We start from the raw sequence: 57,671 nt of genomic DNA on the forward strand, positions 1-57,671 counted from the left end.
CGTGCGAACAAGGCATCGCCGGGCACGCTGTCGAACGCATGCGCGGCTGCCTGCAGATGCTGGTCCAGCTGCAGGTCCGAATGCTGCCGCGGCGCCAGTTCCAGGCCCGGTTCGGGCTGCAGCGACGGCTCGCTCTCGGTGCCTGGCGGCAGTACGTCGGCATGGCCATGCAGCTTGGCGGCCAGATGGCGCACCCAGCGCTGCGCTTCCCAGCCCTCGCGACGCACGGTCAGCTCGGCCTCGTCGAAGATCACCGTAACGCCGGGCATGTTGAAGGCCGGCTCCAGCGCTTCGAGCGCGTCTTCGATCGACGGCTCCAGCGCGACCAGCACCGCCACCGGCTCGGCATCGCGCAGCATCTGCACATCTACCGCGGAGGGCTCGTCTTCCAGCACCACGTGGGCGCCAGCCAGGCCGAGCGCTTCACGCAGGCGCTCGCGCGCCTGCCCGGGGCGGCCCAGCAGGGCGACCGGAGTTCCCATTGCGCCATTATTCTCGGACACGGGCGATCCCCAGCAGGTCATACACGTTTCGCATCAGATCCAACTCTTGGTAAGGCTTGCCCAGGTAACGCTGCACGCCGATCTCGAAAGCGCGCTGGCGATGCTTCTCGCCGCTGCGCGAGGTGATCATCACGATCGGCACCGCCTTGAAGCGCGGGTCGGCACGCATCGCGGTCGCCAGCTCGTAGCCGTCCATGCGCGGCATTTCGATGTCCAGCAGCATCAGGTCGGGCACGCGCTCCTGCAGCAGTTCCAGTGCCTCGACACCATCGCGTGCGGTGGTGACATCCAGATTGTGGCGTTCCAGCACGCGGCTGGTGACCTTGCGCATGGTCAGCGAATCGTCCACCACCATCACCAACGGCACCTGGCGCTGCGATTCGGCCGGGGTTTCCGGCGCCGGACGCGCCGGCTGGCTGAGATAGCGGCGCACCAGCGGGGCCACGTCCAGGATCACCACCACGCGGCCATCGCCGGTGATGGTGGCGCCGTAGATGCCCGGCACCGAAGCGATCTGCAGGCCCACCGGCTTGACCACGATTTCGCGGTTGCCCAGCACCTGATCGATCGCCACCGCCGCGCGCAGGTCGCCCGCACGCACCAGCAGCAACGGCACCTGTGCCTGACCATCGGCACGCGCGGCGGCCTGGCCGACCAGCGAGCCAAGATCGTGCAGCACGTACTCCTCGCCGGCGTAGTGGTAGCCGCCCTCGCCCGACTCGTAGCGGCTGCGCGAGATGCGGCCGATACCGCTGACCGACGCCACCGGCACCGCGAAGGTGGTATCGCCGATGCGCACGAACACCGCCTGGGTGACCGCCAGCGTCTGTGGCAGGCGCAGGGTGAAGGTGACGCCCTGGCCGCGCACCGAGTGGATGTCCACCGAGCCGCCGAGCTGACGCACTTCGTTGCGGACCACGTCCATGCCCACGCCACGGCCGGCCAGCTGGCTGACCTGCTCGGAGGTGCTGAAACCGGAGGCGAAGATCAGCCCATCCAGTTCGGCCTCGCTGAGTTCCTGGCCGGGTTCGATCAGGCCGCGCTGCTCGCCGCGGCGACGGATCGCCTCGCGGCCCAGCCCGGCGCCGTCGTCGGCCACTTCCAGCACGATTTCCGAGCCTTCGCGGCGCAGACGGATCGCGATGCTGCCCTCTTCCGGCTTGCCCGCGTCGCGCCGTTGCTCCGGCGCCTCCAGGCCATGCGCCACCGAGTTGCGCAGCATGTGTTCCAGCGGCGCAACCATGCGGTCGAGCACGTTGCGATCGAGCTCGCCCTGGGTACCTTCCAGCAGCAGATGCACCTGCTTGCCGGTATCGGTGGCGGCCTGGCGGACCACACGGCGCAGACGCGGCACCAGGCCGTCGAACGGCACCATGCGCGCACGCATCAGGCCGTCCTGCAGCTCGGAGCTGACGCGCGACTGCTGTTGCAGCAAGCCGTCGTATTGACGCGAGAGATCTTCCAGCACGCCCTGCAAGCCGCCCAAGTCGGCGGCCGATTCGTTCAGCGCGCGGCTGAGCTGCTGCAGGGTGGAGAAGCGGTCCAGTTCCAGCGGATCGAAGGTGCGATCGCCCTGATCCTGCTCGCGCTGATAACGCGCCACGATCTGCGCTTCGGTTTCCAGATCCAGACGACGCAACTGGTCGCGCAGACGGGCGTTGGTGCGATCCAGTTCGCCCATGGCGCCGCGGAAGGCGCCCATCTGCTGTTCCAGGCGCGAGCGGTAGATCGCCACTTCGCCGGCGTGATTGACCAGGCGGTCGAGCAGGTCGGCACGCACGCGCACCTGTTCCTGCTGCGCGCGCGGCAGCAGTTCTTCCTCGACCTGGCCGTCGACCGGGATGGGCGCCGACAGCGGTGCCGGTTCCACCGACGCCTTGGCGATCGCACGCACATCGGCGTCGCTGGGCTCTGCGGCATTGCGGCCACGGGTACGGGTTTCGAAGGCTTCCACCAGGTCGGTCGGCATCGCCACGGCGCGGTGCATGCCGGTGCGGGTCAACAGCTGATGCAGGCGGTCGAAGCCGCGCTCGAACAGGCGCACGTCATCGCGGTCGATGTCGGTCCGGTTGGCCGCCACCGCTTCGAGCAGCGATTCGATCGCATGGCCGAGGTCGCCGATGGCGTTGATGCCGGCCATGCGCGCGCCGCCCTTGAGCGTGTGCAGGTCGCGCTGCAGTCCGTTGAGGACCTCGCGGTCTTCCGGCACCTCGCGCATGCGGGCGATCAGACCATCGCAATGGTCGAGCAGGTCGCGGCCTTCCTCGACGAAGATGTCGACCAGTTCACCATCGAGCTGGTCGAAGTTGAGCGGGCCGGTATCGAAGGCTGCGCCCACGTCGCTGGCGGCGCTATCGGCCGCTGCGGCGTCTTCCACCGGCGCGCTGAAGCCCACGGCTGCGACGTCTTCGTGTTCGCTTGCGGAGTCGGTAGATTCGACTTGCTCTGCGTGTCCGACTTGTTCGGTGTATTCGCCTTGCTCGGGATGCTCGACAGCATCCGTTGCGTTGGCAGCCTCGAGCGTCGCGTCTGCGTCTGCGTCTGGATGCTGCGCGTGGACCTCGGCATCGGCATGGGTATCCACCTCGGCGTCAGCAGCGACGTCCGAATGCAGCTCCGGCGCAATGTCCGACTGCGGATCACCGGTCTCTTCGACCTGATCGGCCACCTGCGCCATCTCGAAGGCTTGCACCGATTCGATGGTGTGTTCGGGTAGCGCTTCGGCAGCCTGCTGTGCGTCTGCAGCGTGGTCTGCGTCTGCGGGCTGTTCCACCTCTGCAGTCTGTTCTGCCTCTGTAGCCTGCTCTGCTTCAGCGTGCTCTGCTTCGGCCTGCTCTGCTGCTGGGGTCTGCTCTGCTTCTGCAGCGTGCTCGGCTTCCGCAACGTGCTCAACTTCGTCGGCATGCGCGTGCGCGTCCAGGTGTTCCTGCTCGTCCGAATCGACATGCGCTTCCGATTGCGCAGCCTCGTCCGTATGCACAGGTTCCTGCAGGTGCACCTGCTCGCCCGACCGAGCATGTTCTTCGGAAGACGGATGCTCGCTCAACTGCGCGGTGTCTTCCACCTGCAACTGGTCGCCAAGCTGCGCGTCGGCATCCTGCGGCAACGCGGCATCGCTGTGCTGCGCTGCCTCGTCGACGGGCGGCTGCGCGTGCGCACCGATAGCCTCGTCGTGCGGGGTGGACACGTGGTCGCCCTGCCCGGTCGACTCGCCGTCCAGCGCCGCGCTGTCCGGCGTCCAGTCTTCGCTGGTCGCCGCTTGCGTGTGGTCGGCCAGCGGGGCCTGCGCATGCACCGCTTCCAATGCCTCGATGGTCTCGACAGGCGCTTCGTCCGTGGACGCCGCGTCATCGCTCAATGCCGCCTCGGCATCCTGCGCGCTTGTGTCACCCTCGAGCTGCTCGTACTCGGCAGCGTGCTCGCCCGGCGACTGCTGCTCGGCCTCTGCACGCTCGGCAGCAATCTCCCCCGCTTCGGGTGCGGCGAGCGTCTGCGCATCGCCCAACGCGGCTTCCGCGTCGGACAACTCGTCCACTGCCACGTGCTCGCCAGCTTCCGGCACGTCGCCTGCTTGCGCATGCGACGCCGCCTCGACATGGCCAGCCTGCTGCAATCCGGTCGCATCCCAGGCATCGGCGTCGACCACCGGCTCATCGGCCGGCGTGTCGTGCGCATCGACGCCAGGCGACTCGGCTTCGGCTTCGTGCTGGTGCTGGGCAGCATCGCCATGCGAGGCCTCGGCGAGCTGCTCCGCTCCCGCATCGGAGGCGACTGCACCCCCGGCCGGGGCCTGCGCAGTCTCGACCGAATCAGCAACCTGCTCCTGCTCCAGCGCAGCAAGGTCAGCCGTCTGCGTCTGTTCGTGCGGTGCCGGTGCGTCCAGCGCAAGCGACGAGGTGTCTTCAGCCTCGGCCTCGGCCAGCTCGTCCACCGCGATCGCTGCGTCGGCATCGGCGTGCGCATCGGCATCCGCTGCGTCATCGGCGGCATGCACGGGCGCGCTGTGATCGCTCGTATCCGACGGCAGCGCGCTGGCGTCCAGATACTGCGACAGATCCTGCGCGCCGGTCAGCTCGACCGCCGACTCGCTGCTGACCGCCATCTCGCCCGGCGCATCCAGATCTTCCAGCTCGTCCAGGAACGCCTGCGGTGGCCACTGCGCTTCCGGCAGCGTCTCCACCAGCGCGCGCAGGCGTTCGCTCAACGGCGCAAACGACGGAATCAACGGCGCATCGGCGCGCAAGGCGGTCACGGTGGTGGCGATTGCCGACGCCGTTGCGGCAATGGCGTCGATGCCCTCCTGCGAGGGGAGCAGCGACGCGGCAAGCAGACGCTTGACGTAGCTCTCGGCCGGCGTGGTCACCAGCGTGATTTCCGGCACGTCGGTCATCGCAAACGCGCCACTCATGGTGTGCACCGCGCGCAGCAATTCTTCGCTCGCCAGCTGCGGCTCGGCCTGGTTGGCCTGCAGCCATGCGTTGACGGTTTCCAGGTGGGTGGCGACTTCGGCTTCCAGGATCTCGCGCAGCACGCTGTCCACCGAAGCCGGTGTGCCACCGGTCGCCGCGAACACGCCTGCCGCTGCCGGAATGAAGGCGACATCCGCAGCCACCGGCGTTGCCGGCGCGGCCACGTAATAGACTTCTTCGCCCGCGGCCACACGCTCGGCAACTGCCTGGATGTCCGGCAGATCGGCGCTGATGCGGCCCTGGTCGCGCAATGCGGCGTTGAACTGCGGCAGCACTTCGTAAGCCAGCTCGACCATCGCAACTACCGCCGGGCTGGCCGGCCGCGAGTTGTCGAGCACGCGGTTGAGCATGCTCTCGATCTTCCAGCTGAACTCGCCGAGCACCTGCGCGCCGACCAGGCGACCGCTGCCCTTCAAGGTGTGGAAGACGCGGCGGATCGGGCGCAGGTTGTCCTGGCTGTGTGGCGCGGCACGCCAGACCGGCAGCAGCTGACCCAGATTGACCAGCTCTTCGTCGAATTCCTCCAGGAATACGTCGCGGATGTCGTCGTCGATATCGCTGTCGCCAAAGCCGCCGAAGATGCCGGCATCGGCACTGGCCTGGGCCGCTTCGCTCGCTGCCGGCTCGGGCGCTGCCTTCGCAGTCTGACTGTCGGCATCGGTCGTGTGCTGTACCTGCGGACGCTGCACATCGAACTGCGCGGCGGCCGCGTCGAGCTGGGCCAAAAACGCCGTCGATGCGGCGTCCAGTTCGAACTCGCTGACCACCGCCTGCTGCACGCGCGGTGCGCTCTGCTCGGCGGCGTCGTCGGCCGGGGCTGGCTGCGGTTCGGGCGCGGAGTCGACGAACGGGTCGTCCAGCTCTTGCGGCGCCACGGGCGGCAGCGGCGGCGGCGAGAACGCATCCTCGATGCTGGTCTGCGCGCGGCCGGTCTGGGCCTGCGCGATGAAGTCCAGCGGTGCCTCGCTCTGGTCGGCATCGCCCGGCAACTCGATCTGCTCGATCTGCAGCGGCGTCGGTTCGGCAACCGCCGGCGTGGCGCTGTCGTCCTGCTCCAGCGCACTCAGATCCACGGTGTAGCTGACCTGCGCGGCATCGGCCGACACGCTGCCGTCCTGCTCGGCCAACACCGGGTCGAACACCGAGGTGGCGATCGGTGCGGCGTGCTCGGTGGTTTCCAGCTGCCAGTCGCCGGGCGCCTGCGCGCCATCGTCGGACAGGTCCAGCGGCGCAACCGTAAACGGCACGTGCGCCTGGCCGGAGACGGTTTCCTCGGCGGCGACCGGGTCGAACGAAAACACCGTGTCGGTAGCGGCAGCGCCGGTGTCGTGCACCACGCTGGCAGCGAACGGCGCCTCGACCACGGTTTCGTTGGCCCATTCCAGCGACGGCGTCGGCGCAGCGTCGCTGGCCGCCAGCGCCGGGGCAGCGACCTGCTGCGCGAGCGATGCGGCGAGCTGCTCGGCCACGCTGCCCGGCTGGTCGGCACCGACCGGCAGGTCGGACGGCTGGCCCGAGGGCAGCGGCCAGTAGCGCAGCGTTTCCAGGCTGTTGCGGGTGATGTCCAGGATTTCCTCGCGGCCGGGACGGCGCTCGCGCAGGGCTTCCAGGTAGTACTCCAGGCTGGCCATCGCATCGGCCAGGGTGTCCAGCTGGCGCCCGCTGGGCACGCGCTGCTTGCCGATCAGTTCCAGATCGACATAGCGGCGCACGCCTTCCAGGTAATCGGCCGCCTGCGGCAGCTCGAGGATGCGCAGCGCACCGCCGACTTCGCCGAGCAGATGCGGCACGTCGGCCAGGCGGGCGTGGTCCCAGTTGGTCTCGATGAAGGCGACGAAATGCTCGCGCGCCGCACCGAAATTGGCGATCGCTTCCTGTGCCAGCACGTCCACCGTGCGCCGCACTTCCGAGGAGGTGGCGCTGTTGCTGGCTTCGTTGCCGTCGCCGACATCGGCGCCCAGGCTGGCGACCTGGTCATCCAGCGAGGCATCGACATACAGCAGCGCGCCGGCGATATCCAGCAGCACGCCTTCGTCCATCTGCACCTGGCCGTCGACCACGCGCGCCAGCGCATCGCGCTGCTGCACGACCACATTGCGCGCCACGCCCAGGCCCATCATGCCCAGGGTGTCGGCAACGCTGCCGAGATCCTTGACCTGGGTCTGCAGGTCGGCGATCTCGCCGCCGGTACGCAGGTGCAGGTCCAGCGCGTCCTTGACGCGCAGCAATTCTTCCTTGACCGCGTTGCCGACGGTGTCGAGCAACTCGCGATTGCGCCCGCTCAGGCTGCCGCGGGCATGATCCAGCTCGGCCTCGGTGGCGACGCCGGCCTGCGGATCGAACGCGAACAGCACGCTTTCGCTCAGACCGGGTTGACCACGCGTGGCACGGATTTCATTGAGCAGCGGCAGCAGCACGATCGGGATGTCGCGGTGACCGTTCTGCAGGCGCTCCAGGTAGTCGGGCAGCAGCACGGTGCCGCGCATCAGCATGGCGCAGGCTTCGTCGCGGTCGGCCACCTCGCCGACCTGCACCGCCTGGGCCAGCAGCTCAAGTTCTTCGGCCACCATCGCCGGGGCGTACAGCTCCACCATGCGCAAGGTACCCTGCACCTGGTGCAGATAGCCGGCGCAGAAGCGCATCCGACTGGTGTCGGACGGTTCTTCGGCAAAGTACTCGATCTCGTTGCGCGCCTGGCGCAACGTCTCGTCCAGCTCCGGCTTGACCCAGCCCAGCGCGGCGTGACTCATCGCATCGCGAAGCGCACTCATTGCAGCCCCCTGCCTACGGCCGGGGTACCGCCGAGGCGGCCACCGGTCTGTTCCTGCATCGACGTAACGCTACTACGCGCCATCTGCTGATCCTTTCCCGTTCCGCGTCGTGCTCACGCCGGCAGCTTGAAGTCGGCGACCGAACGGCGCAGATCGGCAGCGAGCTGAGCCAGGTTGCCGATCGACTCGGCCGTCTGCTCCGCACCCTGCGATGTCTGGCTGGTGATCTGACGGATCACGCCCATGGTCTGTGTGATATCCGTCGCTGCGGCCGACTGCTGGTGCGCGGCGATGGAGATGTTCTTGATCAGGTTGTTCAAGGCGTTGGACACGCGCTCGATTTCGGTCAGCGCGGTGCCGGCGTCTTCGGCCAGGCGTGCACCGGACACCACTTCGGAGGTGGTCTGCTCCATCGAGCTGACCGCCTCGTTGGTATCGGCCTGAATGGTCTGCACCAGGCCTTCGATCCGCCGGGTCGCGCCGGAGGTGCGTTCGGCCAGGCGCTGCACTTCGTCGGCCACCACCGCGAAACCGCGACCGGCCTCGCCCGCCGAGGCGGCCTGCACCGCGGCGTTGAGCGCCAGGATGTTGGTCTGCTCGGAAATGTCGTTGATCAGTTCCACGATCGAGCCGATCTCCTGCGAGGATTCGCCCAGGCGCTTGATGCGCTTGGAGGTTTCCTGGATCTGGTCGCGGATCTGGTCCATGCCCTGGATGGTCTCGCGCACCACGCCGGCACCTTCGGCGGCGATCACCACCGAGCGCTGCGCCACTTCGGCCGACTCGGTGGAGTTGCGCGACACCTGTTCGATGCTGGCGGCGATTTCGCTGATGCGCTCGGAGGCGGTGGTGATCTGGTTGGCCTGCTGGCCGGCGGCGTCGGCCAGCTGCATCGCGGTGGCCTGGGTCTCCTGGGTCGACACGGCGACCTTGGCCGAGGTGTCGTTGATCGTGGTCACCAGGTGGCGCAGCTCGTCCACGGCGTAGTTGATGGCGTCTGCAATCGCGCCGGTCATGTCCTCGGTCACCGAGGCCTTGACGGTCAGGTCGCCCTCACCGAGCGAGCTGATTTCGTCCAGCAGCCGCATGATCGCCTGCTGGTTGCGGCTGTTGAATTCCACCTGCGCCTGGTAACGCACGTCCTGCTCGCGCGAGCGTACCCGCACCGAGCTCCAGACAAAGCCGATGATCGCCAGCAGCGCCAGCAGGCCGGACACCACGCCCAGCCAGAAGTTCGGAAACAGGCGCGTGTCGCGCACCGAGCCGAACGCCGAGAACGCATCGAACAGCTTCTTGCTGTCGTCCAGCATCTTGTTCGAGCCGGCGGTCAGCGCGGCGGCCGAGGACTGCGCGGCGAACAGGTTGCGCGAGCTGGCCAGGATGGCGTCGACGTCCTTCTTCATCGTCGCCCACTGCGCCTGCGACTGCTCCAGCGCCGACAACGCGGCCGGGTTGCGCACCGCGGCGATGCCCAGTTCGTCGTTGCCTGCGCGCAGGCCTTCGAGCATCTGCGTGAACACCACCGAGTCGCGTGCCAGCGCATCGCCGGAGGCGGCGGCATTGGCGCCACCGGCGCGCATTTCGGTCACCCGGCGCGCCATGGTGCCGGCGACCACGACCTGCTGCAGCGTGTTGTAGATCTGCGAGGCGGGCGCGCCGCTGACCGTCATCGCGCGCACCACTTCGTTCAACTGCGCCTGCAGCTGCGGCACGCTGCCGGAGAAGCGTTCGGCGTTGCCGGACAGACCCAGCACCGCCGGTTCGCTGGCGATGACCTGATCGGCGTTCTTGCTCAGCGGCACCCAGGTCGCCTTGAGCTGGGCCATCGAACTGGCGACCGAGCCTTCCTGGCCGTAGCGGCCATCCAGTTCGCTGACCGTGCTGTCGATGCGCGCCTTGGTCTCCTTGAACGCGGCAAACGCCTTGGGGTCACCGGAGACCGCTTCGCGGCCCTGGTTGGCCAGCTGCTGCGACAGCACCTGCAGATCGGCCGCGCCGGTGCCGGCACCGGCCAGGCGACTGCCCTGCCAGGTGGCGACGCCGGTATTGGCGCCGAACACGATCATCGACAACACCAGCAAACCAAGCCAGAAGCTGGTGCTGACGCTGCCGAGCTTGTTGGTCTTGCGGGCGTCCGGGGCGGTACTCATGGTTCGACCTCGATCTGTATGACGTGGCGGGGTCGCGGCTTAGGCCGCGGCCTGCCGGAATTCAGGAGTGCGCGACAGCAACGCCAGGGAGAACACACCCCAGTCCTGCGTCTCGTTGCGGAAGGCACGGTCGATGAAGTGGGCATAGCGGCCTTGCGCCAACTCGCCGGGTTCGACCGCCTGGACCTGCTCGAAGCTGCGCTGGCCGTACAGCTCGTCGATGGTCAGCGCGACGTCGCCGCCGCTCTGGCGCATGATCAGCACGCGCTGGCCTTCCTGCAGCACCGTCCGCCGGCCCTCCAGGAACTGCTTCAGATCGATCACCGGGAACAGGTTGCCGCGCAGGTTGCCCACGCCCAGCAGCCAGGGCTGTGCGCCCGGCACCGGCGTGACCGGCGGCATCGGCACGATTTCCGCGACTTCGCGGAAATCCGAGACCAGCCGTCGGGTGCCGACGCGATAGCCGACGCCGCGCCAGATGTCGGCCGAGAACTGGCGTTCCGGCAGCGGCGTGGCGTGCGCAAGACTACGACGCTCGTAGTCTTCGAGAATGTCGAATGGAGAACGCATCAACGCACCAGTTGTTTGATGCGGGCGATCAGATCGTCTTCGCGCGGCGGCTTGACGATGTAGTCGCTGGCACCTTGCCGCAAACCCCAGGCCTTGTCGGTTTCCATGCCCTTGGTGCTGACCAGCAGCACGGGGATGTCCTTGGTGGCCTGGTCGCGCGCCAATGCACGCGTTGCCTGGAAACCGCTCATGCCGGGCAGCACCACGTCCATCAGCACCAGATCGGGCGCCTGGCTGCGAATCAGCGCAAGTCCCTCTTCGGCATTGTCGGTGGCGACGACCGTATGGCCTGCTTTTTCCAGCCATTGACTGAAGACTGCCCTGTCGGTGGGCGAGTCCTCGATCAATATAATTCGAGCCATGTTGCCTTTCCCCCTGGTCAGGCGTGGACGTACGTGCGAATCGCGCTCAGTAGTTCTTCACGGGTGAACGGCTTGGTCAGATATTGCTCGGAGCCGACGATGCGGCCGCGTGCCTTGTCGAACAGGCCGTCCTTGGACGACAACATGATCACCGGCGTCGACTTGAAGAGCTGGTTGCCCTTGATCAACGCGCACGTCTGGTACCCATCCAGGCGCGGCATCATGATGTCGACAAAAATGATCTGAGGTTGCTGGTCGGCAATCTTGGCCAGTGCCTCGAAACCATCGGTTGCTGTCACTACTTCACAGCCTTCCCGCTTCAGCAGCGTTTCGGCGGTGCGGCGAATGGTCTTCGAATCATCGATCACCATCACCTTCAGTCCTGCGAGTTCCCCACCCGCAGCAATGTTTTCAGTCATGCAAATATCCCCGGACGCGCGACGCTTCTTCCCTGCCGGCGTCGCTACGAAACTGCATGTATATCCCAAGACCCGCATTGACTGTCAAGGGTACGTTGCCGGGGGCCCGCCAGGCGGACGTTCCGACCGTGTGCAGCTGCGGGCCGAGCGGCAAGTCGCGCATTCACGACCGGCCGGGCGCGCCATCGCCACCGCTTGAAGTTACCATCGGCAGCCTGTTCTAAAGGTTTAGCTCCCCATGTCGCTCGACGTCGTTGTGGTGATGGATCCCATCGCCTCCATCAAGATCGCCAAAGACACCACCTTCGCCATGTTGCTGGAAGCGCAGCGGCGTGGTCACCGCCTGCAGTATGTGCGTCCCGGCGGACTCAGCCTGCGTGAGGGTCGCGCGGTGGCACAGGTCGCACCCTTGAGCGTGCGCGAGGACAAGGCCGGCTGGTTCACCCTGGGCGAGTTCGCCGAACTGGAATTCGGCTCCGGCCAGGTGGTGCTGATGCGCAAGGACCCGCCGGTGGATGCGGAGTTCGTCTACGACACCCAGGTCCTGAGCGTGGCCCAGCGCGCCGGAGCGCAGGTGGTCAACGACCCGCAGGGCCTGCGCGACTACAACGAGAAACTGGCCGCGTTGCTGTTTCCGCAGTGCTGCCCGCCAACCCTGGTCAGCCGCGACTCCGCCGCGCTCAAGGCGTTCGTGCTCGAACACGGCCAGGCCGTGCTCAAGCCGCTGGACGGCATGGGCGGGCGTTCGATCTTCCGCAGCGGCACCGGCGACCCCAACCTCAACGTGATCCTGGAGACGCTGACCGACGGCAATCGCAAGCTGACCCTGGCGCAGCGCTTCATCCCCGACATCAGCGCCGGCGACAAGCGCATCCTGCTGGTCGATGGCGAGCCGGTGGACTACTGCCTGGCACGGATTCCGCAGGGCGACGAATTCCGCGGCAACCTGGCCGCCGGCGGACGTGGCGAAGGCCGGCCGCTGTCCGAGCGCGACCGCTGGATCGCCGCGCAGGTGGGCCCGGAAATGCGCCGCCGCGGCATGCGTTTCGTCGGCCTGGACGTGATCGGCGATTACCTGACCGAGGTCAACGTCACCAGCCCCACCTGCGTGCGCGAGCTGGATGCGCAGTTCGGCCTGAACATCGCCGGGCTGCTGTTCGACGCGATCGAGGCCGGCGCGGCGCAATGAGCGCGGCCGCGGCACTGCCGGCTCCCATGGACGAGCGCCGCCGGCTGACCGCGACGCTGGTGATCTCGCTGCTGCTGCACGGCGTGCTGATCCTGGGCGTGGGGTTTGCGGTCAGCGAGGACGCACCGCTGGTGCCGACGCTGGATGTGATCTTCAGCCAGACCAGCACCCCGCTGACGCCCAGGCAGGCCGATTTCCTGGCCCAGGCCAACCAGCAGGGCGGCGGCAATCACGCCACCGCGCAACGCCCGCGCGACAGCCAGCCCGGGGTGGTGCCGCAGGACCGCAGCGGGCTGGCACCGCAGGCGCAGCGTGCGACCACGCTGCAGGCGCCGGAGCCGACCCAGACCCGCGTGGTGGCCAGCCGCCGCGGCGAGCAGGCCGTGCCCACCCCGCAGCCGAATCCGCAGACCGACCTGCCCTCGCCCACCGATGCGCAACGCGTGCAGCGCGACGCGGAAATGGCCCGGCTCGCCGCCGAGGTGCATCTGCGCTCGGAGCAATATGCCAAGCGCCCCAATCGCAAGTTCGTCTCGGCCAGTACCCGCGAATACGCCTACGCCAACTACCTGCGTGCGTGGGTGGACCGTGCCGAGCGCGTCGGCAATCTCAATTACCCGGACGAGGCGCGCCGGCGCCGACTCGGCGGCAAGGTGGTGATCAGCGTGGGCGTGCGCCGCGACGGCAGCGTGGAAAGCAGCCGCGTGCTGGTCTCCAGCGGCACCCCGGCGCTGGATGCGGCAGCGCTGCGGGTGGTGCAGCTGGCGCAGCCGTTCCCGCCACTGCCCAGGACCAAGGACGACGTCGATATCCTGCAGGTCACACGCACCTGGCTGTTCCTGCCCGGCGGCGAGCTGCACGACGATCGTTGAGCCATGGCGCGTCCCGACAGGGACGCGTCTTTCTGCGGCATGCCTTCCCGGCAGACTGCGTTGGCCAGTGCGTTGCGCGCGGCGTTATGCGGCCTGCGCGGCTGCGTACAGCCGGTCGGCCAGCTCGACGATCGCGTCCGCGTCCTGCACACGCGCGCGCCAGGCGGCGGGGATCCCGTCGATGCCATGGAATGCCCCGGCCAGCTGACCGCAGATGGCCGCGGTGGTGTCGGCATCGTCGCCCAGGTTGGCCGCACGCAGCACCGCATCGGCGAACGTGTCGGTGGTGGCGAAGCACCAGAGCGCCGCCGACAGCGCATCGACCACATAGCCGGTGCCGCGGATCCGGGCGGCGGGAACTGCCGCATGGTCGCGCACCGACAACGCACGCAGCGCCGGTGTCGACAGCCCTTCGCAGCGGGCCTGCAACACCTGCTGGCGCTGGCCGCCGAGCAATGCGGCACGCAACTGGAAGGCGAACAGCCGGCAGGCATCCAGCGCTTCGTCGGCAGCATGCGTGGTGCGCGAACTGTCGGCGGCGCGCTCGCCCAGCTCGTCGGGGCGGTGCGCGTAGTACATCGCCACCGGCGCCAGCCGCATCAGCGAGCCATTGCCGGCCGAGCGCGGATCGGTGCTGCCGCTGAAGGCCGGGCCGCCATCCAGATAGCGCTCCAGTGCCTGCCGCACGGTCGCGCCGATATCGAAGCAGCTGCCGGTGCTGCTGAGATAGCCGTGCTGATACCAGTTGCAATAGCGGTTCATCTGGTCGGCGGCGTCGAAGCCCTGCCGATACAGCAGGCTGTGCGCCAGGCACAAGGCCATCGAGGTGTCGTCGGTCCACTGCCCGGCGCGCAGCGCGAACGGGCCGCCGCCGCGCATGTCGTCGATCGGCGTGAAGCTGCCCGGTGCGCAGAATTCCAGCGTGGTGCCGAGCGCATCGCCCACCGCCAGGCCCAGCAGGCAGCCGCGGAAACGCGCGCGTTGCAGGTCGTCGGTCATGGCGCGGCGCCGGCGGCCTTGGCTGCGCGTGCGGCCTGCTGCTCAAGCAGGGTCAGCGCCACGTTGTCGCGCAGATACGCCGGTTCCACCCGCTCCGGCGCCACGCCCTCGCCGCGCAGCAACGCCGGCACGGCCAGCGTCAGCAGGTCGGCGGCATGCGGCAATGCGGCGGCATCGATGCTGCTCAGCCGGGTCGCAAATCGTTGTTGCAGCACTGCCTCGGCAGCGGCGAACCCGCTGCCGACACCGGCAAAGCGCTGCAGCGTGTCCGGCACGACGCACTCCTGCGGTGCGCAGACCACTTCCGGCATCAGCTCCCGCAGCGTATCGCCAGCGCGCGCGAAGACGCCAGCGTACACCTCGCCCATGCGCGCATCGATGCAGGCCAGCACCTGCGTCGCCTCGGCGGGCGCGCGCAGGGCCAGCACCTGCAGCGTGGACACCGCCAGCACCGGCACGTCCAGGCCCAGCGCGATGCCCTGCGCAATGCCGATCGCCAACCGCACGCCGGTGAACGCGCCCGGGCCACGACCGACCGCAATCGCGTCGAGCTGGCGGCGCGCGATGCCGGCGTCGGCCAGCAGTTGCTCGGCCCATGGCAGCGCCAGTTCGGCATGGCGACGCGGCGCCAGTTCAAAGCGCTCCAGCACGCGGCCATCCACATGCAGCGCGACGGAACAGGCTTCGGTGGAGGTCTCGAACGCGAGGACTTTCATGGCAGGACCGCAGGCAGGAAGGAGAAAGCTCAGTCGTCGCCAAACGGCAACGCGAGCACGCCATTGTCGCCCACCGGCTCGGCGACGCCAAAGAACGCGCGCACGTCGCCGATCTCGCGGGTACGCGCAAACGGCGGCAGCGACTGCATGAAGGTGCGGCCGTAGCCCTTGTTCACCAGCCGCGGGTCGCACAGCACCAGCACGCCACGATCGGTCTCGCTGCGGATCAGCCGGCCCACGCCCTGCTTGAGCGCGATCACCGCCTGCGGCAACTGCTCGTCGCGGAACGGGTTGCCGCCGTCGCGGCGGATCGCATCCAGGCGCGCTTCGAACACCGGGTCATCGGGTGCGGCGAACGGCAGCTTGTCGATCACCACCACGCTCAAGGCATCGCCGACCACGTCCACGCCCTCGCGGAAGCTGGCCGAGCCCAGCAGCACGCCGTTGCCGGAAGTGCGGAAACGCTGCAGCAAGGTGGCACGCGGCGCCTCGCCCTGCACGAACAGCGGCCACGGCGCGCCGCGCAATGCGTCGGCCGCTTCGCGCAGCGCGCGATGCGAGGCGAACAGCAGGAACGCGCGGCCATTGGAGGCATCCAGCACCGGCATCAGCGCCGCGATCAGCGCCGTGCCGAATCCGCGTGCGGCAGGATCAGGCAGGTGCGGCGGCAGGTAGCACAGTGCCTGGCGCGCCCAGTCGAAGGGACTGGGCTGCAGCAAGGTCACCGGATCGCTCAGGCCCAGGCGCTGCGCGATGTGGTCGAACTCGCCGCCCACTGCCAGCGTGGCCGAGGTGAACACCCAGGCCGCATGCGATTTTTCGCGATGCTCGCGCAGCGGGCCGGACACATCCAGCGGCGTGCGCTGGCAGCGGAACCCGCGCGGGCTGAGCTCGTACCACAGCACATCGTTGTCGACGGTCTCCGGCAGCTCCTGCTCGAAATCCGGTACCGGCGCATCCTCGCCCAGCCACCGCGACAGCCGCGCTAGCGCTTCCTGCGCACGTGCACAGCAGCCATCGAACCCGGGCGAGGCCTCGCGCAACGGCAGCAGGGCCTCGCCCAGCCGCGCCAGCGACGACAGCACCGCATCGAAACCCTCGCGCACCTGCGGCTTGGCCAGCGCACGCCATTGGGTGCCGCGTGACGGCAGGCCCTCCATGCCCGCACGCAGGCCGCGCAGAGCCTCGTCCAGGGCGAGGATCGGCTCCTGCAGGCTGGCCTGCGCACCGGCGACCAGGCGCGCTTCGACCATGCAGTCGCGCGCCAGTTCCTGCCACGGCCGCATGCCGAAACTCTCGCCGAAGAAGTTCGCCGCCAGCTCCGGCAGCTGATGCGCTTCGTCGATGACGAAGGCCTGCGCGCCGGGCAGGATCTCGCCGAAGCCTTCCTGCTTGAGCGCCAGATCGGCCAGCAGCAGATGGTGGTTGACCACCACCAGATCGGCCGCCTGCGCGCGCTGGCGCGCCTGCACCACAAAACACTCGCTGTAGAACGGGCATTCGGTGCCCAGGCAGTTGTCGACGGTGGAGGTCACCAGCGGCAGCAGCGGTGAGTCGTCCGGCAGGGCTTCCAGCTCGGCCATGTCGCCGAATTGGGTACGCCCGCTCCAGGCCACGATGCGCTGGAACTGCGAGACCTGCTCGGGCGTGGCAAAGCGCGGCTCACCACGCGCCTGCTGGGTGCGGTACTTGCACAGATAGTTCGCGCGGCCCTTCAGCAGCGCGCTGCGCAGGCCGATGCCGAGCGCGGCGCGCACGCGCGGGAGGTCGCGATGGAACAACTGGTCCTGCAATGCGCGTGTGCCGGTGGAGACGATGGTCTTCAGCCCCGACAGCAATGCCGGCACCAGGTAGGCGTAGGTCTTGCCGGTACCGGTGCCGGCTTCGGCCAGCAGCACATCGCGTGCCTCGAACGCCTCGGCAATGGCGCCGGTCAGGCGCAACTGCGCGGCACGCGGCGCGAACGCATCGAGCTGACGCGCGAGCGCCCCGCCCTCGCTGAGCGCCTCGATGCTGGCAGTGGCAAGTTGGGACATGGGACCGGAAGCTGGGGCAGGAAGCGCGACAGCCTAGCGCGTGCGCGCTGCCGCTGCCTGGATTGCGCCGGTGGGCCGGTGGCGGCACTGACCGCGCAGCCGGCGTTTACGCACCAAGATGCGCGGCGTGGCGCCGCTGGCGGTCGTGCGCGGGAACGAACGGCTCGCGTCGAAGCAGATGGGCGCAAGCAACGCAGGCCGCATCACGCTGGCTGCGCCTGTCGTGCAGCAGGCGCAGCCAGCGGCGTGGCCGTGCTCAGTAGCGTTTCACGCCGGGCACCGTGCACCCGGCAATCTGCGACTTGGCCGAAGCGGCGTTTTCCTTCTCGCCACGCGCCAGCCGCGACTGCTCGATGGTGGCCCAATGCCGGCGGCACAGCGGCCCGGTCTTGGAGCCCAGCTCGATGGCCTGTTTGGCGAAACGCTCGGCGGCGGGCCAGTCGGCCTGCAGTACCGCCACTTCGGCACGCTCCTGCAGGATGGCGGGATCGCCGGAAACCAGGCCCACGGCCTGATCCAGCGACGCCGCCGCGCCGGCCAGGTCGCCGGCCTGGCGCTTGCTCTTGGCGGTCTCGCGCAGGTCGTCCACCTGCGGGTCGCGCAATGGCTGTACCGACAGCTCGGTATCGTCGACGCCGGCCTCGCGTTCGATCAGCAGCAGCCGCTGTGTCGGCGTGGTCGGGTCCACCGGGGCCGGCGGTGGCGCAGGCGGCGCGCTGACGCAGGCGGTGAGTGCGGCAGACACGCCAGCGAGGGCAAGCAAACGGTGCAGTCGGTTCATCGGGTCACTCCAGTCAACGTGCAGGTGCAGCCGCGGCGGGTGCCGGCGCGGGGTCTTCCGGCTTCTTTTCCAGACCGAAGAAGCGACGCCAGCCACCACCGCTGGATTGCTCGGCCGGCGCGGATGCATCGCCGGGCACGCCTTCGATCGACGGTGCATTGCCGGCACAGGGGGCGTAGGCCGGCGTGAAGCCGACCACGAACGGGAACTGGCGCGCGCCCGGGCAGCCGGCATCGGTCACGCCGGTACCGGCCGCGTCCACCCACTGCCAGTCCAGGCCCTTGCCGCTGACCTTCAACGGCGCACTCGGCAGCCGCGCGAAGATGCTCGACCATACCCGCATCGCGCCGGTGGCACCGTACAGGCCGGTCTGCTCGTTCTGGTCGTTGCCCATCCAGATCACCGCCAGGTGGTCGCCGGTGTAGCCGGCGTACCAGCTGTCGCGGCCGTCGTTGGAGGTGCCGGTCTTGCCGGCCGGCGACAACCGGCCCAGGCCATCGCCCAGCAACTGCCGCGCAGTGCCGCCGCTGACCACCTGCTGCAGGGCGACGCTGATCAGATTGGCCGCCACCGAATCGCCCTCCTGCGCCGGCGCCGGGGTCTTGTCGTAGCGCTTGAGCAGCTTGCCCTGCGGATCGAGCACGCCGCGCACCGCATGCAGCGGCTGGATCTCGCCGCCGGCAGCCAGGAACTGGTACAGCTGCGCCATGCCGTACGGGCTCTGGTCGGTGGCACCGAGGATCAGCGAGGGATTGGTGTCGGCCTTGATGCCGGCCAGTACCTGGATCAGCTGCGCGATGCGTTCCGGGCCGACCTGCATGCCCACGCGCACCGTGGCCTGGTTGTAGGAATGCGCCAGCGCATCGATCAGCCGCACCGTGCCGTGACTGCGGTTGTCGGAATTGCCCGGCGACCAGGTCTTGCCGCGGCTGAGCTGCACCGTCACCGGTGCATCGTCGACCCAGCTGGACAGCGCCCAGCGGTCCGGCGAGGCCAGCGCCAGCAGGTAGACGAACGGTTTGAGCAGCGAGCCCACCTGCCGCTGCGCTTCGACCGCGCGGTTGAATCCCGGCTTGGCCACGTCGCGGCTGCCGACCACCGCCAGCACATCGCCGTTATGCACGTCGGTCAGCACCAGGCCGGCCTGCAGCGGTGGGCGCTTCTTGTTGTCCAGCCGCTTGATGGTGCCGGTCACCGCGCCTTCGGCATAGGCCTGCGCGGACGGCGACATGCCGGTGAGCACGCTCATGCCGGCGCCCTGCAGCACGCCTTCCGGGTAGTCGTGCGCCAGCTGGCGGCGCACCAGGTCCACATAGGCCGGGAAGCGGTTGGCCGCGACCAGGCCCGGCTCGGTGGGCACGCCCAGCGGTGCGGCCAGCGCGCGCTTGTATTCGGCCGCGTCGATCAGGTTGTTTTCGTGCAGCTTGCCCAGCACGAAATTGCGCCGATCCAGCGCGCGTTCCGGATTGCGCCGCGGGTCGTAGTAGGACGGCCCCTTGACCAGCCCGATCAGCAAGGCGATCTGCTCGGTGGTCATCGAATTGAGCTCGCGGCCGAACCACAGCTCCGCGCCCGAGGACACGCCATGGATCGCCTGCCCGCCGCGCTGGCCCAGATAGACCTGGTTGAGATAGGCCTCCAGGATGGTGCGCTTGTCGTAACGCGCCTCCATGATCACTGCGTAGAGAATTTCGTTGAACTTGCGGGTGACGGTCTGTTCCTTGCCGATGCCGAGCAGGCCGCTGCGCGCCAGCTGCTGGGTCAGGGTGCTGGCGCCCTGGCGAACCTGGCCGCCGGAGCGCGCCATGATCCAGGCCGCACGCACCATGCCGCTGAGATCGATGCCGTGGTGGCTGTTGAAGTCGCGATCCTCGACCGCCTGCAGGCCGGTGACCAGCAGCTCGGGCACTTCTTCCATGCGCACCAGGCGGCGCTCTTCCTGCTTCTGTCCGTACAGCGTGGCGATGCGCGCCGGGTCCAGCCGCGCACTCTTGAGCGCCTTGCGGTCGCTGGCGTCGCGCAGGCTGGCCACGCGCCCACCGGAGAGGCTGACTTCCACCCGCCGCGCAGGCACGCGCCCATCCACATCGATATAGCCGCGGCTGGCGATGGTGAAGCGGCTGCCGTCCTGCTGGTAGGTGCCGGCCAGCTTGGCTTGCCCGTCGTCACGATACGAGGCGGCGTCTAGCTCGGTCTTCAACGTGGCCGCATCCAGCGCATTGCCCGGTACCAGCACCAACGGCCGCCCGTACACGCGGGTCGGGATCTGCCAACGCAGCTCGCCAAACCGCTGGGTGACCTGCTTGTTCAGATACACCGTGTAGGGAATCAGAAAACCGAGCGCCAGCGCGAATGCCGCAAAGGCCCAGACAATCAGCCTGCGTTGCCAGCGGGAACCTTGCTCGGTGGAGTCGTCCTCGAAATCGTCGGGAGCGTCGTTGTCGTGGCGTCGGGGCACAGGAATGCGAGAATGTAGAGTCCGGCGAGTCTAGCGCAGCGCTGTCGTGGTTGTGGCCGGCCGGCCCCTCTGACTTAAGAGCGGCTAACAAAACGGCCACGCTCACCGTCAGCGGGCACGGACCGTCTCCGGCATCTGCGGGTACCCTGCGTCCCCTGCGCTTGCCTTGCGCCGTCCTCGCCGCCTGACGACTGCTCGCCGGGTTTTCTTCGTCACGCCACGTCTGGAGTTCCAACGGAATGTCGATGTCACTGGCCGATGCACGCTATCTGTTCAATCGCGTGCTTGGGCTGATTCACCGCAGCGTGGCGAGCATGCGCACACGCGGCTGGCGCGCCACCTGGCAGCGCATTCGCGTGCATACGCAGGCACCGCCGGCGGCGCTCGGCACGCCGCTGTGGTTGCCGGAGGCCGCGCCGTTTGCCGCGTTTGCGGTCCCGCACAGCGACACCCCGCGCGTGACGCTGGTGATTCCGGTCTACAACCACATCGCGCACACGCTGGCGTGCCTGCGCGCACTGGCGGCGCATCCGCCGCTGCTGGAGGTGGAGATCATCGTCGTGGACGACGGCAGCAGCGATGCCACGCAGGCGCAGCTGCCGCAGGTGCAAGGGCTGCACTACCACCGGCGCGCCAGCAATGGCGGTTTCATCGCCGCCTGCAATGACGGCATCGCCCTGGCGCGCGGCGACTACGTGGTGCTGCTCAACAACGACACCATCCCGCAACCCGGCTGGCTGGATCGGCTGATCGACACATTTGCCCAGCACCCCGGCGCCGGGCTGGTCGGCGCGCAACTGGTGTACCCGGACGGACGCCTGCAGGAATCCGGCGGCGTGGTGTTCGCCGACGGCAGCGCCTGGAGCTACGGCCGTTTCGAATCGGCCGACGACCCGCGCCATGCCTATGTGCGTGCGATGGACTACTGCTCCGGCGCGGCGATCGCGCTGCCGCGCGCGTTGTTGCAGACGCTGGGTGGGCTGGATCGCCGCTACATGCCGGCGTATTACGAAGACACCGATCTTGCGTTTGCGGTGCGTGCCGCCGGCTACCGGGTGCTGGTGCAGCCGGCCAGCGTGGTGGTGCATGACGAGGGCACCAGCAATGGCACCGACACCCGCACCGGGGTGAAGGCGTACCAGGTGCGCAACCAAGGCGTGTTCGCCGACAAGTGGCAGCAGGCGCTGGCAACGCAGCTGCCAGTCGGCACGGTTCCCGGCCCTGCGCTGCTGCACCGTGGCCAACGCCAGGTGCTGATCCTGGACGAATGCGTGCCGCAACCGGATCGCGACTCGGGCTCGTTGCGGCAGTTCAATTTGATCCGCCTGCTATGCGAAGAGGGCGCGCACGTGGTGTTCGTGCCGACCCGCCGCGAACACGCCGGACGGCACACGCAGGCACTGCAGCAACTGGGCGTGGAAGTCTGGTACGCGCCGTTCCTGGACGGCATCGGCAGCTGGCTGCGCACGCACGGCCCGCGGTTTGCGGTGGTGCTGCTGGTGCGTCACCACGTTGCGCATGCCTGCCTGCCGCTGCTCAGACAGTACGCGCCGCAGGCGCGCACCCTGTTCGACACCGTCGACCTGCATTACCTGCGCGAGCGCCGCGGCGCCGAGCTGGCCGGCGATGCCAATCTGTTGCGCGCGGCCGAACGCACCCGTCTGCGCGAGCTGGAGATCATGGCCGCCACCGATGTCACCTTGCTGGTCTCGGCGGCCGAACAGGCGCAGCTGCAGGCGGACGCACCGCAGATCCACACCGCCCTGCTCTCCAACCTGCATGAGGTGGCCGGCAGCGGCCGCCACTTCGAGCAACGCCACGATCTGGTGTTCGTCGGCGGCTTCCGGCATCCACCCAATGTGGATGCGGTGCAGTGGTTCATCAGCGCGATCTTTCCGCAGGTGCGCGCGCAATTGCCGCAGGTGGTCTTCCACTGCATCGGCGCGGACATGCCGGAGGCGCTGACACTGCTGGCCGACGAATGCCCCGGCGTGCAATTGCACGGGCATGTGCCGGATCTGCTGCCGTTCATGGAGAACGCACGCATCGCGGTGGCACCGCTGCGCTTCGGCGCCGGCGTCAAAGGCAAGATCAACCTGAGCATGGCGCACGGGCAGCCGGTGGTCGGCACCACCTGTGCGGTGGAAGGCATGCATCTGCGCGACGGCGAGGATGTCTGCGTGGCCGATGACGCCGATGCCTTCGCCGCAGCGATCGTGCGCCTGTATCGCGATGCGGCGCTGTGGCAACGCCTGGCCGACAACGGGTTGCACAACGTGGCCCGGCATTTTTCGCTGGATGCGGCGCGTGGCACGGTGCGCGCGCTGTTTATCGCGGAGTGAGTGCGCGCTGGGCGCTCGGGGATGGCGCTGTGAGTGGCGCCGCCGAAGACAGCCGCTGGGTCAGCGCTGCTCGGTCACGGCCTTGACCCGGCGCGTGAACTCGGCCAATTCCGGCAGCCCAGGGTCCAGCTGGTGCGCCTCGTCCTGCGCGCGTCGTGCAAAGGCGGCGTCTTCCTGTCCCAGGCGTTCGCTGCCCACCGCAACCCAGCGTTGCGCAAGCCGTCGACGCGCGCCGGCCAGTGCATCGCCGTTGGGCGTCAGCGCCTGCCAGGCATCCAGGCAGCCGCGCGCGGCACGCAGGCGGTTGTTGCGCAGCTCGTCCTCGAAGCAGCGCTGACTGGCCGGCACCACACGTGCGGCGGCCTGCAGCACGCGTGGATCGCGCGGCGCCAGCGCCTGCGCGGCACGCACCGCGTCGTAGGCACTGGCGCCGGGCGGCGTCATCCACTGCTGCTGCGCTTCGGCAGCTGCCACCCGTTGCAGCAGCGCGCGCAGGCGGCGCTCGCGGGTACCGCGCGACAGCCCGGTCTCGGGGCTGCGCTGGGCATCGCGTGCACGCGCAATCGCCTGCTCGGCCTGCGCAATCGCGGCGGCGCCGGGCAGCAAGGTCTTGGCTTCCTGCAGCGACTGCAGCGCGGCGTCGAACTGGAAGTCTGCCGCCTGTCGGCCGGCTTGCGCGGCATATTCGCCTGCCACCTGCTCCAGCCCACGCTGGGCGGCCGCATCCGCCGGCTCGGCTGCCAGCACTGCGGTGAAATCGCGTGCGGCCGGTGCCAGTCGGCCACGCCGCAACAGGCCCTGCGCGCGCTGACGGCGCTGGTCCAGCACACGGTGGTAGTGGCCCTCGGTCAGCGGTACATCGGCATGCCCGGCGTCATAGCGTTTGGCCGCGGCCAGCAGCATCGCCGCATCGGCCAGCGCATCGCGCGCCAGGGCCTGGCGTGCCTGCGCCAGCAGATCGGTCAGGGCGTCCTCGCGCCCTTCCAGCGCATCGGTGCGGTCCGGTGCCAGGGTCAGGATGCGCTGGTACAACGGCAGCGCGCTGTCCGGGCTGCCATCCAGGCGCCCTTGCTGTTGCGCGGACACCGCCTGTGCGAACAAGGCGTCCAACCCGGCCCGACGCGCCTGCAACTGGCGCAGGCGCAGTGCCACCGGTGCGATCTGCGCCTGCGGCACCTCCAGCGCGCCCGCCAGCGTCAGCGCGCGCTGCGCAGCAGCGGCGTCCCCGGCCGCAATCGCCGCGCGCGCCTGCACCACGGCAGCGGCACCGGTGCACGCCAGGCCGGCGCGGGCTTCGCCACGATCGCTGTCCAGCGCAAGCGCAGCAGCGAACAGTTCGCGCGCGCCGTTGCCATCGGCCGCACTGAGATGGCCACGCGACAGCGCCGCATCGCCCCGCTGCAGCAGTTGCTGGATACGCGTGTCCGGCCACAGCCAATCGGCCAGCGGCTTGCGCAGCACGACCGTGGCCAGCAAGAGACAGGCGCACAGCGCCAGCACCACGCGCCATAGCGCGCGGCTGCGCAATGGTGCCCAGAGGCGAGGCGATCTTGCCCAGCGCGGAAGCGGGAGCATGCGGTGGCGTCCGTCCTTGGCGCGACCTGACGAGGACGCGTTCACCCCGTCATGGTAGCTGTCTGCTGCGAAGACGATGTGGGCTTGAGGAATCGGGAATCGGGATTCGGGAAGCGGGCACACCTTTGCTTGCTGTGGGTGCCGCCTGTTTCAAGGCGATGGGCGCCGGCGGGCTGCGGCGCACTCAACCGAGTCGCCGCACCTCGTTTACGCCGGGCAAGGCATCCAGTTTGCCGAGCAGACTGGACAGCTGGTCGTAGTCGCTGACCTTCAGGCGCAGGCGCAGTTGTGCCCTGCCGGTGTCGCGCACGTTGTCGCTGTTGATTTCCAGCACGTGCGCGTCCTCCTGCGCGATCAGGTTGGTGATGTCCTTGAGCAGCCAGCGGCGGTCGACCGCGCGCACCTGCACATCCACCTCGTAGCCGCTGCCGGCCTGGCCCCACTCCACCGGCAACACCCGCTGCGGATGCGCTGCGGCCAGACGCGACAGTGCCGCGCAATCGGTGCGGTGCACGGTGATGCCGCGGCCGCGGGTCAGATAGCCGGCGATCGGCTCGCCCGCCACCGGCTGGCAGCAGCGCGCCAGCTGCACCAGCAGATTGCCCACGCCCTGCACGGTGAACTTGGATTTACCCAGGCCCTCGCGGCGCGCGGTGGGCCGTGGCGGCGCCGGCACCGCCGGCTGCGAAGCGGCCCGCTCGGCTTCCAGCAGCGCGCGGCTGACCTGGTTGGGCCCGGTATCGCCCAGCGCCACCTGGATGTACAGGTCGTCGACATTCTCGGCGTGGAACTTGCGCGTGGCCACGCCCAGATCGGCGTGCTGCAGGCCCAGCCGCTTGAGCTCGCGATCGAGCAGGTCCTTGCCGGCCTGTACGTTGCGCGCGCGGTCGAGCTTGTGGAACCACGCGCGCACCTTGTCGCGCGAGCGCCCGCTGGCCAGAAAGCCATTGGACGCCAGCAACCAGTCGCGGCGTGGGTCGGCCTCCTTGGCGGTCATGATCTCCACCCGGTCGCCGCTGCGCAGCCGGTAGGTCAGCGGCACGATGCGGTCGTTGACGCGCGCGCCGCGGCAGCGATGCCCGACCATGGTGTGCACGTGATAGGCGAAATCCAGCGGCGTGGCGCCTTGCGGCAGGTCGATGACCTCGCCCTTGGGGGTCAGTGCATACACGCGGTCTTCGATCAGCTCGGCGTCCAGCGCACCGGCCAGTTCGCCGTGGTCGCCTTCCTGCACCTGCTCCAGCAACTGGCGCATCCACAGGATCTTGCGGTCGAAGGCTTTTTCGCCGCCCTTGCCGCCTTCCTTGTATTTCCAGTGCGCGGCCACGCCGAGCTCGGCCTGCGCGTGCATTTCGTGGGTGCGGATCTGGATTTCGATCGTGCGCCCTTCCGGGCCGACCACCGCGGTATGCAGCGAGCGGTAGTCGTTGGCCTTGGGCCGGGCGATGTAATCGTCGAACTCACTCGGCACCGGTGCCCACAGCGAGTGCACCGCCCCCAGCGCCGCATAGCAGGCGGCCACGTCATCGACCATCACCCGCACCGCGCGGATGTCGTAAAGCTGGTCGAAGGACAGGCGCTTTTTCTGCATCTTTCGCCAGATGCTGTAGATGTGCTTCGGCCGCCCGCTCACCTCCGCGCGCAGGCCCTGCTGGGCCAGCGTCGTCGACAGGGTGCGCTTGACCGCGTCCAGATAGCGCTCGCGCGCAACGCGGGTTTCGTCCACTTCGCGGGCGATGCGGCAGTAGGTCTCCGGCTCCAGATGCCGGAACGCCAGGTCTTCCAGCTCCCACTTCACCTGCCAGATGCCCAGCCGGTTGGCCAACGGCGCATGGATGTCGCGGGTGAGCTGGGCCAGTGCGCGGCGCTGCTCTTCGCTCAGGCGGTCGGCCACGCGCATGCGCGCCAACTGCCGCGCCAGCAGGATCGGCACCACCCGCAGGTCGTGGATGATGGACAGCAACAGCCGCCGCAGACCTTCGCTGTTGCGCCCGGCCTCGCGACCGGCGTGCAGGGCCCAGACCTGGTCGGCCGCATCCAGCCCGTCCAGCAGGCCTTCGACCGCCACCCGGCGCTCGGCCGGCTGCCATGGCAGGCCGGCGATCGCGCCGCGCAACGCCGGCAGGTCGAACAGCAATGCCGCAATCAGGGTGGCCTCATCGGCGGCCAGCAACGCCAGCGCGTCCAGCGTATCGGCCAGCAGCGTCCAGGCCACGTCCTCGCTCGGCGCCGGCAACTGCTGCCAGGCCTGCGCCAGGGCATCACGCAGATCTGGCGCGATCGACGCGATGGCGGGACGCTGCAGCAAGGCATGCAGGCGCTCGAATGAGGAACTGGTCACAGCGGTGGACACGGCGATGGGCAACAACGGGGGGCTGACAGCTACGGTAACGTGCGCGTCACCTTCTCCACAACGCGCAATCGCTGCATCGTCGGCGCAATCCCGCACGCTTGCGCTTATGGTCGGTTCACCCGCCAACGTCTTGATTCGCAACCGCTGTGCGCCGCTTGTGCCGCAACGCTGCAGGCCAATCGGCATGCTCAATCAGCTTTTTACATGCTTTTTACAACTCGCCCAAACCGCCTGCCTATGCTCCAGTGGCGTTGTCGCTGCGTCCTGCCGCGGCCACGTCATTCCAACCAACTGCGAGGTAGCCGATGAAGACCTGGAAGAAGCCTGTCGTTCGTGAAGTCAATTGTGGCGCCGAGATCAACTGCTACGTCTCCGGCGAATTCTGAGCTCACCTGCCGCCCCTCCTCCCGATGCATGACCGGCAATCGCCGGCAGATAGGTAATAGTTCTCCATGCGCATCATCGTTCTGGGATCGGCGGCCGGCGGTGGGCACCCGCAGTGGAATTGCCACACACCCGCCAGCAGGCGGGCATGGCAACAAGCCGATGGTGCCCAGCGTCGTACCCAGGCCAGCATCGCCGTCAGTGCCGATGGCCAGCGCTGGGTCCTGATCAACGCCTCCCCCGATTTCCGTCAACAAATTCTTGCAACGCCCGCACTCTGGCCGCAGCGCGATTTGCGGCATTCGCCGATCGAAGCGGTGCTGCTGACCAGCGGCGAGATCGACCATATCGCCGGATTGCTGTCGATGCGCGAGAGCCAGGCGTTCTCGCTGCATGCCAGCAGCCGCGTGCTGGATCTGCTGTCGCAAAACCCCATCTTCGATGCGGTCAATCCCGCCTACGTGCAGCGCCAGCCGTTTGCGCTGGACACGCCGGTGTCGCTGCTGGGCCTGCAACTCACGCCATTCTCGGTGCCCGGCAAGGTACCGCTGTTCATGGAGTCGCGTAGCGGCGGCGACCTGGCCGGCTCCAACGAAGAAACCCTCGGGCTGACCATCGACGATGGCCAGCACCGCGTACATTACATTCCCGGCTGCGCAGCGATGACCGATGCCTTGCGCGCGCGCCTGCAAGGCGCCGAACTGGTGTTCTTCGACGGCACGCTGTGGCGCGACGACGAGATGGTGCAACTGGGCATCAGCCAGAAGACCGGCCAGCGCATGGGCCACATGAGCATCGACGGCCCCAACGGCACGATTGCCGCGTTCGCCCCGCTGGAGGTGGCGCGCAAGATCTTCATCCATCTCAACACCACCAATCCCGTGCTCGACACCCACTCGCCGGAGTACGCCAGCGCGCGTGCCAGCGGCTGGGAAGTCGCGCACGACGGCCTGGAGATCACCTTGTGACCACCCTGCTCACCCCGGACCAGCTGGAGGCGGACCTGCGCGCCATCGGCGCCCGCCTGTACCACGACCAGCATCCCTTCCATGCGCTCCTGCACGAGGGCAAGCTCGATCGCGGCCAGGTCCAGGCCTGGGCGCTGAACCGCTTCGAATACCAGCGCTGCATTCCATTGAAGGACGCCGCGATCCTGGCGCGCATGGAAGACCCGGCGTTGCGGCGGATCTGGCGGCAACGCATTCTCGATCACGACGGCAACAGCCCCAGCGATGGCGGCATCGCGCGTTGGCTGCACCTGACCGACGCGCTCGGCCTGGAGCGCACGCTGGTGGAATCCGGCCGTGCGCTGCTGCCCGGCACCCGTTTCGCGGTGCAGGCCTACCTGCAGTTCGTGCGCGAAAAAAGCCTGCTCGAGGCGATCGCCTCCTCGCTGACCGAGCTGTTCGCCCCCAACATCATCGGCCGGCGCGTGGCCGGCATGCTCAAGCATTACGACTTCGTCTCGCCCGAAGCGCTGGCCTATTTCGAGCATCGCCTGACCGAGGCGCCACGCGATTCGGATTTTGCGCTGGACTACGTCAAGCAGCACGCCGATACCGTCGAAAAACAGTCCCTGGTCAAGGCCGCGCTGCACTTCAAGTGCTCGGTGCTGTGGGCGCAGCTGGACGCGTTGCACGTGGCCTACGTCGCCCCGGGCATCGTGTGGCCAGATGCGTTCGTGCCCGACCGCGACGCCGGCCGGGCCGCGGCGTGAGCAGCATCACCCGCGACAGCCAGCCGGCCCTACGCGCAGGCGTGCGCCTGCAACACGACCGCGCGCGTGACCAATGGGTGCTGCTGGCGCCGGAACGCGTGGTCGAGCTGGACGAGATCGCACTGGTGGTGGCGCAGCGCTACGACGGCACGCGCTCGCTGGCGCAGATCGCGCAGGAACTGGCAGGCGAATTCGATGCTGACGCGGCCGATATCGAGGTCGATGTGATCGAACTCACCGCCACGCTGCATCAGAAGCGTCTGCTGCGGCTATGAGCATCGCCCCGCCGCCACTGTCGGTACTGCTGGAGCTGACCCATCGCTGCCCGTTGGCCTGCCCGTATTGCTCCAACCCGATCGCGTTGGCGGCGCTGCGCGAGGAAATGGACACCGCCGGCTGGCGCTCGCTGCTGCAGCAGGCTGCCGACATGGGCGTGCTGCAGGCACACTTTTCCGGCGGCGAGCCGATGCTGCGCAAGGACCTGCCCGAGCTGGTGGCGCATGCACGTGCGCTCGGGCTGTACAGCAACCTGATCACCTCCGGCGTGGCCGGCGGCGAGCCGATGCTGGACCAGTTGCAGGCCGCCGGACTGGAGCATGTGCAGCTGAGCGTGCAGGACGTCGACCCGGCCGGTGCCGACCGTATCGCCGGCTATCGCAACAGCCTGGCGAAGAAGCGCGAGTTTGCCGCCGCCGTGCGCGCGCGCGGCCTGCCGCTGACGCTCAATGCGGTGCTGCATCGCCATAACGCCGAGCGCGTGCCCGGCATGATCGCGCTGGCGCTGGAATGGCAGGCCGAACGCATCGAAGTGGCGCACACCCAGTACTACGGCTGGGGCCTGCGCAATCGCGCCGCGCTGATGCCCAGCCGCGAGCAGCTGATGGCCACGATTGACGCGGTGGAAACCGCCCGCCGCGAGCTCGGCGACCGCCTGGCGATCGACTTCGTCACCCCCGATTACTACGCCCGCCAGCCCAAGCCGTGCATGGGTGGCTGGGGCCAGCGCTTCGTCAATATCTCCCCGCGTGGCGATGTACTGCCCTGCCATGCGGCCGAGACCATCGACGGCATGCGCTTTGACAACCTGCGCGAGCGGTCGCTGGCCGACATCTGGGACAACGGCGAGGCCTTCGTGCGCTTCCGCGGCACCGCCTGGATGCCGGAGGTCTGCCAGGGCTGCCCCAAACGCGAGATCGACTGGGGCGGCTGCCGCTGCCAGGCGCTGGCGCTCAGTGGCGATGCCGCCACGCTGGACCCGGTCTGCGAACGCTCGCCGCGGCACACCGAGGTACGCGCCACCGCCGAACGCGAGGCCGCCGCCCCGCCGCCGGAGTTCGTCTACCGCCGCCCCGGACCCGCGGCATCGGCCAGCACAGAGGCACGAGCCGCCGACACGCCATAGCCGGCTGCGTCATGCGCGGGCTAGCGTCTACACTAGCCGCCTCTCCTGATCGGATGGCATCCATGTCGCTCGCACGCCGCATTCCCTTGCTGGTCTGCCTGACCCTCGCCCTGAACGCCGCTCCGGCCCTCGCGCAGCGCGCGGTGCAGGGCGACCTGCAGTCGCAGATGAGCGCCGAGCAGTTCAAGGCCGCCGGGCTGGACAAGCTCGACGCCGGCGAACTGGCCGCGCTCAACGACTGGCTGCAGGGCAAGGTTGCCAAGGAAGCCGCGGTCGTGGTCGAACAGGCCAAGGAAGCCGGCCGCCAGGAAGTGATCGTCAAGAACCGCGGCTTCTTCGATTTCGGCAGCAACGAGCCGATCGAGAGCAACATCGTCGGTGAGTTCAAAGGCTTTTCGAAGGGGCGCGTGTACACCCTGGCCAATGGCCAGGACTGGGAGCAGACCGACGCTGCGACGTTGTCGGGCGTGCGCAAGGCGTCACCCAAGGTCAAGATCAAGCCGGGTCTGGTCGGCGTGTGGTATCTGCAGATCGAGGGCTACAACACGCAGGCCAAGGTGCGCCGGGTCAAGTAAGCGCGTCCAGGCATTGCCGGCCCGCCACCGCAGATTGAGCAGGCGACGGAGAACACGCATGCGTTGGATGCCATGTTGCAGCCTGGCATTGCTGGCGTCGCTGGCCTGGTTCGCAGGCGTTGCGCCTGCCGATGCGGCCACTGCGCCCACCCTGTCAGCGCAGCAGTGCGCCGATGCGCCCGAGGTCGGCATCGACCAGGCGCTGGTGTGCTATCACGATGCCATCGAGCGCCAACCGCTGGTCTACCGGCGCGTGGCCACCCGCACGGTGGACGGTGTCGAAAGGCGCGATTACCTGCTGACCTCGCAGCAGTGGTCGCCGGAGGACCTGGTGCAGCCGGCCAGCTGGCAGCACGATGTGGCGATCTACATTCCGGCAGATGCGTTGCCGACGCGTGCGCTGCTGATCTCCACCAATGGCACCCGCCAACCGGCCGATGGCAGCGCGCCACAACCGCCCAGCGAATTGCCACCCGAGGCCCTGGCCGCATTGGCGCGGCGCAGCCGCACCGCGGTGATCGCGCTCGGCGATCTGCCCAGCCAGGCACTGACCTACCGCAACGATGGCACGCCGCGCCGCGAGGACGACAGCGTCGCCTACAGCTGGTCGCTGTTCCTGGCGTCGCCGCAACAACGCAAGACCATGCCGCTGCATGTGCCGATGGCCGCCGCAATCGCGCGCACCATGAGCCTGGCCGAACGCGAATTGGCGCCGTTGCAGATTCATCGCTTCATCCTCGCCGGCGCCTCCAAGCGTGGTTGGGCGAGCTGGCACGCCACCATCGCCGATGCGCGCGTGGAGGCAGTGGTGCCGTTCGTGATCGACATCCTCAATCTGCCGGCCGTGCTCGATCACATGTCCCGGGCCTATGGCGGCAACTGGCCGATCGCATTCGGCGCCTACGTCAGGCAGGGAATCACCGCGCAGCTGCACACGCCGGCATTTGCGCAGCTGGTGCAACTGCAGGACCCGCTGAGTTATCTGCACACGCCGCAGCGCAAACGCCTGGCCGTGCCCAAGTACATCGTCAATGCCAGCGGCGACGATTTCTTCCTGCCGGACAACACGCAGTTCTTCTACGACGCGCTGCCCGGCAGCAAGGCGCTGCGCATGGTTCCCAACAGCGCGCATAACGGCATCCGCGCCTCCATCGTCGACAGCCTGGTGCCCTTCGTGACCCGGCTGCAGCAGCAGCGTGCATTGCCAAAGGTGCGCGATTCCCTGCACGCAGGCGAACACCCGCAGATCCGCTTCCAGTCGTCCGAGCGCCCTGCGCAGTTGCGTCTGTGGCAGGCCCGCAACCCGGCGGCGCGCGATTTCCGCCATGCCTGCGGCATTCGTTACAGCGCCACGCCGATCGCGCCTGCACGCGGCAACACGGTGTCGGTACCAGTGCAGATTCCCGACGCTGGCTGGAGCGCGTACTTCGTCGAGGCCACCTACGCGGACGGCTTCGTCGCCACCAGCCAGACCTACGTGCTCGGCAAGCAGCGCTATCCGACGCAGGCGCCACCCAGCGACGGTGCGGCCTGCAGCACCTTGCCGGGCGCTGCCTCTGCGGCGGCTGCGCGCTGAGCTGGCGACTGCGCGGAGCGCTGATGCAAACAAGCTGGCGGTAGCGACCGCCGAAGCCAATGTCGATGCCACGGAGCGATGTCGGCGCCGCTCAGCGTCCAGATGGCGACAACAGACGCGACCGTTGCGACGGCGCAATGCGGCGTGCGCGCTCTCCCGCACTGCAATCACGCCCATGCACACAGCCCTGAAACGGGCGATTCTGCACTTGAGTCCGCCAGCAAGATCGATCCAACCCGACTGAACCATTGACATCGTTGTCACCAACTTCTACACAGGCCGCTACTCGCCGATCGCATTGGCCGGTCGGATGAATCCAAAGGACTGCACGTGGCTGCGACTTCGCGTTCTGCTCTCGCTTCTGGCTTGCCCACCGCACCGGTTGCCACCGGCTTCATCGCGGCCGACGTGGGTGGCACGCATGTGCGGGTCGGCCACATCGCGCGGGCTGGTACTGCTGCGACCGAGCTGTCGCATTACCGCACCTACCGCTGCGCCGAACACGCCAGTCTGGACGCCATCCTTGCCGACTTCCTGCAGCAACGGCGCGACATCGAGGCGGTGGTGATCGCCAGTGCCGGGGTGGCGCTGGACGATGGCAGCTTCATCAGCAACAACCTGCCATGGACGATTTCGCCTGGCCGCATTCGCACCGCGCTCGCCGTGCCCGGCGTGCACCTGGTCAACGACTTCGAAGCGGTGGCATACGCCGCACCGCTGATGGAACAACGTGCCGCGCTGCAACTGAGTGGGCCGACGCCGCGGCATGCACGCGCCAGCGGCCCCATCCTGGTGGTCGGCCCAGGCACCGGGCTGGGTGCGGCGGTCTGGATCGATGCCAGGCCGCGGGCGATCGTGCTCGCCACCGAGGCCGGCCAGGTCGCCCTGGCCAGCAACGACGAGATGGAACTGCAGGTGCTGCGGGTCCTGCTGCGTGGCGAGCGCTATCTGCCGCTGGAACATGTGCTGTCCGGGCCAGGCCTGCTGCATCTCTACGATGCCCTGTGCGAACTGCAAGGTGCCACGCCCCGCCATCGGCTACCGGCCGCGATCACGCATGCCGCGCTGCACGAAGACGATGCATTGGCACGCGATTGCCTGCAGGTCTTTTGCGCCATCTTGGGCAGCGCGGTCGGCGACATGGCGCTGGCCTACGGCGCCGCCGGCGGCATCTATCTGGCCGGCGGCTTTTTGCCGACGATCGGGCCGTTCCTGCAGAACAGCCGTTTTCGTGAGCGTTTTCTGGCCAAAGGACGCATGCGCGCGGTACTCGAACGCATTCCGGTCAAGCTGGTCGAGCACGGGCAACTGGGCGTGCTCGGCGCGGCCAACTGGTATCTGCAACACCACGCTGACCTGACGTAAGCGATCCACCACGCGCTCGGCCCCGGGCGCGCGTCTGCAAGACCCCGCATCCGGCGAGCAGCAGCCCGCCGTCCATCCCTGTGCGTGATGAGGAGAGACATCATGAAATACAGCACCACCCTGCTGTCCAGCGCGATCGCGTTGTCGCTGGCATTCGCCGCCCAAGCCCAGGACGCGGTCGACCAGGCCACCGATCTGGATGCCGTGCAGGTGGTCGGCATCCGTGCCAGCCTGGAAAAATCGCTCGATACCAAGCGCAACAACGCCGGCATTTCCGAAGCCATCACCGCCGAAGACATCGGCAAGTTTCCAAGCACCAACGTGGCCGAGGCGCTGTCGCAGATTCCCGGCGTCACCCTGGACCGGCGCTTTGGCCAGGGCGAGCGGGTCAGCATCGACGGCACCGACCCCAGCCTCAATCTGTCCTTCCTGGACGGCCACCCGGTGGCGCAGGCGATCTGGCTCTACGGCGAACAACCCAGCCGCGGATTCGACTACACCTTGCTGGCGCCGCAGATCCTGGGCCGCGCGGAAATCCTCAAATCCTCCGAAGCCCGCCTGACCGAAGGCAGCCTGGGCGGCACCGTGTTGATGCACACCCGGCAACCACTGGACCTGGACGTCAACGAGGTGGCCGCCTCCATCGGCTACAGCTACAGCGCGCAGGCCAGCGAGGGCAAGCCGAACGCGGCACTGCTGTATAGCTGGAAGAACGCGGCCGACACCTTCGGCATCGCGGTGTCGGCGCAGCATTACGAAGAACGCGTCGATCGTCGCGGTATGGAAGTGTTCGGCTATGCGCCAGCCAGTACCTTCGCCAATGCCGCAGGCGGCGTGCCCGCCGATGCGGACGTGCCCAACTCCATCAACGCGGCCTGGTTCCAGCAGGATCGCGAGCGCGACAGCGCCGTGGTCAATCTGCAGCTCAAGCCCAGCCAGGCCCTGGAATTCAACCTCAGCGGCCTGTACATCAACGAGAACTTCGACAACTACAACCAGTCGATGTACAGCTTTTTGACCTGGAATGCCGGCACGGTGGCGGCGGTGAACCAACTCGGCGGCCTGCGCAACGGTGTGGTGACCAGCGGGCATTCCGGCGCCAATGCCGACTCGCTCGGCGGCACCGTGATCTACGACAACAACGTGCGCGAATCGGAAGTCACCACCAAGGGCCTGGACCTGCGCGGCGCATTCCGCGGCGATGGCTGGGGATTGAATGGGCAGGTGGGCCAAAGCAGATCCGAGAACAAGGACCTGTCGCAGTATTTCATCGAGCCGTTCTACAACGGCGGCTTCAGCTGGGACACGCGGCGCGGCATCCGTTTCGACGATCCGGCGCGTGCGCGCGATCCGGCCAACTGGGGCTCGGCTGGCGGCTGGTTCGGCAATAACGGCATCTTTTCCACCGAAAGCAAGGACACCTACGGCCAACTCGATCTGAATCTGCAGTTCGACAGCGTGTTCAACCAACTGCTGCTGGGCGTGCGCCATGGCAAGCATGAGGAGCGCTTCGAGCTCAACGTCTATGGCGGCGTGACGCCGGGCACGCTGGCCGACGTGGGCACGATCGGGCTGACCGATCTGCAGGATTTCTATCCGGACCACGGCCGGCATGTGCAGGCAGGCCGCAACAATGTGCTGAACTGGATCCGCAACAGCCCGGTCGACTATGGCGCGCCGGATCCGGCCAGCTACCTCAACAACACCTGGGCGCTGCAGCAGACCAATAACGCCGCCTATGCGCAATTGAACTTCTCCGGCGGCGGCCTGCGCGGCAATCTCGGGCTGCGTTATGTCGATTCGAAAACCGAGGGCAGCGGCTTCGTCTACAGCGGCACGCCCACACTGCAGAACGCCGACAGCCTGTGGCAGACACGTACGCGCAAGGAGGATTTCCTGCTGCCCTCGCTCACGCTCTCCTACGAGGCCGCCGACGATTGGGTGTTCCGCTTTGCCGCGGCCAAGGTGATCGCCTGGGCACCTTACAACCAGATGGTCAACAACACCTTCCTCAACGACACCACACTGACCGGCAGTGGTGGCAATGCCGAGCTGTCGCCGTACGAATCCTGGAACTTCAACCTGTCGGCCGAGTATTACTTCGCGCAGCAGTCGGTGGTGGCGTGGTCGCTGTTCTACAAGAAGATCGACAACTACATCGACACCAGCGCCAGCGTGGAGCGCCAGTACAACGCGCTGCGCGATACCGCGCCGCAGAGCTGGGCGCAGTTGCTCGGCAGCAACGGCTGCAGCGCCGATGGCTATTGCGATTACAGCATCCAGCGGCCACGCAATGCCGGCGATGGCAAGGTCAAGGGCTTCAACATCGCGTTCCAGCAGCCGTTCGGCGACAGCGGCTTTGGTTTGACCGCCAACTACACCTACGCCAATGGCGAAAACAACACCGGCGATGCCCTGCCCTACCAGTCGCGCAACAGCGTGGCAGTCAGCCCGTACTACGAAAAAGGCCCGCTCAACGCACGGCTGACCTACAACTGGCGCGACAGCTATCTGGCCGGCGGTTACGTGGCCGGCGCCGCGCCGGCAAGCGTGGATGACTACGCCGAACTGGGCGCGAGCATCGGCTATGCGTTCAGCCCGAACTGGTCGCTGCAGGTCGACGCGCAGAACCTGCTGGACGAGCAATACCTGCAGTATCTCGGCGACACCGACCATCTGGCCGGCCGCTACAGGAGCGGGCGCCGCTACATGGCGAGCCTGCACATGAAGTTCTGACAGCGGCTGGCAACCGGACGGCGCGCACCGCCCGGCGGCGCGGCCAATGTCCGGAACCGGCATGTACCGGGCGTACACGCCGGTTCCGCGCATTGCCCACGCCCAGCTGACCACTGCGCGCTGGGTCGCGTTCACCGCTCAAGGCGCAGCGCTTGGCCTGAGTGACCAGTCGGTGGCAGGACCAGCGTCTCCGACACAACGCGATGGCGATGGCGGCAAGCCGTCGTCACCAGCGCCTCCGGCACCAGTCAGTTGCGCAACGCGGCCACCCGCTGTGACAGCTTCTTCGCCGACACGCCCGACTTGGCACCCAGCTCCTGCGCGAATACCGATACGCGCAATTCCTCCAGGTCCCAGCGCAGCGACTGCCATTCATCACGTTGCTGCAGACCGCGCGCAGCCGCCTGGTCCAATGCGTCCACGAACGGCTTGAGTTCGAGCATGCGCGCCTGGTCGCGGGCCGGGTCGCGTTTGGCACGCTCGGTTCGCAGGATCATCGCCTTGAGATAGCGCGGGTAATTGGCCAGCGCCTCGGCGGGTGTCTCGCGCAGGAAGCCGGCGTGCACCAGCGCGCGCAGCTGCTGCTCCATATCGTCCAGGTTGCCGCGCGCCCAGCCCATCAACGGCGCTTCCAGCAGGGGCTTGAGCTCGGCCACCGCAGCGAGAATGCTTTCGGCCAGCTTCAGCCGTTCCATCGCCTCGCCGAACAGGCGCTTGATCGCCTCATCGCGGCGCTGGGCAAAGGCGCCGGGGTCGCGGATCGCGCCCAGACCATCGGCCAGCACCGCGTTGAGCGCGGCATCGACCAGATCGCCGCGCAGGCGCTCCTGCGATTCGATCGCCGCGTATAGCAGCCCGGTCTTGGGCGACACCGGCAGCTGCTTGCGCGCCTGCTTGATCTTGTCGGCCAGCGCGATTTCCAGCAGCCGGCGCACGCCGCGCGGATGCGCCTGCGCCGCCTCGTTGCGGTCGGCAAAGATGCGCAACGCCGCGTCTTCGCCCTGATCCACCAGCGCCGGATAGGCCGGCACGCCGGCTTCGCCGGCGACCTGTTCGGGAATCGGCGTGGACGGAAAATCGCGCAAGCCCTCGGCAGCCAGCGCGCGCCCTGCACGCGCGGCGAAGGCCTGGCCGGCACGCTCGCCAAAGCGGGCGCGCAATCCGTCCAGATCGCGCGACTCGGCCAGCACCTTGCCGTCGTCATCGCGCAGGCGCAGGTTCATCAGCAGATGCGTGTCCAGCGACTCTTCGTCGAAATCCAGCGCCGCCACCTGCGTACCGGTGGTCTTGGTCAGAAAGCGCGCCAGCTCGCCGCGGATGTCGTCGGCCGAGGCGATGCTGTAGGCCTCGTAGAACGCGCGCCCGAAATCCGGGGCCGGCACATAATTGCGCCGCTGCGCCTTGGGCAGGCTGCGAATCAAGGCCGATGCCTTGTCGGCAACGAAGCCCGGCGCCAGCCACGACAGCCGCGCCGGATCCAGCGCGTTGAGCAGGTGCAGCGGCACGTCCAGCGTCACGCCGTCATCGATGGCGCCCGGCTCGAAGCGGTAATGCAGCGGCAACCGCGCATCGCCCAGCGGGAAATACTTCGGGAAACGATCGGCCTCGCTGCCTTCGCCCGGCAACAGGTCGTTCAATGTCCAGTGCAGGCTGCGGCGCTTGTCCGGCGGCAGGGTTTTCCACCACGCATCCAGCCCGCTGGCCGAATGCAGTTCGGCCGGGATGCGGTCCAGATACCAGCGCGCCTGCCAGTCCTCGTCGGCCACGATGCCGGCCCGGCGCAGCTTGGCTTCTTCTTCGCGCGCCTGCTCCAGCACCTTGAGGTTGTCGGCGATGAACGCCGCACGCGTGTTGATCTCGCCCGTGACCAGTCCCTGGCGTACGAACAGGTCATGCGCGCCGGCCGGATCGATCTTGCCGAAATGGACCGGCTTCTTCGGTGCCAGCACCAGGCCGAACAGGCTGATCTGTTCGGACGCCACCACCTGCCCCTGCGCACGCGACCAATGCGGGTCGAAGTGCTTGCGTGCCAGCAGATGTCCCAGCTCGGCGATCGCCCAGTCCGGCTCGATCGCGGCATTGGTCATGCCCCAGACTTTTTGCGTATCCAGCAGCGTGGCCGCCAGAATCCACGGCGGCGGCTTGCGTGCCAGTGCCGAGCCGGGGAACGGCACGAACCGGCGTTGCCGCGCGGCGAGAAAGTCGCCTTTTTCGGTGCGATGACCGATCTGCGTGGGCAGGCCGGCCAGCAGCGCGCGGTGCAGGGCCTGATACGCCGCTGCACGTTCGCGCTCGCTGGTGCGTGCCGCCGCTTCGGCCGCTTCGGCCTGCCTGGCGGCAGCGGCAGAGGCGTGTTGTGCAGGTGGCGCGTTCGGATCCGGTTTGCCTTCGCGCGCCAGCCGCGCAGCGCGATGCAACTGCCCGCGCGTGGGCCGGTTGGCGTTGTGCCCATCCTCGCGCGCAGGCGCGCTGGCACCGGCCAGCAATGGTGCCAGCATCGCGGTGGCCGGCTCTTCGCTCCAACCCAGCTCTTCGCACAACAGGCGCAGCTGCCGATGCAGCTCGCGCCATTCGCGCATGCGCAGAAAGCCGAGAAAATGCCGGTTGCACCAGTCGCGCAGCTTGGACTGGGTGAGATCTTCGTGCACCTGTCGGTAGGCCTCCCACAAGCGCAGGATGCCGACGAATTCCGAGCGTGCATCGGCAAACAACGCATGCGCGTTGTCGGCCGCTTCGCGTGCCTCGGGCGGGCGCTCACGCGGATCCTGGATGCCCAGGAAGGCGGCGATGATGATCATCTCGCGCAGGCAACCATGCTGTTGCGCAGCCACCAGCATGCGCGCCAGCTTGACGTCCACCGGCAGGCGCGCCATCTGGCGGCCGGTCGCGGTCAGGCGGCGGTTGCCGTCGATCGCGCCCAGTTCGAGCAACTGCTGCCAGCCATCGGCGACCGCGCGCTCGTCCGGCGCTTCCAGGAACGGGAAATCCTCGATCCGCCCCAGCCCCAGTTGCAGCATGCGCAGGATCACGCCCGACAGCGACGAGCGGCGGATTTCCGGATCGGTGAATGCCGGCCGCGCGGCAAAGTCCGCTTCGGCATACAGGCGGTAACAGATGCCCTCGGCAATGCGCCCGCAGCGGCCCATGCGCTGGTTGGCGCTGGCCTGCGAGATCGGCTCGATATGCAGGCGGTCCAGCTTCTGGCGCGGGCTGTAGCGCTTGATCCGCGCAAAACCCGGGTCCACCACGTAACGGATGCGCGGCACCGTCAGCGAGGTTTCGGCCACATTGGTGGCCAGCACCAGGCGCCGACGCGGCCCCGGGTTGAACACGCGGTCCTGGTCGGCCGCCGACAGCCGCGCGTACAGCGGCACCACTTCGGTTTCGCGGTACTTGCGCCGTTCCAGCGACTGGTGCGCATCGCGGATCTCGCGCTCGCCGGGCAGGAACATCAGCACATCGCCACGCGGATCGATGCGGGTGATCTCGTCGATCGCCGCCACGATCGCATCGTTGACGGTGCGTTCGCCATCGCGGCCATTGCCACGCTCGCCGTCGCCAGTGTCGTCGGCCCCGCCGGCCTCGCCTTCGAGTGGCCGGTAACGCACTTCGACCGGGAAAGTGCGGCCTTCCACATTGATCACCGGCGCATTGTCGAAATGCTGGGCGAAGCGCTCGGTATCGATGGTGGCCGAGGTGACGATCAACTTGAGATCGGAGCGTTTTTGCAGCAACTGCTTGAGATAGCCGAGCAAAAAATCGATGTTGAGGCTGCGTTCGTGCGCTTCGTCCACGATGATGGTGTCGTAGGCCGACAACCAGCGGTCGCTGGCGATCTCGGCCAGCAGAATGCCGTCGGTCATGAACTTGATCCGCGACTGCTCGCCGACCCGGTCGGTGAAGCGCACCTGGAAGCCCACCGTGGTGCCCAACGGCGTCTTCAGCTCCTCGGCCACCCGCGCCGCAACCGCGCGCGCGGCGATCCGGCGTGGCTGGGTGCAGCCGATCATGCCGGCCGCACCGCGCCCGGCCGCCAGGCACAGCTTGGGCAGCTGGGTGGTCTTGCCCGAGCCGGTTTCGCCGGCGATGACGACCACCTGATGGTCACGGATCAGCGCGATGATGCGCTCGGCCTCGCGCGCGATCGGCAGTTGCTGATCCAGCGTGATGGCCGGCTGCTGCTCGGCGCGCGCCTGGCGTTGCGCCTGCGACGCCGCCAGCGCCTGCTCGAACGCCGCGCGCACCTGCGCGTTGCCGGGCTTGCCTTGCCAGCGCGACCATAGACCGAGCAGCCGGCCCCGGTCGCGGCTCATCGCGCCATCGACGGCGCGGCGGCGTTCACGCAAGGTGTTGGCAAGGTCGGTGTCGATAGCGCTCATTGATGGAAAAATGTGAAAGATTGAATGACAACAGATCCTTTAGCCTGTCTATTGTGACCCGATATCAGGTTCCTCAGGAGGACCATTCCCATGTCCAAGAAAAAGAACGCCAACAAGCCCGTCGTCATCAATGAAGCAGCGGGTGCACTGCCGGTCGCCGCAGCATCGGCGCCACACATCGATATCGGGATCAAGGACGGCGATCGCAAGCAGATCTCCGACGGTCTGGCCCGCTACATGGCTGACGCCTTCACCTTGTATCTGAAGACCCACAACTTCCACTGGAATGTCACCGGGTCGATGTTCAACTCGCTGCACACCATGTTCGAGACCCAGTACACCGAGCAGTGGGCCGCGCTGGACGAAGTGGCCGAGCGCATCCGCGCGCTGGGCTACAACGCACCGGGCTCCTACAGCGAGTTCGTCGCCCTGACCTCGATCCCGGAAGAACAGGGGCTGAGCGACAGCGCCGACTGGCGTGAAATGGTGCGCCAGCTCGTCAGCGGCAACGAGGCGGTCTGCCGCACCGCACGCAAGGTGCTGGGTACCGCCGACGACGCCGGCGACGATCCGACCGTGGACCTGCTGACCCAGCGCCTGCAGACCCACGAGAAGTACGCCTGGATGCTGCGTTCGCTGCTGCAGTAATCCCCTTGGCGTCACCCCTGCGGGTTTGCCCAAGGCTTCGCTGCGCCGAAACCTTGGGCTCCTGCTCCATAAGTTAGACACAGAGCCCCTCTCCCCTCGGGAGGAGGAGGCACTGCTGGCGCGCCATGGGCGCGCGTGCCTTGGAGCGCCCGCGCCGCAAGCGCGGGCCGGGGCGCGGAGCGGGGCTTGGGGTGAGCGTACGGAGCGAAGCTCCAGTCGCCTTAAGCCACGCTCGGCCACCGGCCATTTTCCACGCCGCACGCCCCTACCCGACAACGCCCGCATCAGCACTCGTGGGCGCACCCGCCACATCGCGGCAATCCCCGACGCACCATTGCGCAACACCGCCGGCCTGACACCGACCAGGGCTTGACCCGCGCGGTATCCTAAGCGGATGTCTTCCCCCGCCCACGAACTGCTCAGCCGCGTCTTCGGTTACGACGACTTCCGCGGCCCACAGCAAGCCATTGTCGAACACGTCGCTGCGGGTAACGATGCCCTGGTGCTGATGCCCACCGGTGGCGGCAAGTCGCTGTGCTACCAGGTGCCGGCGCTGTTGCGCGACGGCATCGGCATCGTGGTCTCGCCGCTGATCGCGCTGATGCAGGACCAGGTCGAGGCCTTGCGCCAGCTCGGCGTGCGCGCCGAATTCCTCAACTCCACGCTGGACGCGGAGAACGCCCAGCGGGTCGAACGTGCCCTGCTGTCGGGCGATCTGGACCTGCTCTACGTCGCCCCGGAGCGCCTGCTGACCCAGCGCTTCCTGTCCTTGCTGGAACGCAGCCGCATCGCGCTGTTCGCCATCGACGAGGCGCATTGCGTCTCGCAATGGGGCCACGATTTCCGCCCCGAATACCGCCAGCTCACGGTGCTGCACGAACGCTGGCCGCATATCCCGCGCATGGCGCTGACCGCTACCGCCGATCCGCCGACCCAACGCGAGATCGCCGAACGCCTGGACCTGGTCGACGCGCGCCACTTCGTCAGCTCCTTCGACCGCCCCAACATCCGTTACACCGTGGTGCAGAAGGACAACGCGCGCAAGCAGCTGCAGGAGTTCCTGGGCCGCCACCGCGGCTCTGCCGGCATCGTCTATGCGATGTCGCGGCGCAAGGTCGAGGAGACCGCGCAGTATCTGTGCTCGCAGGGCTTCAACGCCCTGCCCTACCACGCCGGCCTGCCCGCCGAGGTGCGCGCGGAAAACCAGCGCCGCTTCCTGCGCGAGGACGGCATCATCATGGCCGCCACGATCGCCTTCGGCATGGGTATCGACAAGCCGGATGTGCGCTTCGTGGCGCATGTGGACCTGCCCAAATCGCTGGAAGGCTACTACCAGGAAACCGGCCGCGCCGGCCGCGATGGCGACCCCGCCGAGGCCTGGCTCTGCTATGGCCTGGGCGATGTGGTGCTGCTCAAGCAGATGATCGAACAGGGCGAAGCGGCCGAGGAGCGCAAGCGGCTGGAGCGCGCCAAGCTCGATCACCTGCTCGGCTACTGCGAATCGATGCAATGCCGCCGTCAGGTGCTGCTGGCCGGCTTCGGCGAGACCTATCCCAAGCCCTGCGGCAACTGCGACAACTGCCTGACGCCTGCTGCCGCCTGGGACGCCACGGTGGCCTCGCAGAAGGCGCTCAGTTGCGTGTACCGCAGCGGGCAGCGCTTCGGTGTGGGCCACCTGATCGACATCCTGCGCGGCAGCGAGAACGAGCGCATCAAGCAGCTCGGCCACGACCAGCTGAGTACCTACGGCATCGGCCGCGACCTGGACGAGCGCACCTGGCGCGGAGTGTTCCGCCAGCTGGTGGCGGCCAGCCTGCTGGAGGTCGACAGCGAGGGCCACGGCGGGCTGCGCCTGACCGATGCCAGCCGCCAGGTGCTCAAGGGCGAGCGCCAGGTGATGATGCGGCGCGAGAACCCGGCTGCCGGGCGCGAGCGCAGCGCGCAGCGGACCGGCCTGCCGGTGCAGCCGCAGGATCTGGTGCTGTTCAATGCCTTGCGCGGCCTGCGCGCGGAGCTGGCCAAGGAGCAGAACGTGCCGGCCTTCGTGATCTTCCACGACAGCACGCTGCGCAATATCGCCGAACAGCGGCCGACCAGCATCGATGCACTGTCGCGTGTCGGCGGTATCGGTGGCGGCAAACTGGCCCGCTATGGCGCGCAACTGATCGAGATCGTGCGCGAGCAGGGCTGATGCAACGGCATGTGTCATCGCGGTGGCGGCGCTGGCACAAAAATCCGCAGAATCGACAGCGCGCATTCAATCAGCCATTGCTAGTTTCACAGGGCGATCTGGCACGCGCTGTCAGTCCCTCTTGAGTAGAGTCCACCCATGAAACGCAGCCTGCTTGTCCTGGCCACTCTGTTTGCCGCCGGCAGCGCGCTTGCCCAGGCCGGCGAGAGCAGTGCCGAGCCGGGGTCGGCGCGGTCGCTGGACCTGAGCGTTCCACAGGCCCCGGTGCAGTACCGCTCCGACCCGGAATACAGCACCGACCCGCCGGGCACCTTCTACGGCGACAAGAGCGGCCCCAAGCCTGCGCTGAGCCGCCCCAGCGCGGCCTCGCTTGCCGCCGAACGCGCCGAGCAGTGCCAGGGCAAGCTACATGGCGCGGTCGAAACCGGTATGGGCTATTCCAACCGCGGCGGCAACAGCAACTGGCAGGCCGTCAACCTGAATTCCTGCAAGACCTATTACGACGACGACGGCAAGGCGCACCAGATAGGCGTCAGCATCAGCGTCGGACGCGGCGAAGGCGCACTGTTCGGGCCGCGCTACGGCCCCGGCGGCTATGGCCCCGGCCCGTTCGGCTGGTAACCGTACGGCTCCGTCTGCGTTGACAGAGGGTTCACTGCCGCATCGCTGAGAATGTGGCCTGCCTTACGAGACGTGCTCATGTCACAGAACAAGGAACGGCCAGTTGTATTTGTCGTCGAAGATGGCGATGGCACCCGACAACTCAGCTGCCTTGTGCTGGAAAGCTATGGTTTTACCTGCCGTAGTGCAGGCTCGGTCGAAGAAGCGCTGACCCTGATCGAAAGCGACCCACGCGTGGATGTGCTGTTTTCCGACATCCATTTCCCGGGCGGCCTGACCGGCGTGGACCTGGCGCTCAAGACGGCGCACGCGCCCTACAACCTGCCGGTGCTGCTGACCTCAGGCCTGGCGGTCGAATATGTGGAAGAGATCCTGCCGGACGGCGTGGCCTTCCTCGAGAAACCCTATACCCCTGAGCAGTTGTTGAGTGCGATCCGCAGCGTGATGGCCAAGCACCGGGTGCTCTCCACCCCGGTTGCATGACGCAGACGGTCGCGACTGGACGGCGACCCACAATCCCGGTATGAAGTGGCGGCCGGCGCGATGCGTCGGCAACGGGGATTGATCACGACACGGTTGTGCCAGGGACGCGGCGCCATGCCCAACTGGCCCGACCATGTCTTACGCCAGGGGACAACATGAAACACCTAGTGACCGCAGCCATTGCCATGGCTGCGTTGAGCGGTTGCGCGACGGTCATGAACGACGCGACCCAGCCCATCCGTGTGGATACCAAGACCGCCGACGGGCACGTCATCGCTGGCGCCGACTGTGCGCTCAGCAACGACAAGGGCCGGTTCACCCTGAAGTCCGGGCAGACCGTGCAGGTACATCGGTCCTCGCGCGATCTGGAGGTCAGCTGCGTGCTGCCCGGTCAGCGCGATGCCGCCGGCCGCTCCATCTCGCGCGCCAACATCGGGATCTGGGGCAACATCTTGATCGGCGGCGCGATTGGCGCCATCGTCGACCACAGCAAAGGGACCGGCTACACCTACCCGAGCTGGATCCAGCTGGTATTCGGACAGACGCTGAGCTTCGACCGCCACCGCGAGGACCGCGGCCAACCGTTGCAGGGCGACAACGCACAAGGGCGGGCTGTCGCAGCAACCGATTCCAGCGGCGGCAATTCGCCCGGTGGAGCGGTCACGCTGCCGCTGGCAGGCGATGTCGCCCCGCCTGCACCGGCCAGCGCAGCAGCACCAGCCGGCAACGCCGCAGCCACCGTTGCACCTGCAGGCCCGGCGATGTCTACCGAATCGGCCGTGACGCGCGCGCAGGGCATCAGCACTGGCCTGAGTTGCGGCGCGGTGCAGGCGCGCAGCGCCACGCGCTTCACAGCCAGTTGCACTGGCGGCAGTACGGTGCAGATCGATTGCGCCGGCTTCCGCTGCAGCGCGAGCTTCCCGTGACCTGACAAGGCTGCGCCCGGGTGCGGGTGCAGCCGGACCGCACGACACTTGTCGGGGATGACCCGACAAGCTGTCGGCGCGGCCCCGATTTACGTGATGCACACCTCATTTAGACTGCAGCCACCGGACGCGAGGCCTGTTGGGCCGCTCAACTCGCGGGGCGCTGAGCACGCCCCTGCCGGGACATTGCCGGCACCGGGCAAGCGGCTCCCACATCGTGGTGAGTTGTTCGTCCATCAGCCTGGCTACGCGCGCTTTACTCGGACAAAGAGTCATTCGCGCAGGCGCAGACGGCTCACTTGGGTTTGCAATCGAACTGCTCGGCGACACGCCAGCCCTGTGTCCGAGCTCCAACGTCACGAGCTCCAACCTGCAGCTCGATCTGTCCTGCAGCTCGATTGTGCTGATGCTTATCGTGGCTGAGCTCAAGCGCCGGCGTTGCATGCGCATTAAATTGATCACCTGCACAGCGATCTCCAAACGCTGCTGCCCATGCGCTTGTGGCTTGAGACTTATCGGTTTGCGGTTACCGCCAGCACAGCATCATTGCGCCGGTATCTCCACGGCAGCGCCGGCAGCCAGATGCCCAGCAACCGCACTCGCAGCTGTAGCGTGCTCTTGCGCGGATGGCGATGCACCGCTGCTGCCAGGGACGAATGCAGTGTATTTCACGCCATCAAGCGGGCCGCTCGCTAGGCTGATGTCAGTGCAGCACTTGGCTGCGAAGACTTTCAGGAAATTCCCATGGGCGACAATTCGTTTCTGTCACCGGCCTTCGTCATTCTGGTTATCGGCGTGATTGCCGTGGTGTTCTGGCTGGTGACGCGCGCCAAGAAGAAGCGCAACAAGAAGTAAGCAACACAGGAAGCGCGCCAGACATCGAGATGCGACTTAGCCTGCGCTCGATGCGCACTTACCCTGAGTTGCTGATACCGGGCGCCGTGCCAGGCCGGCCTCTGCCTGGCACGGCTAACACACACTACTTCCGGCGTAACAGCGCAGCAGTGCTAACGCTGTCTGGAAAACGAGGCCCCGCAGCGACATCGCTGCGTTGAGGCCGAGCGGCATTTGATGCATGTGCCGTGTCACCAGCACGTGTCACCAGCATCTGCAGACGACCGCGTTGCGACTAGGCGCGCAGAAAAAACCGACGCCGATCAAAACCGCTCGCCTGTCGGCAGATAGCGCCACTCACCGATGGCCAGCTTGCCCAGCGATACACGGCCCACGCGCAGGCGTCGGATGCTGACCACCTCCAGCCCCACCTCAGCGCACATGTAACGCAGCTGGCCGGGTTGCACATGCTTGATCGCAAACCGCAGGCGCTCCTCGTTCTGCCAGCTCACCTTGCAAGGCGACAGGCTGCGCTGCTGGTACACCAGACCATGCGCAAGCCGCGCCATGCCATACGGGCGCAGCTCACCACGCACCTCCACCAGAAATTCCTGTTCGATCGAGGTCGCATCGGCACTGAGCCTGCGCAGCACGCGGCCGTCCTGGCTCAGCACCAGCAAGCCGCTCGCCTCGTCCTCCAGCGGCAGCGGCGCGTTCAAGCGCAGGAAGTGCCGCTTCAGCACCCGCATTTCGAGCTGGTCCAGTGCGCTGCGCGTTGCCGGCGTGACCAGTGCCAACGCCGCTTCGGCGCTCATGCCTGCCGGTTTGTGCAGCAGCAGCGTGGCAGGCTCGGCAGCTGCGAGCACGGCGTCTTCCGCCAGCGTCACCTGCGCTGCAGTGGCCAAGGCTTGCGGCTCTTCGACCACGGCCCCGTCCACACTGACCCAGCCGCCTTCGATGTATTGCTGCGCCTCGCCACGCGAGCAGCCGAACAGCGCGGCCACGCATTTGTCGAGACGGATCGGATCGGACATCGGGCGAGCTCGGTTTCAGGGCACGGCAGTGTACGTGCTGGGTCGATGGATGCGTGAGGCCGGCTTCTGCACCGCCCGACAACATGGGAAACTGGACGCTCACATAGGAGATTGCAGATGTTCATCAAGTTCGGCACCACCCGGGTCCGCCTCAACCATATCTCCGTCATCAGCGACCCCTTCAATGCAGGCGAAAACTTCGGCTCGTATTGCCACTCGGTCCGGGTCGGCCTGCTCTCCGGCGAGGAAATCTTTGCACGCTTCAATACCGAAAGCGGCGCCGAGCAGCTGCATGCAGAGGTGCTCGCTGCACTGGAAGGTTGAGCGCAAGACCCACAGTGCCGTCACGCGCGTGATGCCTCACGCGCGATGGGCGTTGCCGGCAGAGCAGCCAGCACGTGCGGGCCCGCAAATCGCTCGCGGCAACGTGGGCTTGTCGCACCGCATCACGGCCGATCCAAGCACCTGAGCACTCGGCAGCAATGGCGCCACCGCTGCTTGAAGAAAAGCGCATTGCCGGTATCGCGACACGGGATGAATTGCACCCTGTCCCAGCAACGTCCTTGCCCTGGGTGCATCGCCACCTGTCATCAGAACGTCGGAAAATCGTTCCGCCGTTGGCACGCTTCGATCCAGCCATAACGCAATAAACAAGCAATTTCTGCACGTATGTCAGGCCGCTGCGGACGGCTGTCGGGAAATTTCTTCCATCCGATGAATTCAATATAAGTAATTTCAAATACGAGCCTTTAGCCCGTCGCGATCTGGCCGCTAGCTGGGGCAAGACGCTCTGGTGGATGACCCATTCATCGAGCCCCTCAGTCGCACTACCTGGATGCGGTCATGAATACATACCTGCAACGCCTCAATGTCGGCCGCCGCTTGGGCTTGGCCTTTGGCATCTTGATCCTATTGTCGGGCCTGCTTGTGGCCACCGGCCTGGTCACCATGTCCAACGCGCGTTTCGAACTGGACACCATCGTCAACAGCAACATGGAGAGGATCCAGCTGTCCTCGGAAATGCTCGACGCCAACACCAACGTGGCAATCGGCCTGCGCGACATCGTCATGGTCGCTGGCGACGCGGCCAATCGCCGTGCGATGGACATGATCGAAAAGAACCGCGCACGCTACAAGCAGGCACACGACGCCCTGGCCGCACTGCCCAGCAGCGTGCCTGAAAAACAGGCGCTCGACCTGGTGCAGGAAAAGCGCGACATCTCGGTCAAGCTCAATAACCAGATTCTCGAATACGGCCTCCGCGACCAGAACCAGGAAGCGCAGGCCTTGCTGCAAGGCGACGCCGCAGCGGCCATGGATGCGCAGCAGACGGCGATCCGCGAGAACGCTGCATTGGAGCGCCGCCTCAGCAAGGATGCCTATGCGGCCGCGGTTGCATCGATGCATCGAGGGAAGATCACCCTGGCCACCGGCGGCATTGCCGCACTGGTCATCAGCGGCCTGCTCGCATGGCTGATCACTCGCAGCCTGACCCAGCCGCTCAGCCAGGCCACACGCACCGCAGAAGCCATCGCGGCCGGCAATCTGCACAACGATGTGCACACCAACGCCAACGATGAAACCGGTCGTCTGCTCAAGGCCATGGACAAGATGCAGCTGCAGCTGCGCAACCTGATCACCGCGCAAACCGACATGGCCAGGCATCATGACAACGGCCAGATCAGCTTCCGCATCGATGCGGCAGCATTCCCGGGCGACTATGGGCGCATGGCCAACGACACCAACCTGCTGGTTGCCTCGCACGTGGCAGTGCAGACCGATCTGGCACGCATCATGGGCCGGTATGCGGTTGGCGAACTCTCCGAAGACATGCAGCCGCTGCCCGGCGAAAAGGCCGTTTTCAGCGACACCATGTCGCAGGTCAAGCTCAACCTGTCGGCGATGAACCACGAGATCAAGCATCTCGCCCAGGCCGCCGCCAATGGCGACTTCAGCGCGCGCGGCGATGCCGAGCGCTTCCAGTTCGACTTCCGCATCATGGTCGAAAGCCTCAACCACCTGATGTCCACGGCCGACGGCAATCTGCAGTCGCTGTCGTCGTTGCTGCAGTCCATCGCCGCTGGCGACTTGACCGCACGCATGAGCGGTGAATTCCGCGGCGTGTTCGCACAGATGCGCGATGACGCCAACACCACGGCCAGCCAGCTGGCGCAGATCGTCGGCAACATCCAGGAGTCGGCCGTGTCGATCAACTCCGCGGCCAGCGAAATCGCCGCCGGCAACCAGGACCTGTCGCAGCGCACCGAACAGCAGGCAGCCAACCTCGAAGAAACCGCAGCATCGATGGAAGAGCTGACCTCCACCGTCAAGCAGAATGCCGAAAGCGCCCGCGAGGCCAACCAGCTGGCGATCGGCGCCGCACGCGTTGCCTCGCAAGGTGGCGACGTGGTCGGCAAGGTGGTGGACACCATGACCGGTATCGAAGCCTCGTCCAGGAAGATTGCCGACATCATCAGCGTCATCGACGGCATCGCCTTCCAGACCAATATCCTGGCCTTGAACGCAGCGGTGGAAGCCGCGCGCGCCGGCGAGCAAGGCCGCGGCTTTGCCGTGGTGGCCTCGGAGGTGCGCACGCTCGCGCAGCGGTCCTCCGGCGCCGCCAGGGAGATCAAGGACCTCATCGACGACTCGGTGCAACGCGTGGCCGAGGGTTCGGCACTGGTGCACAGCGCCGGCAAGACCATGGGCGATGTGGTGGCCAGCGTGCAACGCGTCACCGACATCATGGGCGAGATTTCTGCAGCCTCGCAGGAACAGTCGGCCGGCATCGAGCAGGTCAACCAGACCATCACGCATATGGACGAAACCACCCAGCAGAACGCTGCGCTGGTGGAAGAAGCCACGGCCGCCGCGCGCGCGATGGAAGAGCAGGCGGTGCAGCTCACCGATGCGGTGGCGATCTTCAAGATCGACGCACGCCAGACACGGCAGGCCGCCTCGCGCGTAGCGGCACCGGTCGCACAGCTGCTGAGCAAGGTCCGCAACGCCTGAGTCAGCGGCCGGCACTGCGCCGTCGACCGGGTCGTCGGTGCAGCCATGCTGATGCAACACCGCGGATGTGCCCGCGGCCATTGATGGCATCGCACACGAAGAAAGCGCCCGCCAGGGCGCTTTCTGCGTTTATCCCGCACGCTCACCGGCATTCGGCGCAGACAGCTCAGGCACCGCAACGCGCGCCCAGTGCTCACAAAATAAGCTCGAAAACAAGCACTCAAGTCACTCAAAAGCGCTTGTTTCCAGCGCCATGCCTGGTTACGCTGCGCCGGTCGAAAGAGAGCAGGCCGGATGGTAGCCCGGCCACCGTCTGCAGCGCAGGCGGCATCTTAGCCATCGGTACCCACGACATCCGCAGCCGGCGATGCCGGCACTGCAGGTGTGTCCGTGCGTGCTCTCGTCACCGCTCGGCACGCCTTCTCAATCAGGAAGGATCACCCGTGAACACCAGCATCGACAGTCATGATCTGCACCGCTCAATCAACGACGAGCATGCCAACGTGCATGCTTGCGCATACGCAGGGGACGCAGACGCAAAGCCATACGACGATGCCTTATCGCACTGGCACCAAGCCCCTCTCGACGCACGCGTGATCTGGCGGCGGCAGCTCATGCTCCAGGATGGCATGTCGGTGCTGTTGGCAGCCTGGCAGATGCCGCATTCGCCGCGCTGGGAGTGGGAAGCCATCGACCTGCGGCAGGATCGGCACCTGTGCGGCGGCAACTGCGATTCATCGTTGGCGGCAATGCGCGCTGCCGATGCCTGGCCGGCGCTGTGCGGTGACGAGGTCGCAGTGCTTGCCTAATACCACGCGGCGCGGCAGCGCGTTGAACCGTCCTTCTGCCACGACGCAGTGCCATGCCGGTGCGGCCGCGCAACAGCCGGCCCGCCGCGGCTAGCGCGTGTAGAGACCGGGACGATAGCGTTCCATCAGCGACTGCGGAGCCAGCGGCGGCGTGAAGCCGTAGCGCGCATAGAGACCATGCGCATCGCTGGTGGCCAGGCTGAAACGGCGCAGCCCCTGCAGATCGGGGTGCGCCATGACCGCGTCCATCATTGCCTTGCCATAGCCCTTGCCCTGGTGCTCGGGCAACACGAACACATCGCCCAGATAGGCGACGGTTGCATAGTCGGAAACCACCCGCGCAAAGGCCACCTGCCCGCCCTGCAGAAACCCGCCGAAGCACAGCGAGTTGGCGATGGAGCGCTGTACCACCGCAAGCGGGATGTCCCTGGCCCAGCTGCTGTGCTGGGCCAGGTAGCGATGGACCAGCGCAACATCGAGTTCGGAGTGATCGGTGGAAACGCGCAGCGGCGACATGACGACAACTCCGGCAACAGTGGGCCTCAGGGTAGCGCCTGCGCAGGCAGCAGCAACAGTGCGCACAGCACCAGCATGAATCCTGCGATCGCCGCATCCAGCACACGCCATGCGCGCGGATCGCGGAAGGCCGGCTGCAACAAGCGCGCGCCATAGCCCAGAGCGGAAAACCAGGCAATGCTGGCCAGGCACGCACCCGACGCGAATGCCCAGCGCAGCTGACCCGGGTAGCGCGCGGACAGGCTGCCCAGCAGCAGCATCGTGTCCAGATAGACATGCGGGTTGAGAAAGGTAAATGCCAGGCACGCCAGCATGGCGCGCTGCCAGCGTTGCGCACCGGCCTGCGACGGCGCCAAGCCGCTGGTGCCACGCAAGGCCCTGCGTGCAGCCAGCGCGCCATATGCCGCGAGAAATGCAGCTCCCGCATAGCGAAGTCCCTGCAGCAGCTCCGGCCATTGCGTCACCAGCACGCCGATCCCAGCCACGCCCAGCACGATCAGCGCGATATCGCCGAACGCGCAGATCGCCACCACCAGACCGACATGCTGGCACTGCAATCCCTGCCGCAGCACGAATGCATTCTGCGCACCGATTGCGATAATGAGACCTGCGCTGGCGATGAAGCCAGAGATTGCGGCTTGAAGTAACACGAGCACCTCCCGGATCACAGGCGCCAATGCTGGGCGTTCCGCTGCAATTAGGAAAACTAAATCTTCTGTATCCTGCTTAGAACTTCTAATCCTGCCGAACGCCATGGATCTTCTGCATCCGCAACTGGCCGCATTCGCTGCCGTTCTCGAGGAAGGAAGCTTCGACGCCGCTGCGCGGCGGCTGTCGGTGACGCCGTCGGCTATTTCGCAGCGGATCAAGGCATTGGAAGACCGGCTCGGCCAGGTGCTGGTGATCCGCAAGGCCCCCTGCCGCCCTACCCCGGCCGGCGAACGCCTGCTACGCCGGGTGAAGCCGATGCAGGTCCTGGAATCCGAAGCGATCGCCGACTTCCTCCCTGGCGACAGCAGCGCCGGGCATCCGCGCACGCTGGCCATCGCCGTCAACGACGACTCGCTGCAGACCTGGTTCCTGGCGGCCCTGTCGGCGCTGCACCGGGAGCACGGCGTTCTTTTCGATGTGCAGATGGACGACCAGGACCACACCCTGGAGCTGTTGCGCTCCGGGGCGGTGCTCGGTGCCGTCACCGCCGAGCGCAAGCCGCTGCAGGGCTGCAATGTGCAGGCGCTGGGAGTGATGCGTTACCACGCCATCGCATCGGCCGCATTCGTTGCGACCCATTTCAAGCAGGGCTTCAGCGCAGCGGCCCTGGCCCACGCACCGATGCTGGTGTTCAACCGAAAGGACACGCTGCAGACCCGCTTTGTCCGCCGCATCACCCGCACACAGGTGGCGCCGCCGATCCACTACCTGCCGACCTCGACCGGTTTCGTCGAAGCGGCCGCACGCGGACTCGGCTGGTGTCTGGCGCCGGAATCGATGGTCGTACCTGCCGTGCGCAACAGACAGGTGGTCATCATCGACCAGACACGCTGGCTCGATGTGCCGCTGTACTGGCAATGCGCCGCAGTGCGCTCGAGCGCCCTGCAGCAGCTCGGCCAGGCCCTGCGCAAGGCCGCGGCTGCAAGCCTGCGCTGAGACCGGCCGTGCCGCACCGACGCCGGCAAAAACACGATGTCCGAGGCGCGCAACTGCCGGCAGGCTGTCGCACCGGATTGGCCTGCAGGTACATCGCTGCCCTGCCCGCGCACGCTTGGCACAGCCGCGTTGCCCGGCATCCCGCTGCCGCCGCAGCGACAGCCGGGTCGCCGTGCCACGCCGAGCCTGCTAGCCTTTCCGCTTATTCCGTTGTGATTGCCGATCCGTCATGAAAAAAGCCGTTGTTCTGTTGTCCGGGGGCATGGATTCCGCTGCCGTCATCGCGCTTGCGCAGGAGCAGGGCTTTGCCGTGCATGCCTTGAGCGTGCGCTACGGCCAGCGCCATACCTCCGAGCTGGACGCCGCCGCGCGCGTGGCGGCGGCGCAGGGCGTCATCGCGCACAAGGTGGTGGACGTGGACCTGCGCAGCATCGGCGGCTCGGCGCTCACCGACGACATCGACGTGCCCGATGCCGGCGGTGACGGCATCCCGGTCACCTACGTGCCGGCGCGCAACACCATCATGCTGTCGCTGGCACTGGGCTGGGCCGAGGTGATCGGCGCCAACGACCTGTTCTGCGGCGTCAACGCGGTCGATTATTCGGGTTATCCCGACTGCCGGCCCGAATTCGTGCGCGCCTTCGAAGTGCTGGCCAACCTGGCCACCAAGGCTGGCGTGGAAGGCGCCGGCCTGCGCGTGCACGCACCGCTGCAGTTCCTCAGCAAGGCCGACATCGTGCGTGAAGGCGTGCGCCTGGGCGTGGACTTCGGCCTGACCGTGTCCTGCTACCGCGCCGACGCCGACGGACGCGCCTGCGGCCACTGCGACGCCTGCCGCCTGCGTGCCGCCGGTTTCGCCGACGCCGGCGTCGCGGACCCCACCCACTACGCCATTTCGCCTTGACGCCGCTGTAGGGTAGAATGCGCACCCCGGCGCACTGCCGGGACAGTGGGCCGTTAGCTCAGTCGGTAGAGCAGAAGACTTTTAATCTTTTGGTCGATGGTTCGAATCCATCACGGCCCACCAATCAAATCAGCAACTTGAAGAGCGCCGAAGGCGCTTTTTTTGTGCCCGCCGGAAGTTGCCGGGACCTGCGTCGCCAGGGACCCTGCGTCACGACCGCGAAGTCGGATGGCATCCACCATCTGCCGCAACTGGCGCGCCGCCGTCAACGCCGGCTCCTCTTTTGCCGATCGCGCGTGTCATCTTGCAGGTCGTGGGCCCGGCGCAGGCGGCCGTGGCGTTCTCGCCAATCACGTGGCTCCCGTCTTCTGGATACGCGATTGCACGCGTCGCGTTCGTCGCGCAGCTCCTGCGGCGCGTGCCTGCTTGCGCAGCCAGCTGAGGACGTCCACTGCAGCATCCACACGCATGCAGACATGCAGGCGGCCCAGCATGACGCTCTGCGCATCGCCGCCCGGCAGGATGTCGTCAAAGCCGGTGGCTTCGCAGGCGATCAGGACCGGCAAGGCATCGGGCTGCGCGTCGGAATGCAGCATGGCCAGCACATAGCCCTGCATCATCTCGAAGCTAAGGACGACGCCCGTGCAGACGCGGAACTGTTTGCCCAGGCTCATTGCTGCGGTTCCGTCAACGCGCTATCGACGCTGGCGATTGCATCGGCGCCGGCAAGCGTGAGCGCATGCACAGCCTTACCTGCGACGCCGAGATGGGCATTCGGACTTCGCCAGGCGGCACGCGTCCCTTCGCGGGCATTGAAGATCGGCCGCACATCATGGACGACCTGGTACGCCACAGACGTGGGTGCTTCATGGGTGTCGTGAGACATGCTGGATTCCTTTTGTGTTTTGGAATCCGCCACCCAGACGCCAATCGGGGTGGCGGACGGTACGCGGTTGGCGTGCCGGCCAAAAGGACCCGGTGGGCCTTGCGGCCCCCGCGCACCGCCCGCCATAAAACTGGCCGGCATGCGCCCGCGACGATGCGGGCGATAAAAAAGCGCCGTGCATCGGTCGATGGGCGCTGGTGCGCCTTTTGGTTCGGGACGCCAATCCCGGTCGCCGATTGTGCGGCGACGTTGGCATACTCGCGCCGCCGCTTGGCGCCTGTCAATGCAGAACGTGCAACGCGGCGGCTTCGGCTGCGAAGAAACGCGGCGAAAGCACTGCCCGCGTAGCCAGCAAAACCTGAAACTCCAGCACATCCCGCCGGACGATCGGCCCGGGGCGCTGCGGCTGCGCCCATATGCCACAAGCCCTGGCGGGAGTGGACTGGCGCCGCGGCAAATGCGAATTCACATGCCGCGCCACGTTTCCTATCGTTGTTGGCTCAACGACACGCGAGCGCCATGCCATGACCAACATCGAAAAAGCCGGAACATTTCTGCTTGGAGACCGCAAGCTCACCCGCATCGGCTACGGCGCAATGCAGCTCGCGGGGCCTGGCGTATTCGGCCCGCCCAAGGACCGCGACGGTGCGTTGGCGGTGCTGCGCGAAGCCATCGCGCTGGGCGTCAACCATATCGACACCAGCGATTTCTACGGGCCGCACATCACCAATCAGCTGATCCGCGAGGCACTGCATCCCTACCCGCAGGAATTGACCATCGTCACCAAGATCGGCGCCGCGCGCGGCACGGATGGTTCCTGGCTACCTGCCTTCTCGCCGCAGCAGCTGGTCGAGGCGGTGCACGACAATCTGCGCAACCTGGGGCTTGAAACGCTGGAGGTGGTCAACCTGCGCGTGATGTTCAAGGCGCAGGAGCCAGCTGAAGGCTCGATCGCCGAGCAACTGGAAGCCTTGATCAAGCTGCAGCGCGATGGCCTGGTGCGGCACATCGGCATCAGCAACGTCACCGCGACGCAGGTGGCCGAGGCACGCGCCATGACCGATATCGTCTGCGTGCAGAACATGTACAACATCGCGCATCGACACGACGACGAAATCGTCGACACGCTCGCGCGCGACGGCATCGCCTACGTGCCGTTCTTCCCGCTCGGCGGCTTTTCGCCATTGCAATCGTCCACGCTTGCCGCTGTTGCCCAGCGCCTGGCCGCAACCCCGATGCAGGTGGCACTGGCGTGGTTGCTGCAGCGCTCGCCCAACATCTTGCTGATTCCGGGGACCTCGTCGGTGGCGCATCTGCGCGCCAATCTGTTCGCGGCGGAACTCAAACTGCCGGCCGATGCCGTCGAAGAATTGAACAGGATCGCCGCGTAAGCGCAGGCGGCTGCCTCCTGGCAAGCAGCGCCTTGCGCTCGGGATCAGTGCGAGCAGCTGAGCGTTGCGGCTGATCGTCAGGCGGGAGCGGACGGCATGCCAGCAACCGCAGTGGATGCGTGGTACACGCCGATTGTGGGCAACCGGCCGCGCCAGCCTTTCTTGGGTGAGCGCGGTCGCTCTATCGCCCGGGCTTAGCGCTCGGGCCTAGCGCCCAGGCTCATCGTTCCACAGCAGCTTGTGCAGCTGCATCTGGAAGCGCACCGGCAGACGATCGGCCACGATCCAGTCGGCCAGCTCCCGCGGCGTCACTTCGCTCTTGCTGGGCGAAAACCACACCGTGCAGCGGCGGTCCAGCGCATGCGCGGCGACAATCTCGCGCGACCATTCGTAATCGGCGCGGCTGCAGATCACGAACTTGATCTGGTCGCGTGCGGTCAGCAGCGGCAGATTCTCCCAGCGGTTGCGCTGTTCCTCGCCGGATGCGGGCGTCTTGATGTCGACCACGCGCGAGACGCGCGGATCCACGGCCGACACGTCCAATGCACCGGACGTCTCCAGCGAGACATCGAAACCGGCATCGCATAGTTTCTGCAGCAGCACCAGGCAGCGCTTCTGCGCCAACGGCTCGCCGCCGGTCACGCAGACATGGCGCACGCCGTGGCTGGCCACCTCGGCGACGATCGCATCGATGTCATGCCATTCCCCGCCGTGGAAGGCGTAGGCGGTGTCGCAGTAATGGCAGCGCAGCGGGCAACCGGTCAGACGCACGAACACGGTCGGCCAGCCGGCGGCCTCGGCTTCGCCCTGCAGGGACAGAAAGATTTCGGTGATCTTCAATCGCGGCAACGGCGACTGGACGATCTCGCTGGGGACGGCGGCGGCGTTCATTGGCAAAGTATGCGTCACGCCCGAAGGCGCGCACGCGCGGGCTCAGCGCAGTTGCTGGCCGAGACGGATGGACTGCAGACGCTCCTGGGCCACGCGCGCTGCGTCGGAGCCGGGATACTGCGATGCGACCTGCTGCAGGGTCTGCTGGGCCTGATCGTTCTTGCCTTCGCCATACTGCG

The 57,671-nt window shown here is 67.2% G+C and carries 44 protein-coding genes and 1 tRNA gene (2 of these 45 running past the window's edge); 24 read left to right on the plus strand and 21 right to left on the minus strand.

The annotated features are described in order from the left end of the window. The 6 genes from AC06DU_RS14990 to pilG form a co-directional block, all read right to left on the minus strand. On the minus strand, positions 1–482 hold the beginning of the coding sequence (locus AC06DU_RS14990) for a chemotaxis protein CheB (RefSeq protein ID WP_054591004.1). Its footprint begins 700 nt before the window's first position; 482 of the gene's 1,182 nt are visible here — the first part of the coding sequence; its start codon is at positions 480–482; its stop codon lies beyond the left edge, outside the window. A 7-nt stretch (positions 483–489) separates the two neighbouring features. After that, complete coding sequence (locus AC06DU_RS14995) at positions 490–7,743, minus strand: Hpt domain-containing protein (protein WP_478202732.1); 7,254 nt, start codon at positions 7,741–7,743, stop codon at positions 490–492. A 113-nt stretch (positions 7,744–7,856) separates the two neighbouring features. Continuing rightward, entirely contained in the window at positions 7,857–9,893 is a 2,037-nt protein-coding gene (locus AC06DU_RS15000) for a methyl-accepting chemotaxis protein (RefSeq protein WP_016904289.1), read from the minus strand. Positions 9,894–9,932: 39 nt separating this feature from the next. Beyond that, positions 9,933–10,463, minus strand: coding sequence for a chemotaxis protein CheW (locus tag AC06DU_RS15005; RefSeq protein ID WP_003482487.1), 531 nt, complete (start codon positions 10,461–10,463; stop codon positions 9,933–9,935). After that, entirely contained in the window at positions 10,463–10,825 is a 363-nt protein-coding gene (locus AC06DU_RS15010) for a response regulator (RefSeq protein ID WP_024940328.1), read from the minus strand. The genes AC06DU_RS15005 and AC06DU_RS15010 overlap by 1 nt, the downstream gene beginning before the upstream one ends. A 17-nt stretch (positions 10,826–10,842) precedes the next feature. Then, the gene (gene pilG, locus AC06DU_RS15015) at positions 10,843–11,244 is read right to left on the minus strand and encodes a twitching motility response regulator PilG (RefSeq protein WP_024711139.1); all 402 of its coding nucleotides are present in this window, start codon (positions 11,242–11,244) and stop codon (positions 10,843–10,845) included. 238 nt (positions 11,245–11,482) lie between these two features. Between pilG and gshB the strand changes: the two genes are divergently transcribed. Next, positions 11,483–12,433: a glutathione synthase gene (gene gshB, locus AC06DU_RS15020; RefSeq protein ID WP_478202733.1), complete on the plus strand. Its 951-nt coding sequence runs from the start codon at positions 11,483–11,485 to the stop codon at positions 12,431–12,433. Continuing rightward, the gene (locus tag AC06DU_RS15025; protein WP_065032655.1) at positions 12,430–13,305 is read left to right on the plus strand and encodes an energy transducer TonB family protein; all 876 of its coding nucleotides are present in this window, start codon (positions 12,430–12,432) and stop codon (positions 13,303–13,305) included. The genes gshB and AC06DU_RS15025 overlap by 4 nt, the downstream gene beginning before the upstream one ends. Positions 13,306–13,389: 84 nt before the next feature. On the opposite strand, the gene AC06DU_RS15030 is transcribed toward AC06DU_RS15025, so the two are convergent. The 5 genes from AC06DU_RS15030 to mrcB form a co-directional block, all read right to left on the minus strand. After that, positions 13,390–14,304: an ADP-ribosylglycohydrolase family protein gene (locus AC06DU_RS15030; protein ID WP_478202734.1), complete on the minus strand. Its 915-nt coding sequence runs from the start codon at positions 14,302–14,304 to the stop codon at positions 13,390–13,392. Continuing rightward, the gene (gene tsaB / locus AC06DU_RS15035) at positions 14,301–15,020 is read right to left on the minus strand and encodes a tRNA (adenosine(37)-N6)-threonylcarbamoyltransferase complex dimerization subunit type 1 TsaB (protein WP_024940332.1); all 720 of its coding nucleotides are present in this window, start codon (positions 15,018–15,020) and stop codon (positions 14,301–14,303) included. Before tsaB ends, AC06DU_RS15030 begins: the two co-directional genes overlap by 4 nt. Positions 15,021–15,049: 29 nt before the next feature. Next, positions 15,050–17,056, minus strand: coding sequence for a DNA repair helicase YoaA (locus AC06DU_RS15040; RefSeq protein ID WP_024940333.1), 2,007 nt, complete (start codon positions 17,054–17,056; stop codon positions 15,050–15,052). A gap of 256 nt (positions 17,057–17,312) precedes the next feature. Beyond that, positions 17,313–17,837, minus strand: a complete 525-nt coding sequence (locus AC06DU_RS15045; protein ID WP_024940334.1) for a tetratricopeptide repeat protein — start codon at positions 17,835–17,837, stop codon at positions 17,313–17,315. 13 nt (positions 17,838–17,850) lie between these two features. Further along, positions 17,851–20,295, minus strand: coding sequence for a penicillin-binding protein 1B (mrcB, locus tag AC06DU_RS15050; RefSeq protein ID WP_054591009.1), 2,445 nt, complete (start codon positions 20,293–20,295; stop codon positions 17,851–17,853). A gap of 239 nt (positions 20,296–20,534) precedes the next feature. On the opposite strand from mrcB, the gene AC06DU_RS15055 reads away from it, so the two are divergent. Next, positions 20,535–22,637 (plus strand): glycosyltransferase, encoded by a 2,103-nt coding sequence (locus tag AC06DU_RS15055; protein ID WP_478202735.1) that lies wholly within the window; start codon positions 20,535–20,537, stop codon positions 22,635–22,637. Positions 22,638–22,697: 60 nt separating this feature from the next. Here AC06DU_RS15055 and AC06DU_RS15060 read toward each other — a convergent pair whose 3' ends face one another. After that, positions 22,698–24,212, minus strand: coding sequence for a hypothetical protein (locus AC06DU_RS15060; protein ID WP_478202736.1), 1,515 nt, complete (start codon positions 24,210–24,212; stop codon positions 22,698–22,700). Between the two features lie 184 nt (positions 24,213–24,396). After that, positions 24,397–26,580 (minus strand): RelA/SpoT family protein, encoded by a 2,184-nt coding sequence (locus AC06DU_RS15065; RefSeq protein WP_478202737.1) that lies wholly within the window; start codon positions 26,578–26,580, stop codon positions 24,397–24,399. 290 nt (positions 26,581–26,870) lie between these two features. Between AC06DU_RS15065 and pqqA the strand changes: the two genes are divergently transcribed. The 9 genes from pqqA (at position 26,871) to AC06DU_RS15110 (ending at position 36,320) form a co-directional block, all read left to right on the plus strand. Beyond that, positions 26,871–26,951 (plus strand): pyrroloquinoline quinone precursor peptide PqqA, encoded by an 81-nt coding sequence (gene pqqA / locus AC06DU_RS15070; RefSeq protein WP_002812057.1) that lies wholly within the window; start codon positions 26,871–26,873, stop codon positions 26,949–26,951. Positions 26,952–27,017: 66 nt separating this feature from the next. Then, the gene (pqqB, locus tag AC06DU_RS15075; protein WP_046343823.1) at positions 27,018–27,917 is read left to right on the plus strand and encodes a pyrroloquinoline quinone biosynthesis protein PqqB; all 900 of its coding nucleotides are present in this window, start codon (positions 27,018–27,020) and stop codon (positions 27,915–27,917) included. Then, on the plus strand, positions 27,914–28,666 hold the full coding sequence (gene pqqC, locus AC06DU_RS15080) for a pyrroloquinoline-quinone synthase PqqC (protein ID WP_102251493.1): 753 nt from the start codon (positions 27,914–27,916) through the stop codon (positions 28,664–28,666). The genes pqqB and pqqC overlap by 4 nt, the downstream gene beginning before the upstream one ends. Further along, a complete protein-coding gene (gene pqqD / locus AC06DU_RS15085) occupies positions 28,663–28,941 on the plus strand; it encodes a pyrroloquinoline quinone biosynthesis peptide chaperone PqqD (protein ID WP_047129146.1) in 279 nt (92 codons plus the stop codon). The genes pqqC and pqqD overlap by 4 nt, the downstream gene beginning before the upstream one ends. After that, positions 28,938–30,068: a pyrroloquinoline quinone biosynthesis protein PqqE gene (gene pqqE / locus AC06DU_RS15090; RefSeq protein ID WP_478202738.1), complete on the plus strand. Its 1,131-nt coding sequence runs from the start codon at positions 28,938–28,940 to the stop codon at positions 30,066–30,068. Before pqqD ends, pqqE begins: the two co-directional genes overlap by 4 nt. A gap of 62 nt (positions 30,069–30,130) precedes the next feature. Further along, on the plus strand, positions 30,131–30,643 hold the full coding sequence (locus tag AC06DU_RS15095) for a hypothetical protein (protein WP_054591015.1): 513 nt from the start codon (positions 30,131–30,133) through the stop codon (positions 30,641–30,643). 58 nt (positions 30,644–30,701) lie between these two features. After that, positions 30,702–32,219, plus strand: a complete 1,518-nt coding sequence (locus tag AC06DU_RS15100) for a PhoPQ-activated pathogenicity-related family protein (RefSeq protein WP_478202739.1) — start codon at positions 30,702–30,704, stop codon at positions 32,217–32,219. Between the two features lie 330 nt (positions 32,220–32,549). Further along, positions 32,550–33,584: a glucokinase family protein gene (locus AC06DU_RS15105; RefSeq protein WP_478202740.1), complete on the plus strand. Its 1,035-nt coding sequence runs from the start codon at positions 32,550–32,552 to the stop codon at positions 33,582–33,584. Positions 33,585–33,686: 102 nt separating this feature from the next. After that, positions 33,687–36,320 carry a TonB-dependent receptor gene (locus AC06DU_RS15110; RefSeq protein ID WP_478202741.1) on the plus strand — a complete coding sequence of 878 codons (2,634 nt, stop codon included), beginning with the start codon at positions 33,687–33,689 and terminating at the stop codon, positions 36,318–36,320. Between the two features lie 248 nt (positions 36,321–36,568). Here the strand turns inward: AC06DU_RS15110 and hrpA are convergent, their stop codons facing one another. Beyond that, complete coding sequence (hrpA, locus tag AC06DU_RS15115) at positions 36,569–40,699, minus strand: ATP-dependent RNA helicase HrpA (RefSeq protein WP_478202742.1); 4,131 nt, start codon at positions 40,697–40,699, stop codon at positions 36,569–36,571. A 90-nt stretch (positions 40,700–40,789) separates the two neighbouring features. On the opposite strand from hrpA, the gene AC06DU_RS15120 reads away from it, so the two are divergent. From AC06DU_RS15120 to AC06DU_RS15140, 5 genes are all read left to right on the plus strand, one after another. Beyond that, positions 40,790–41,347, plus strand: coding sequence for a Dps family protein (locus AC06DU_RS15120; protein WP_024939933.1), 558 nt, complete (start codon positions 40,790–40,792; stop codon positions 41,345–41,347). Positions 41,348–41,741: 394 nt separating this feature from the next. Continuing rightward, the gene (recQ, locus tag AC06DU_RS15125; protein WP_024939934.1) at positions 41,742–43,538 is read left to right on the plus strand and encodes a DNA helicase RecQ; all 1,797 of its coding nucleotides are present in this window, start codon (positions 41,742–41,744) and stop codon (positions 43,536–43,538) included. Positions 43,539–43,676: 138 nt separating this feature from the next. Then, entirely contained in the window at positions 43,677–44,159 is a 483-nt protein-coding gene (locus AC06DU_RS15130; protein WP_046343838.1) for a hypothetical protein, read from the plus strand. Positions 44,160–44,237: 78 nt separating this feature from the next. Continuing rightward, entirely contained in the window at positions 44,238–44,642 is a 405-nt protein-coding gene (locus AC06DU_RS15135; RefSeq protein ID WP_039816233.1) for a response regulator, read from the plus strand. Positions 44,643–44,797: 155 nt separating this feature from the next. Next, positions 44,798–45,568 carry a hypothetical protein gene (locus tag AC06DU_RS15140; RefSeq protein WP_260400476.1) on the plus strand — a complete coding sequence of 257 codons (771 nt, stop codon included), beginning with the start codon at positions 44,798–44,800 and terminating at the stop codon, positions 45,566–45,568. A gap of 1,157 nt (positions 45,569–46,725) precedes the next feature. Here the strand turns inward: AC06DU_RS15140 and AC06DU_RS15145 are convergent. Continuing rightward, a complete protein-coding gene (locus tag AC06DU_RS15145) occupies positions 46,726–47,436 on the minus strand; it encodes an rRNA pseudouridine synthase (protein WP_065032669.1) in 711 nt (236 codons plus the stop codon). A gap of 117 nt (positions 47,437–47,553) precedes the next feature. On the opposite strand from AC06DU_RS15145, the gene AC06DU_RS15150 reads away from it, so the two are divergent. The 3 genes from AC06DU_RS15150 to AC06DU_RS15160 all read left to right on the plus strand — a co-directional run bounded on the left by AC06DU_RS15150 (position 47,554) and on the right by AC06DU_RS15160 (position 51,257). Then, entirely contained in the window at positions 47,554–47,760 is a 207-nt protein-coding gene (locus tag AC06DU_RS15150) for a hypothetical protein (RefSeq protein WP_016904346.1), read from the plus strand. A gap of 519 nt (positions 47,761–48,279) precedes the next feature. After that, on the plus strand, positions 48,280–50,448 hold the full coding sequence (locus AC06DU_RS15155; protein WP_478202743.1) for a methyl-accepting chemotaxis protein: 2,169 nt from the start codon (positions 48,280–48,282) through the stop codon (positions 50,446–50,448). A 443-nt stretch (positions 50,449–50,891) separates the two neighbouring features. Next, the gene (locus AC06DU_RS15160; protein WP_102251485.1) at positions 50,892–51,257 is read left to right on the plus strand and encodes a hypothetical protein; all 366 of its coding nucleotides are present in this window, start codon (positions 50,892–50,894) and stop codon (positions 51,255–51,257) included. Positions 51,258–51,347: 90 nt separating this feature from the next. Here AC06DU_RS15160 and AC06DU_RS15165 read toward each other — a convergent pair whose 3' ends face one another. Beyond that, positions 51,348–51,773, minus strand: a complete 426-nt coding sequence (locus AC06DU_RS15165; RefSeq protein ID WP_016904343.1) for a GNAT family N-acetyltransferase — start codon at positions 51,771–51,773, stop codon at positions 51,348–51,350. A gap of 26 nt (positions 51,774–51,799) precedes the next feature. Then, the gene (locus AC06DU_RS15170) at positions 51,800–52,450 is read right to left on the minus strand and encodes a LysE/ArgO family amino acid transporter (protein WP_478204426.1); all 651 of its coding nucleotides are present in this window, start codon (positions 52,448–52,450) and stop codon (positions 51,800–51,802) included. Positions 52,451–52,526: 76 nt separating this feature from the next. Between AC06DU_RS15170 and AC06DU_RS15175 the strand changes: the two genes are divergently transcribed. From AC06DU_RS15175 to AC06DU_RS15185, 3 genes are all read left to right on the plus strand, one after another. Then, positions 52,527–53,420 (plus strand): LysR family transcriptional regulator ArgP, encoded by an 894-nt coding sequence (locus tag AC06DU_RS15175; protein ID WP_478202744.1) that lies wholly within the window; start codon positions 52,527–52,529, stop codon positions 53,418–53,420. 229 nt (positions 53,421–53,649) lie between these two features. After that, the gene (gene queC, locus AC06DU_RS15180; protein WP_039519526.1) at positions 53,650–54,324 is read left to right on the plus strand and encodes a 7-cyano-7-deazaguanine synthase QueC; all 675 of its coding nucleotides are present in this window, start codon (positions 53,650–53,652) and stop codon (positions 54,322–54,324) included. Between the two features lie 47 nt (positions 54,325–54,371). Next, positions 54,372–54,447: transfer RNA gene (locus AC06DU_RS15185), tRNA-Lys, on the plus strand. Between the two features lie 227 nt (positions 54,448–54,674). Here AC06DU_RS15185 and AC06DU_RS15190 read toward each other — a convergent pair. Further along, positions 54,675–54,998, minus strand: a complete 324-nt coding sequence (locus AC06DU_RS15190; RefSeq protein WP_478202745.1) for a hypothetical protein — start codon at positions 54,996–54,998, stop codon at positions 54,675–54,677. Continuing rightward, positions 54,995–55,210 carry a hypothetical protein gene (locus tag AC06DU_RS15195; protein ID WP_478202746.1) on the minus strand — a complete coding sequence of 72 codons (216 nt, stop codon included), beginning with the start codon at positions 55,208–55,210 and terminating at the stop codon, positions 54,995–54,997. Before AC06DU_RS15195 ends, AC06DU_RS15190 begins: the two co-directional genes overlap by 4 nt. A 524-nt stretch (positions 55,211–55,734) precedes the next feature. On the opposite strand from AC06DU_RS15195, the gene AC06DU_RS15200 reads away from it, so the two are divergent. Continuing rightward, positions 55,735–56,601, plus strand: a complete 867-nt coding sequence (locus tag AC06DU_RS15200; RefSeq protein WP_478202747.1) for an aldo/keto reductase family oxidoreductase — start codon at positions 55,735–55,737, stop codon at positions 56,599–56,601. A gap of 207 nt (positions 56,602–56,808) precedes the next feature. Here AC06DU_RS15200 and queE read toward each other — a convergent pair whose 3' ends face one another. Next, positions 56,809–57,492: a 7-carboxy-7-deazaguanine synthase QueE gene (gene queE / locus AC06DU_RS15205; protein ID WP_024939946.1), complete on the minus strand. Its 684-nt coding sequence runs from the start codon at positions 57,490–57,492 to the stop codon at positions 56,809–56,811. Between the two features lie 42 nt (positions 57,493–57,534). Beyond that, positions 57,535–57,671 carry the final stretch of a tol-pal system protein YbgF gene (gene ybgF / locus AC06DU_RS15210; protein ID WP_024939947.1) on the minus strand. 682 nt of this gene lie beyond the right edge of the window, so only the last 137 of its 819 coding nucleotides appear in the window; the start codon falls outside the window, past its right edge; the stop codon is at positions 57,535–57,537.

It is taken from the genome of Xanthomonas sp. NCPPB 3200 (genome assembly GCF_056393585.1).

Coding starts and splice junctions, on each gene's coding strand:
- AC06DU_RS14995 (WP_478202732.1), bottom strand. CDS start 7,743: ATGAGTGCGCTTCGCGATGCGATGAGTCACGCCGCGCTGGGCTGGGTC.
- AC06DU_RS15000 (WP_016904289.1), bottom strand. CDS start 9,893: ATGAGTACCGCCCCGGACGCCCGCAAGACCAACAAGCTCGGCAGCGTC.
- AC06DU_RS15005 (WP_003482487.1), bottom strand. CDS start 10,463: ATGCGTTCTCCATTCGACATTCTCGAAGACTACGAGCGTCGTAGTCTT.
- AC06DU_RS15010 (WP_024940328.1), bottom strand. CDS start 10,825: ATGGCTCGAATTATATTGATCGAGGACTCGCCCACCGACAGGGCAGTC.
- pilG (WP_024711139.1), bottom strand. CDS start 11,244: ATGACTGAAAACATTGCTGCGGGTGGGGAACTCGCAGGACTGAAGGTG.
- gshB (WP_478202733.1), top strand. CDS start 11,483: ATGTCGCTCGACGTCGTTGTGGTGATGGATCCCATCGCCTCCATCAAG.
- AC06DU_RS15025 (WP_065032655.1), top strand. CDS start 12,430: ATGAGCGCGGCCGCGGCACTGCCGGCTCCCATGGACGAGCGCCGCCGG.
- AC06DU_RS15030 (WP_478202734.1), bottom strand. CDS start 14,304: ATGACCGACGACCTGCAACGCGCGCGTTTCCGCGGCTGCCTGCTGGGC.
- tsaB (WP_024940332.1), bottom strand. CDS start 15,020: ATGAAAGTCCTCGCGTTCGAGACCTCCACCGAAGCCTGTTCCGTCGCG.
- AC06DU_RS15040 (WP_024940333.1), bottom strand. CDS start 17,056: ATGTCCCAACTTGCCACTGCCAGCATCGAGGCGCTCAGCGAGGGCGGG.
- AC06DU_RS15045 (WP_024940334.1), bottom strand. CDS start 17,837: ATGAACCGACTGCACCGTTTGCTTGCCCTCGCTGGCGTGTCTGCCGCA.
- AC06DU_RS15055 (WP_478202735.1), top strand. CDS start 20,535: ATGTCGATGTCACTGGCCGATGCACGCTATCTGTTCAATCGCGTGCTT.
- AC06DU_RS15060 (WP_478202736.1), bottom strand. CDS start 24,212: ATGCTCCCGCTTCCGCGCTGGGCAAGATCGCCTCGCCTCTGGGCACCA.
- pqqA (WP_002812057.1), top strand. CDS start 26,871: ATGAAGACCTGGAAGAAGCCTGTCGTTCGTGAAGTCAATTGTGGCGCC.
- pqqB (WP_046343823.1), top strand. CDS start 27,018: ATGCGCATCATCGTTCTGGGATCGGCGGCCGGCGGTGGGCACCCGCAG.
- pqqE (WP_478202738.1), top strand. CDS start 28,938: ATGAGCATCGCCCCGCCGCCACTGTCGGTACTGCTGGAGCTGACCCAT.
- AC06DU_RS15095 (WP_054591015.1), top strand. CDS start 30,131: ATGTCGCTCGCACGCCGCATTCCCTTGCTGGTCTGCCTGACCCTCGCC.
- AC06DU_RS15100 (WP_478202739.1), top strand. CDS start 30,702: ATGCGTTGGATGCCATGTTGCAGCCTGGCATTGCTGGCGTCGCTGGCC.
- AC06DU_RS15110 (WP_478202741.1), top strand. CDS start 33,687: ATGAAATACAGCACCACCCTGCTGTCCAGCGCGATCGCGTTGTCGCTG.
- hrpA (WP_478202742.1), bottom strand. CDS start 40,699: ATGAGCGCTATCGACACCGACCTTGCCAACACCTTGCGTGAACGCCGC.
- AC06DU_RS15120 (WP_024939933.1), top strand. CDS start 40,790: ATGTCCAAGAAAAAGAACGCCAACAAGCCCGTCGTCATCAATGAAGCA.
- recQ (WP_024939934.1), top strand. CDS start 41,742: ATGTCTTCCCCCGCCCACGAACTGCTCAGCCGCGTCTTCGGTTACGAC.
- AC06DU_RS15130 (WP_046343838.1), top strand. CDS start 43,677: ATGAAACGCAGCCTGCTTGTCCTGGCCACTCTGTTTGCCGCCGGCAGC.
- AC06DU_RS15135 (WP_039816233.1), top strand. CDS start 44,238: ATGTCACAGAACAAGGAACGGCCAGTTGTATTTGTCGTCGAAGATGGC.
- AC06DU_RS15140 (WP_260400476.1), top strand. CDS start 44,798: ATGAAACACCTAGTGACCGCAGCCATTGCCATGGCTGCGTTGAGCGGT.
- AC06DU_RS15145 (WP_065032669.1), bottom strand. CDS start 47,436: ATGTCCGATCCGATCCGTCTCGACAAATGCGTGGCCGCGCTGTTCGGC.
- AC06DU_RS15150 (WP_016904346.1), top strand. CDS start 47,554: ATGTTCATCAAGTTCGGCACCACCCGGGTCCGCCTCAACCATATCTCC.
- AC06DU_RS15155 (WP_478202743.1), top strand. CDS start 48,280: ATGAATACATACCTGCAACGCCTCAATGTCGGCCGCCGCTTGGGCTTG.
- AC06DU_RS15165 (WP_016904343.1), bottom strand. CDS start 51,773: ATGTCGCCGCTGCGCGTTTCCACCGATCACTCCGAACTCGATGTTGCG.
- AC06DU_RS15175 (WP_478202744.1), top strand. CDS start 52,527: ATGGATCTTCTGCATCCGCAACTGGCCGCATTCGCTGCCGTTCTCGAG.
- queC (WP_039519526.1), top strand. CDS start 53,650: ATGAAAAAAGCCGTTGTTCTGTTGTCCGGGGGCATGGATTCCGCTGCC.
- AC06DU_RS15190 (WP_478202745.1), bottom strand. CDS start 54,998: ATGAGCCTGGGCAAACAGTTCCGCGTCTGCACGGGCGTCGTCCTTAGC.
- AC06DU_RS15195 (WP_478202746.1), bottom strand. CDS start 55,210: ATGTCTCACGACACCCATGAAGCACCCACGTCTGTGGCGTACCAGGTC.
- AC06DU_RS15200 (WP_478202747.1), top strand. CDS start 55,735: ATGACCAACATCGAAAAAGCCGGAACATTTCTGCTTGGAGACCGCAAG.
- queE (WP_024939946.1), bottom strand. CDS start 57,492: ATGAACGCCGCCGCCGTCCCCAGCGAGATCGTCCAGTCGCCGTTGCCG.